At 46.3% G+C, this 57,671-nt stretch carries 45 protein-coding genes and 10 tRNA genes (1 of these 55 running past the window's edge); 43 read left to right on the forward strand and 12 right to left on the reverse strand.

The genetic code is table 11. From position 1 onward, the window contains the following. From WH46_RS05410 to glmS, 17 genes are all read left to right on the forward strand, one after another. Positions 1-72, forward strand: a tRNA-Thr gene (locus tag WH46_RS05410). A gap of 11 nt (positions 73-83) precedes the next feature. Then, positions 84-155, forward strand: a tRNA-Glu gene (locus tag WH46_RS05415). Positions 156-164: 9 nt separating this feature from the next. Further along, a tRNA-Val gene (locus tag WH46_RS05420) sits at positions 165-240 on the forward strand. 18 nt (positions 241-258) lie between these two features. Then, positions 259-333, forward strand: a tRNA-Gln gene (locus WH46_RS05425). A 5-nt stretch (positions 334-338) separates the two neighbouring features. After that, positions 339-414, forward strand: a tRNA-Lys gene (locus WH46_RS05430). A gap of 15 nt (positions 415-429) precedes the next feature. Continuing rightward, positions 430-511, forward strand: a tRNA-Leu gene (locus WH46_RS05435). A gap of 11 nt (positions 512-522) precedes the next feature. Beyond that, positions 523-597, forward strand: a tRNA-Gly gene (locus tag WH46_RS05440). Between the two features lie 4 nt (positions 598-601). Beyond that, a tRNA-Arg gene (locus WH46_RS05445) sits at positions 602-678 on the forward strand. Between the two features lie 20 nt (positions 679-698). Then, positions 699-772, forward strand: a tRNA-Pro gene (locus WH46_RS05450). Between the two features lie 5 nt (positions 773-777). Next, positions 778-851, forward strand: a tRNA-Gly gene (locus WH46_RS05455). Between the two features lie 538 nt (positions 852-1,389). Continuing rightward, on the forward strand, positions 1,390-4,185 hold the full coding sequence (gene ppc, locus WH46_RS05460) for a phosphoenolpyruvate carboxylase (protein ID WP_017814205.1): 2,796 nt from the start codon (positions 1,390-1,392) through the stop codon (positions 4,183-4,185). A gap of 531 nt (positions 4,186-4,716) precedes the next feature. Further along, entirely contained in the window at positions 4,717-5,286 is a 570-nt protein-coding gene (gene sigW / locus WH46_RS05465; protein ID WP_046226028.1) for an RNA polymerase sigma factor SigW, read from the forward strand. A 576-nt stretch (positions 5,287-5,862) separates the two neighbouring features. Then, positions 5,863-6,477 carry a zf-HC2 domain-containing protein gene (locus tag WH46_RS05470; RefSeq protein ID WP_046226029.1) on the forward strand — a complete coding sequence of 205 codons (615 nt, stop codon included), beginning with the start codon at positions 5,863-5,865 and terminating at the stop codon, positions 6,475-6,477. Between the two features lie 372 nt (positions 6,478-6,849). Then, a complete protein-coding gene (gene cdaA, locus WH46_RS05475; RefSeq protein WP_017814208.1) occupies positions 6,850-7,692 on the forward strand; it encodes a diadenylate cyclase CdaA in 843 nt (280 codons plus the stop codon). Then, positions 7,673-9,274, forward strand: a complete 1,602-nt coding sequence (locus tag WH46_RS05480; RefSeq protein WP_052714128.1) for a CdaR family protein — start codon at positions 7,673-7,675, stop codon at positions 9,272-9,274. The genes cdaA and WH46_RS05480 overlap by 20 nt, the downstream gene beginning before the upstream one ends. Before the next feature lie 177 nt (positions 9,275-9,451). Continuing rightward, positions 9,452-10,792 (forward strand): phosphoglucosamine mutase, encoded by a 1,341-nt coding sequence (gene glmM / locus WH46_RS05485; protein WP_017814210.1) that lies wholly within the window; start codon positions 9,452-9,454, stop codon positions 10,790-10,792. Positions 10,793-11,662: 870 nt separating this feature from the next. After that, a complete protein-coding gene (gene glmS / locus WH46_RS05490) occupies positions 11,663-13,495 on the forward strand; it encodes a glutamine--fructose-6-phosphate transaminase (isomerizing) (RefSeq protein ID WP_017814211.1) in 1,833 nt (610 codons plus the stop codon). A 277-nt stretch (positions 13,496-13,772) separates the two neighbouring features. Here the strand turns inward: glmS and WH46_RS05495 are convergent, their stop codons facing one another. From WH46_RS05495 to WH46_RS05525, 7 genes are all read right to left on the reverse strand, one after another. Further along, positions 13,773-14,468, reverse strand: a complete 696-nt coding sequence (locus WH46_RS05495; protein ID WP_017814212.1) for a response regulator transcription factor — start codon at positions 14,466-14,468, stop codon at positions 13,773-13,775. A 2-nt stretch (positions 14,469-14,470) separates the two neighbouring features. After that, positions 14,471-15,931, reverse strand: a complete 1,461-nt coding sequence (locus WH46_RS05500; RefSeq protein WP_046226030.1) for a sensor histidine kinase — start codon at positions 15,929-15,931, stop codon at positions 14,471-14,473. A 41-nt stretch (positions 15,932-15,972) separates the two neighbouring features. Next, positions 15,973-17,145: an ABC transporter permease gene (locus tag WH46_RS05505; RefSeq protein WP_046226031.1), complete on the reverse strand. Its 1,173-nt coding sequence runs from the start codon at positions 17,143-17,145 to the stop codon at positions 15,973-15,975. Continuing rightward, entirely contained in the window at positions 17,142-17,837 is a 696-nt protein-coding gene (locus WH46_RS05510) for an ABC transporter ATP-binding protein (RefSeq protein ID WP_046226032.1), read from the reverse strand. The genes WH46_RS05505 and WH46_RS05510 overlap by 4 nt, the downstream gene beginning before the upstream one ends. Further along, positions 17,834-19,216, reverse strand: a complete 1,383-nt coding sequence (locus tag WH46_RS23270; protein ID WP_052714129.1) for an efflux RND transporter periplasmic adaptor subunit — start codon at positions 19,214-19,216, stop codon at positions 17,834-17,836. The genes WH46_RS05510 and WH46_RS23270 overlap by 4 nt, the downstream gene beginning before the upstream one ends. Next, positions 19,213-21,960, reverse strand: coding sequence for a hypothetical protein (locus WH46_RS05520; protein WP_046226033.1), 2,748 nt, complete (start codon positions 21,958-21,960; stop codon positions 19,213-19,215). The genes WH46_RS23270 and WH46_RS05520 overlap by 4 nt, the downstream gene beginning before the upstream one ends. Positions 21,961-22,274: 314 nt before the next feature. Then, positions 22,275-22,778, reverse strand: coding sequence for a DUF4334 domain-containing protein (locus tag WH46_RS05525; RefSeq protein WP_017814218.1), 504 nt, complete (start codon positions 22,776-22,778; stop codon positions 22,275-22,277). A 518-nt stretch (positions 22,779-23,296) separates the two neighbouring features. On the opposite strand from WH46_RS05525, the gene WH46_RS05530 reads away from it, so the two are divergent. Beyond that, the gene (locus WH46_RS05530; protein ID WP_046226034.1) at positions 23,297-24,664 is read left to right on the forward strand and encodes an MFS transporter; all 1,368 of its coding nucleotides are present in this window, start codon (positions 23,297-23,299) and stop codon (positions 24,662-24,664) included. A gap of 222 nt (positions 24,665-24,886) precedes the next feature. Here the strand turns inward: WH46_RS05530 and WH46_RS05535 are convergent, their stop codons facing one another. Continuing rightward, positions 24,887-25,345, reverse strand: a complete 459-nt coding sequence (locus WH46_RS05535) for a rhodanese-like domain-containing protein (RefSeq protein WP_017814222.1) — start codon at positions 25,343-25,345, stop codon at positions 24,887-24,889. A gap of 276 nt (positions 25,346-25,621) precedes the next feature. Between WH46_RS05535 and WH46_RS05540 the strand changes: the two genes are divergently transcribed. Both WH46_RS05540 and WH46_RS05545 read left to right on the forward strand, forming a co-directional pair. Then, on the forward strand, positions 25,622-26,560 hold the full coding sequence (locus tag WH46_RS05540; RefSeq protein ID WP_052714130.1) for a LysR family transcriptional regulator: 939 nt from the start codon (positions 25,622-25,624) through the stop codon (positions 26,558-26,560). A 134-nt stretch (positions 26,561-26,694) separates the two neighbouring features. Continuing rightward, a complete protein-coding gene (locus WH46_RS05545) occupies positions 26,695-27,621 on the forward strand; it encodes a manganese-dependent inorganic pyrophosphatase (RefSeq protein ID WP_046226035.1) in 927 nt (308 codons plus the stop codon). Positions 27,622-27,844: 223 nt separating this feature from the next. Here the strand turns inward: WH46_RS05545 and WH46_RS05550 are convergent, their stop codons facing one another. From WH46_RS05550 to WH46_RS05560, 3 genes are all read right to left on the reverse strand, one after another. After that, positions 27,845-29,167, reverse strand: a complete 1,323-nt coding sequence (locus tag WH46_RS05550) for an ABC transporter permease (RefSeq protein ID WP_046226036.1) — start codon at positions 29,165-29,167, stop codon at positions 27,845-27,847. Beyond that, positions 29,151-30,554 (reverse strand): HlyD family secretion protein, encoded by a 1,404-nt coding sequence (locus WH46_RS05555; protein ID WP_046226037.1) that lies wholly within the window; start codon positions 30,552-30,554, stop codon positions 29,151-29,153. The genes WH46_RS05550 and WH46_RS05555 overlap by 17 nt, the downstream gene beginning before the upstream one ends. 212 nt (positions 30,555-30,766) lie before the next feature. Continuing rightward, positions 30,767-31,423 carry a MarR family winged helix-turn-helix transcriptional regulator gene (locus WH46_RS05560; protein WP_231584299.1) on the reverse strand — a complete coding sequence of 219 codons (657 nt, stop codon included), beginning with the start codon at positions 31,421-31,423 and terminating at the stop codon, positions 30,767-30,769. 252 nt (positions 31,424-31,675) lie between these two features. Between WH46_RS05560 and WH46_RS05565 the strand changes: the two genes are divergently transcribed. Continuing rightward, positions 31,676-32,140: an RrF2 family transcriptional regulator gene (locus tag WH46_RS05565; protein WP_046226038.1), complete on the forward strand. Its 465-nt coding sequence runs from the start codon at positions 31,676-31,678 to the stop codon at positions 32,138-32,140. Positions 32,141-32,261: 121 nt separating this feature from the next. On the opposite strand, the gene WH46_RS05570 is transcribed toward WH46_RS05565, so the two are convergent. Beyond that, on the reverse strand, positions 32,262-33,233 hold the full coding sequence (locus WH46_RS05570; RefSeq protein WP_046226039.1) for a bile acid:sodium symporter family protein: 972 nt from the start codon (positions 33,231-33,233) through the stop codon (positions 32,262-32,264). Between the two features lie 224 nt (positions 33,234-33,457). Between WH46_RS05570 and WH46_RS05575 the strand changes: the two genes are divergently transcribed. The 22 genes from WH46_RS05575 to WH46_RS23275 form a co-directional block, all read left to right on the forward strand. Continuing rightward, complete coding sequence (locus tag WH46_RS05575; protein WP_046226040.1) at positions 33,458-34,063, forward strand: DJ-1/PfpI family protein; 606 nt, start codon at positions 33,458-33,460, stop codon at positions 34,061-34,063. Between the two features lie 103 nt (positions 34,064-34,166). Further along, positions 34,167-34,736, forward strand: coding sequence for a glycerol-3-phosphate responsive antiterminator (locus WH46_RS05580; protein ID WP_026136297.1), 570 nt, complete (start codon positions 34,167-34,169; stop codon positions 34,734-34,736). Between the two features lie 245 nt (positions 34,737-34,981). Then, positions 34,982-35,803, forward strand: a complete 822-nt coding sequence (locus WH46_RS05585) for an MIP/aquaporin family protein (RefSeq protein WP_046226041.1) — start codon at positions 34,982-34,984, stop codon at positions 35,801-35,803. 91 nt (positions 35,804-35,894) lie between these two features. Then, the gene (glpK, locus tag WH46_RS05590) at positions 35,895-37,388 is read left to right on the forward strand and encodes a glycerol kinase GlpK (protein ID WP_017814233.1); all 1,494 of its coding nucleotides are present in this window, start codon (positions 35,895-35,897) and stop codon (positions 37,386-37,388) included. Positions 37,389-37,721: 333 nt separating this feature from the next. Continuing rightward, a complete protein-coding gene (locus WH46_RS05595; protein WP_046226042.1) occupies positions 37,722-38,699 on the forward strand; it encodes an iron-hydroxamate ABC transporter substrate-binding protein in 978 nt (325 codons plus the stop codon). Between the two features lie 379 nt (positions 38,700-39,078). Further along, positions 39,079-40,758 (forward strand): glycerol-3-phosphate dehydrogenase/oxidase, encoded by a 1,680-nt coding sequence (locus WH46_RS05600; RefSeq protein ID WP_407944400.1) that lies wholly within the window; start codon positions 39,079-39,081, stop codon positions 40,756-40,758. A gap of 201 nt (positions 40,759-40,959) precedes the next feature. Beyond that, complete coding sequence (locus tag WH46_RS23760; RefSeq protein WP_082208318.1) at positions 40,960-41,628, forward strand: hypothetical protein; 669 nt, start codon at positions 40,960-40,962, stop codon at positions 41,626-41,628. Between the two features lie 93 nt (positions 41,629-41,721). Beyond that, a complete protein-coding gene (locus WH46_RS23765; protein ID WP_156172225.1) occupies positions 41,722-42,645 on the forward strand; it encodes a fibronectin type III domain-containing protein in 924 nt (307 codons plus the stop codon). Between the two features lie 207 nt (positions 42,646-42,852). Next, positions 42,853-43,356, forward strand: a complete 504-nt coding sequence (locus WH46_RS05610; protein ID WP_046226044.1) for a hypothetical protein — start codon at positions 42,853-42,855, stop codon at positions 43,354-43,356. A gap of 312 nt (positions 43,357-43,668) precedes the next feature. Then, a complete protein-coding gene (locus tag WH46_RS05615; protein WP_046226045.1) occupies positions 43,669-45,000 on the forward strand; it encodes a hemolysin family protein in 1,332 nt (443 codons plus the stop codon). 297 nt (positions 45,001-45,297) lie between these two features. Next, positions 45,298-45,555 carry a YqkE family protein gene (locus tag WH46_RS05620; RefSeq protein WP_046226046.1) on the forward strand — a complete coding sequence of 86 codons (258 nt, stop codon included), beginning with the start codon at positions 45,298-45,300 and terminating at the stop codon, positions 45,553-45,555. Positions 45,556-45,841: 286 nt separating this feature from the next. Further along, positions 45,842-46,801 (forward strand): ABC transporter permease, encoded by a 960-nt coding sequence (locus WH46_RS05625; protein WP_046226047.1) that lies wholly within the window; start codon positions 45,842-45,844, stop codon positions 46,799-46,801. Further along, entirely contained in the window at positions 46,785-47,738 is a 954-nt protein-coding gene (locus tag WH46_RS05630) for an iron chelate uptake ABC transporter family permease subunit (RefSeq protein WP_046226048.1), read from the forward strand. The genes WH46_RS05625 and WH46_RS05630 overlap by 17 nt, the downstream gene beginning before the upstream one ends. 84 nt (positions 47,739-47,822) lie before the next feature. Then, positions 47,823-48,581 carry an iron ABC transporter ATP-binding protein gene (locus WH46_RS05635; RefSeq protein WP_046226049.1) on the forward strand — a complete coding sequence of 253 codons (759 nt, stop codon included), beginning with the start codon at positions 47,823-47,825 and terminating at the stop codon, positions 48,579-48,581. Positions 48,582-48,781: 200 nt separating this feature from the next. Next, on the forward strand, positions 48,782-49,738 hold the full coding sequence (locus WH46_RS05640) for a siderophore ABC transporter substrate-binding protein (protein ID WP_046226050.1): 957 nt from the start codon (positions 48,782-48,784) through the stop codon (positions 49,736-49,738). 376 nt (positions 49,739-50,114) lie between these two features. Then, a complete protein-coding gene (locus WH46_RS05645) occupies positions 50,115-51,056 on the forward strand; it encodes a carbohydrate ABC transporter permease (protein ID WP_017814244.1) in 942 nt (313 codons plus the stop codon). Between the two features lie 12 nt (positions 51,057-51,068). Next, positions 51,069-51,953, forward strand: coding sequence for a carbohydrate ABC transporter permease (locus WH46_RS05650; RefSeq protein ID WP_017814245.1), 885 nt, complete (start codon positions 51,069-51,071; stop codon positions 51,951-51,953). A 26-nt stretch (positions 51,954-51,979) separates the two neighbouring features. Further along, positions 51,980-53,371, forward strand: a complete 1,392-nt coding sequence (locus tag WH46_RS05655; RefSeq protein WP_017814246.1) for an ABC transporter substrate-binding protein — start codon at positions 51,980-51,982, stop codon at positions 53,369-53,371. A gap of 927 nt (positions 53,372-54,298) precedes the next feature. After that, positions 54,299-54,499 (forward strand): YwbE family protein, encoded by a 201-nt coding sequence (locus WH46_RS05660; RefSeq protein WP_017814248.1) that lies wholly within the window; start codon positions 54,299-54,301, stop codon positions 54,497-54,499. Between the two features lie 133 nt (positions 54,500-54,632). After that, complete coding sequence (locus tag WH46_RS05665; RefSeq protein ID WP_046226051.1) at positions 54,633-55,541, forward strand: aldo/keto reductase; 909 nt, start codon at positions 54,633-54,635, stop codon at positions 55,539-55,541. A 174-nt stretch (positions 55,542-55,715) separates the two neighbouring features. Beyond that, a complete protein-coding gene (locus WH46_RS05670) occupies positions 55,716-56,507 on the forward strand; it encodes a ZIP family metal transporter (RefSeq protein ID WP_017814250.1) in 792 nt (263 codons plus the stop codon). A gap of 325 nt (positions 56,508-56,832) precedes the next feature. Beyond that, positions 56,833-57,671: the 5' portion of an SMI1/KNR4 family protein gene (locus tag WH46_RS23275; protein ID WP_052714131.1), read on the forward strand. The gene runs 25 nt beyond the window's last position; the window shows 839 of its 864 coding nt (coding positions 1-839); it begins with the start codon at positions 56,833-56,835; its stop codon lies off the right edge, out of view.

The raw sequence follows: 57,671 nt of genomic DNA on the forward strand, positions 1-57,671 counted from the left end.
CTCTCATAGCTCAGTAGGTAGAGTGCATCCATGGTAAGGATGAGGTCACCGGTTCGAATCCGGTTGAGAGCTTACTTTAGTAAGGCCCGTTGGTCAAGGGGTTAAGACACCTCCCTTTCACGGAGGTAACAGGGGTTCGAATCCCCTACGGGTCATATAGGTATGGAGACTTAGCTCAGCTGGGAGAGCATCTGCCTTACAAGCAGAGGGTCGGGGGTTCGATCCCCTCAGTCTCCACCATAGAATATTCTTGATTGTTGGGGATTAGCCAAGCGGTAAGGCAACGGACTTTGACTCCGTCATGCATAGGTTCAAATCCTATATCCCCAGCCATTTGAGAGCCATTAGCTCAGTTGGTAGAGCACCTGACTTTTAATCAGGGTGTCGAAGGTTCGAGTCCTTCATGGCTCACCATTTTATTTTCATTATGCGCGTGTGGCGGAATTGGCAGACGCACTAGACTTAGGATCTAGCGTCTTACGACGTGGGGGTTCAAGTCCCTCCACGCGCATCCTTATTTTTGCGGACGTGGCTCAGCGGTAGAGCATCGCCTTGCCAAGGCGAGGGTCGCGGGTTCGATTCCCGTCGTCCGCTCCAATACGCGCCCTTAGCTCAGCTGGATAGAGCGTTTGACTACGAATCAAAAGGTCAGGAGTTCGAATCTCTTAGGGCGCGCCATTTTTTATTATAATGTATATCGGGATGTAGCTCAGCTTGGTAGAGCACCTGGTTTGGGACCAGGGGGTCGCATGTTCAAATCGTGTCATCCCGATTGATGCGGGTGTAGTTCAATGGTAGAACTTCAGCCTTCCAAGCTGATAGCGTGGGTTCGATTCCCATCACCCGCTCCAATATGTGAATGAAGACCGGTAACGGTCTTTTTTTGCTATATACAGATTTATAAAAAGAGGTAATAAAACAGAGGCTCTGCTTTAACATGTACTAATCTTATTATTTTCTCTATGAAAATAGTAAGGCTTTTAAAAGGATAAGAAGTAATGATACTTTGTCGAGAATGTAGAATGTAGAATGTAGAATGTAGAATGTAGAATGTAGAAGGTAGAAGGTAGAAGGTAGAAGGTAGAAGGTAGAAGGTAGAAGGTAGAAGGTAGAAGGTAGAAGGTAGAAGGGGTAGAAGGTAGAAGGTAGAAGGTAGAAGTGAAACGGAATATTTTATGTGAGACTTCATACAATAGGTATGGAAAAAGTGTAGTATAATATTTTTGCGCAATAACGCTGTGAAGCATTATGAATGAATGATAGAATGTTTGCATAATTAATCATATTACTCAAATTAATTAAAGTAATCATTCCGGCTTTGTTGTATGATGTTAAGAAGATGTGAACCTTTAAATAGAATGAACCACCGGGAACGATAGGAGGAAGAGCATGTCTGAGTTGACAGTCAATGTGAGTAAAAATCATTCTAATAATTTGCTTCGGCGTGATGTACGTTTTTTGGGCAATATCCTGGGAGAGGTACTCGTACACCAGGGGGGCCAGGAGCTGCTGGATATCGTCGAAAAAATTCGTGAGCTGAGCAAATCGTTACGGGCAGTTTCTTTGCCTGAGGTATTTGAAGAATTCAAAACGTTAATCAAGCATCTGGATTCGGACAACAGGCATCAGGTCATACGTGCTTTTGCGGTTTATTTTCAACTTGTCAATATTGCAGAGCAAAATCATCGTATTCGTCGTAAACGCGATTATGAACGTTCTGCTGGTGAAAATGTACAATCCGGAACGATGGAGAATGCAGTCCAGGAACTAAAAAACAATAACTTTACTGCTGAAGAAGTTGAAGCGATCTTTGCAGATCTTTCACTGGAACTGGTTATGACGGCTCATCCAACTGAAGCAATGCGCCGGGCTATTTTGGATATCCATAAGCGTATTTCTGAAGATGTTAAACTGCTGGATAATCCGACCCTCACTTTCCGTGAACGGGAACAACTGCGTGAGAAGCTGCTGAACGAGGTTATTACTCTCTGGCAAACAGACGAGCTGCGTGATCGCAAACCAACCGTACTAGATGAAGTACGTAACGGGATGTATTACTTCCACGAGACGCTGTTTGATGTACTACCTGAGTTGTATCAGGAGCTGGAGCGTTCGCTGTCCAAGCATTATCCTGAGCACGACTGGCATGTACCAGGCTTCCTTCGCTTTGGTTCTTGGATTGGTGGAGACCGCGATGGTAATCCATCCGTTACAGCAGAAGTGACTTGGAAGACTCTGCAGATGCAGCGGAAGCTGGCTATTCGTGAATACCAGCGTATCCTGCGTGAAATGATGCAATCATTGAGCTTTAGCACAACGATTATTGATGTATCAGAAGAACTGTTATCTTCTATTCAAAAAGATCGTCTGCATGTCACTATCGATAAAATCTACAGTTGGAATAATGAAAATGAGCCTTATCGGATCAAGATCGCTTATATGCTGCGCAAGCTGAGCAATATTGGTGATGATTCCAAGCAGGGTACTACAGAGCGTTACAATGATGTATCTGAACTGCTGGAAGATCTGAAAGTGATTGATAAGAGCCTTCGTCATCATTATGCTGATTATGTAGCGGATACATATGTGAAAAAAATGATCCGCCAGGTCGAGCTGTTCGGGTTCCATACGGCTACACTGGATGTTCGCCAGCATAGCCAGGAACACGAGAACTCGCTCAAAGAAATTCTTGCTAACATGGAGATTGTGGAGGATTACTCCAAACTTCAGGAAGAGGAGAAGATTGAGCTGCTCGGCAAACTGCTAAGCGATCCAAGACCAATCACCTCACCTTATTTCAAATATAGCGAGAGTACCGAAGAATGTCTGGCCGTCTATCGTACGATCCATAAGGCGCAGCAGGAGTTTGGTACTAACTGTATCTCCAGCTACCTGATCAGTATGACACAGGGAGCCAGTGATATTCTGGAAGTCATGGTATTCGCCAAAGAGATGGGATTGTTCCGTCAATTAGCTGATGGCAGTGTACAATGTACATTACAAGCAGTTCCGTTGTTCGAGACGATTGACGATCTACACGAAGCACCACGGATCATGCGTCAGGTACTTGATTTGCCTGCTTATCGTAAAGCGGTCGCTGCGATGAATGATCTGCATGAGATTATGCTTGGTTACTCGGACAGCAACAAAGACGGCGGCGTGGTTACGGCGAACTGGGAATTGCGTCTTGCCCTTAACAACATTACGGCGATGGGCCAGGAATACGGCATCAAGCTGAAATTTTTCCATGGTCGTGGTGGAGCACTCGGTCGCGGAGGTATGTCGCTGGATCGCAGTATTCTCGCACAACCGCCTCATACAATTGGCGGCGGGATCAAGATTACCGAGCAGGGTGAAGTATTATCTTCCCGTTATTCTCTGCAAGGAATTGCCTATCGAAGTCTGGAGCAGGCTATCTCCGCGCTGATTCGTTCGGCTACTATTGCCAAGACCGGAGCACCTGCAGGCGAAGGAAATGAAGAGTGGGAAGAAATTATCCGTGGTATTTCGGAAGTATCGCTGGATAAATATCAGCAGCTGATTTTCCGTGATCCGGACTTTATGAGTTTCTTCAAGCAATCGACACCTTTGCCGGAAGTAGGCGAGCTGAATATCGGTTCTCGTCCTTCCAAACGTAAAAACAGTGATCGATTTGAGGATTTGCGGGCGATTCCGTGGGTATTTGCATGGACACAGAGTCGTTATCTGCTGCCAGCATGGTATGCTGCCGGTACGGGACTACAACATTTTTATCAGAATCAGCCAGAAAACATGGCTGTTCTGCAAAGAATGTACAAAGAATTCCCGTTCTTTACCACACTGATTGATACGCTACAGATGGCTATTGCCAAAGCGGATCTGACTATTGCCAGGGAATATGCAGGAATGTGTCAGGACGACGACTCTCGTACACGCATCTTTGGATTAATCGAATCCGAGTTTAACCTCACTCGTGATCTGGTACTGCAAATTACCGGACAGCAGGATATTTTGGATAATGTTCCTGTTATTCAGGAGTCGGTACGTCTTCGTAACCCGTATGTAGATCCTCTGAGCTATTTGCAGGTTCAACTGCTCAGTGAACTGCGCCAGATTCGTGAAGAAGGCGCAGATGATCCTGAATTGCTGCGTGAAGTATTGTTGACGATCAACGGTATTGCAGCAGGGTTGAGAAATACGGGCTGATATCACTAGTATTTGTTTAGAAGCCGAGTAGACTATCCGGATAGCAGATAGCAGATAGCAGATAGCAGATAGCAGATAGCAGATAGCGGATAGCAGATAGCAGATAGCCAAACAGAATTGATTTGGTTTAAGTTAATGGCTATCATCATGAATCTCTCAAATTATAAAAATAGTATGATAAATATCTCCATATAGACTGTATACATCTCTGGCTGTATCGCGACCGGAGAAGGGATACAATTCAAAAGGCTGACATTATTGTTTGGAAATAATGTCAGCCTTTTATTATGGAAAAAAATTAGTACGCACAGAAGATCATTAGCATAGAGAAGATCATTATGGAAAAAGATTAAACGGATTTGTAGAAGATTTGCGGATGTTTATTTTACTATTTCCCAAGAAATAAAAGAAGTTTGAAAGAAACAGACGATTAAGATTGCAATTTAAGGTATCATCCAGTACGATTTTAATTGGATTGTAAACTGGTTTTACAGAATACTATACATACCGGGAACTGAGTCTGGGGGAGTGATGGTGGATAATCTGGATACGAGATTAGTCAAATTGGCGCTAAAAGGTGATCAGCGTGCATTTGCCGAAATCGTTGATTTATACAAAGACAAGATATTTCATTTGGGTTACCGTATGCTGAGTAATCGTCATGAAGCGGAAGATGTGGTACAAGAGACATTTTTGCGAGTCTACAAGAGTCTTGATCGTTATGATCCAAAGCAAAAATTCTCGACCTGGATTTACCGGATTGCTACCAATCTGTGTATTGACCGGCTGCGTAAGCGCAAACCGAGCTTTTCACTGGATGCGGAATTGAATGACCAGGATAGTACAGACGGCTATGCCCTGATCCCGGGCGATGAGCGTACACCGGAGAGTGAATACCTGCTTACAGAGACACAGCAGCTGATTCATCAGGCAATCGATTCTTTGCCGGATAAATATAAAACGGTCATGATTCTGCGTTATCTGCAGGAATTGTCTCTGCAGGAAATCAGTGACGTTATGGATATGCCGGTAACGACAATCAAAACGCGTGTCCATCGTGGCCGGGAATTTCTTCGCAAAAAATTGGAATCCAAGCTGTAAAATTAAAAGTGCAATAAAAATGCTAAGCTGGATTTCAAGTCGAGATGAGTATAAAAGCAGGAAAATGGGCAGTATTGCATACATCGTGTAAAACAGGATGATGGACTATTTAAATCAATAGCAGGACCTCTCCAAATGTTCTTACATTTTTTATGATGTTTGTATGCAATAAGGCGTGTATAATGATTTATCAGTGTAACTGTTGGATCATCTTCGATAGGAATATCTTGTGATTCTTTCATCAACTGCTATAGAATGGATCTGGAGTCCGGGTACCGGCAGCAGCCGGTATTTTGGACTGTTTGCATGCCTGAATAGCATAAAATGATAAGGTGAGATTGTTTATAAGGCGATCGACTGAGTTTATGATTTGCACAGATTAGTGAGGATGTTCTATTTGCCTGGTATCAAGAAGTCCCATTATTTTTAAAAATTGTTATGAAAATCAAAAAAAGCTTCAGGTTTATGAAACGGTTTGAAACCTGCAGCGTATTTAACAGAGTAATCGCAGTTCCAGACATGGTCCGGCTGTGATATGATGCTGGAATAATTATATACAAGAAAGGAATGGCTCATATGGATTGCAAACTGGCCGTCTCATTTATACATGAGTACCTGGACGGCGACTTACCTGATGAACAGGCAAATGAGCTCAAGCAGCATATGGCTGAGTGCTCAGAGTGCCGTGCAGTTTTTAAAGAATTGGAGCAGACTGAATTGCTTCTGTTTGCCGTCAATCACCGCAAGCCGCCAGTATCTGATGAGCTCACCGAACGGATTATGCAGGCTCTTCCCAAAAAGAAACAGCCTCCTGCCTGGACGACCTGGTTAAAGAGACATCCGGCGCTAACGGCAGCAGCAGCATTTTTCGTGATTCTGCTCGGTACACTTCCATTCTGGAATGAAGGTCCTGAAATGATCGTCAAAGGGCAGAATCTGGATCAGGTTGTGATTGAAGGAAATACGGTGATTGTACCGGAAGGCAAGACGATTGCCGGTAATTTAACGATAGAAAAAGGACAAGCCAAGATTTATGGCGATGTGGAAGGCGATGTAACAGTTATCGACGGCAGCATATTCCAAGCAAGTACAGCCCATATCTCCGGACAGGTTCAAACGGTAGATCAAGCAGTAGGCTGGCTTTGGTACAAAATTTCAACTGCATTCTCGGAAGTCGCCTCTACTAATTAAATGACTTTTTGTAAGGCGCCTCTTATTCAGAAGGCGTCTTTTTTGCATGTTCACGGATAAAACGTGTAAAATAAGGCAGTGGACTTCGATCAACATAAATAGCAGTCTGCAGCAGTCAGATGAAAAGTTATAGGTATTTTGTGAAAAAAGGTAGTAAATTTAAGGGCAGGTTAGGGTAATATTATATATTATACTGCTAATAAGTACGGGAATGGTGTGAGTGTTCATAGTACGCGTAGTCCTGGCCAATGGTGCAATATAGCATATACAGTACACTAACAGCCTGAAGCGAGTCTGTACGCATTAAAAGATACAGGCAGCGGATATGCCAGGTTAAGGGTCCACCAGATAGAACATAACGGGGGTTGCAGTATGGAGTATTTTGCGGACTTGACTTGGAAAGATTCCATTAAAGATATAATCGACATATTGATTGTAACGTACATCATTTATCAGCTTATTCTTCTGGTACGTGGTACCCGGGCAGTACAGCTGCTAAAGGGTATTCTCGTGCTTGTCGTCATCTGGGCGCTCAGCACCTGGTTTGACTTGTATACATTAAAATGGCTGATGAACCAGGCATTTACCTTTGGAGTACTGGCCGTGTTTATCATTTTCCAGCCGGAACTTCGCCGGGGGCTCGAGCAGCTGGGACGCGGTAAAATATTTGGACGCACGATAGCGGAAGACGAAGAAATTACCCGGATGATTAACGAGGTGATCAAGTCTGTCAATTATCTGTCCAGACGAAAAATTGGCGCATTGATCGTATTTGAACGGACTACAGGGTTGAATGAGTACACCGAGTCTGGCATCAAAATGCAATCTGTCGTCAGTTCGGAGCTTCTGATTAATATTTTCATACCGAATACACCGCTGCATGATGGCGCAGTGATTATACAGGGACAGCAGATTTCTGCAGCAGCCTGCTATCTTCCGCTGTCCGAGAATCCTTTTATCAGTAAAGAACTTGGAACACGTCATAGAGCAGCAATCGGCATCAGTGAGGTGGGCGATGCGCTGTCGCTGATTGTATCCGAGGAGACCGGACAGGTATCCCTTGCAATGAATGGACAGGTTATTCGTGATATTAATGAAGAATCTCTAATCTCCAAACTGCATGAAGCTCTCAAACCCAATGTAACCACCAAGGAGAAAAAGGGCCTGTTCTGGAAGCGAAAGGGGGATAACAAGGATGATGGACAAATGGATTAGTAATAACACGGTAGCTAAAGTGCTAGCATTGGTTGTAAGCATACTGCTGTGGATTATGGTCCATATGGATAACAATACTCTTCCTATGCAATCCTCAGCCTCTCAGGTCGGTACCAGTGTCATTAATGATGTGCAGGTGCAGCCATATGGATTTGATGAAGACAAATATGTATTGAAATCGATTGAGCCTTCGACGGTTAGTATTGAAGTCAGAGGTACGCGCCCGGATCTTTTGCCTTCGGACAGTTATAAGGCAAAGGTCGATCTGAGCCAGATCAAAGGAGCAGGAACGGTTAGTCTTCCGCTGATCACCGATACACCGGCTAGCGTACAATATGTCTCTTCTACACCCAGTGTGGTCAAAGTAACGATTGAAGAGAAGACTTCTAATGCTTTTGTTCCCGAGATTATCACGCAAGGGGAGCCTGCTGCAGGTTATCAGAAGGGTACACCGGTTATTACGGATGGAACAGACAAGGTTAGTGTTACACTGCCGCAGAGCCGCCTTGAGGACGTGCAGAAGGTGCAGGGTGTAATCAGTGTTGCAGAGGCAACCGACACCGTATCCAAAACAGTAGCGCTGGCTGTCTACGATAAGGCAGGAAATGTAATGAAGGATGCTGTTATTTCTCCTTCTTCTGTCAAGGCAGAAGTACCGATTGGAGCAGCCACCCGAACGCTGCCGCTCAATCTTAGTTATACCGGTCAGCTGCCGAATAGCTTGGTGCTGGCTGGGACAGAAGTGAGTGCAGATCAGATTACCGTATATGGCTCCGAGTCTGCACTCGCTGCACTCGGTGATTCGATTACCGCTTCTGTGGATCTAAGCTCTATCGAACAGGCAGGAACGGTAACATTGACTGCCAAGCTGGATCTTCCGAAGGGAACTGAACGTATCTCGCCTTCTTCCGTACAAGTGAAGATCACTACAGAAGAATTCTCCGAACGGGTCATCCAGAATGTACCGATTGGTCTGGTAGGAACAGGTTCAAATCTGGAAGCAGTAATTACGAAACCGCAGAGCAAGCAGGTCAGTCTGAATATCAAGGGCTCCCCAGAAGCACTTCAGGCTGTGAAGCCCGAAGATATTAAAGCAACAGCTAATCTAAATGGCCGTGGCCCGGGTACCTACACGATTCCGGTGCAGATTGTACTGCCGGAAACGGTCAGTCTGACCGATCCGGGAATCAAGCTGAATGTAACGGTAACTATTACAGAGAGTGCCAACAGTTCAGGAGCAGGCAATGGTACTGGAGACAATGGACAAAGTAATGGGGCTGGTACTACAGAAGAGGGGGAGGCTGAGTCAGGTGCAGGAACAGGTACTGCTGTACCTGACTCCTCCAACCCGGAAGAACAGCCTGGCACAAACTCTGGTACAGGTAATGAACAGCAACCGGACACACCTCCAGCAGAAGGAGAACAGCCGGAGGCGGGGACTCCACCTGTATCCAGTAATGAACCGACAACACCGGCTACTCCATCTACAGAAGAGAATACCGAGCAAAAGCAGGGTGCTGTAAGCAAGAATGGCGAGACGACAACAAGCGCCAAAGCGGTTTTTTCCACAACTTATCATTAATTGGGTATAAATGATCCGAATAGCTATTGACAGTAAGGTAGGGAAGACGTATAAAGAAATGGTTGTCTGATGCAGTCCGGTCGGCGATAAAGATAGCAGAGTCGCCGCTGCCGGGCTGCTTTTAGACTGTCCAAACAACAATTTAATTTATTATTAATATCATAAGGGAGCACAACTATGGGTAAATATTTCGGAACAGACGGTGTACGTGGTGTAGCAAACAAGGAATTAACAGCAGAAATGGCGTATCAGATTGGCCGCTGTGGAGGTTATGTACTAACACATGGCGCAGAGAAGCCAACAGTAGTGATCGGAATGGATACTCGTATCTCCGGTCTGATGCTGGAATCGGCGTTGATCGCCGGTATGCTGTCCATTGGCGCTCATATTATTCGTCTGGGTGTAGTAAGTACACCAGCGGTAGCGTACATTACCCGTTTGCTTAAAGCAGATGCAGGTGTGATGATCTCTGCTTCACATAATCCGGTAGAAGATAACGGCATCAAATTCTTTGGTGGCGACGGATTCAAGTTGTCCGATGAAACCGAATTGCAGATCGAAGCACTTATGGATGCAGAAGTTGACCAGCTGCCACGTCCGGTAGGAGCAGATCTGGGGACGATTGTTAACGATGATACATCCAAATACAAATATCTGGAGCATCTCAAGTCTACTCTTACACACTCTTTTGAAGGTGTGAAAATTGTAATGGATTGTGCCAACGGTGCAGCCTATGAACTGGCGCCTGCTTTCTTCAAGGAACTGGGTGCGGAAGTTATCGCTATTGGAGCAGAACCGAATGGTCTGAATATCAATGACCACTGTGGATCTACACATCCGGAAAAGTTGAAGGAAGAGGTTCTGCGTCATGGTGCACAGATCGGTCTGGCTTTTGACGGCGATGCGGATCGTCTGATTGCTATTGATGAAAAAGGTGAAGAAGTCGATGGCGATTATATCCTCTGTATCTGCGGCGATGCGATGAATCGCGCCGGCAAGCTGAAAGACAGCACTATCGTATCCACAGTTATGAGCAACATCGGCTTCTACAAAGCGACAGAAGCTCTGTCTCTGCGTACTGCACAGACAGCTGTAGGCGATCGTTATGTCATGGAAGAGATGAGACGTGGTGGTTATACCCTGGGTGGCGAACAGTCCGGTCATGTTATTTTCCTCGATTACATCACAACCGGAGATGGCATCCTGACTGCCGTTCAGCTGGTAGATACACTGGTAGGCTCCGGCAAGTCGCTCAGCGAACTGAAGTCCATGATGAACAAATATCCACAGGTGCTGGTGAACGTACGCGTCGAAAGCAAAGCTCGTTATGAAGGCAATACAGCCATCGCTGCTGCTGTCAAAGCGGTTGAAGATCAGCTGGGCAGCAATGGCCGTGTGTTAGTACGTCCATCCGGTACCGAGTCGCTGATTCGTGTAATGGCAGAAGGACCGGATAAAAATGAACTGGAGCAGTACGTTGCCCAGATCGTGGATGTCGTGAAAAAAGAACTGGTATAAATCTCATTTATCTGGTTATTCGTTTATTCAAAAGTGTGCAGAGTGTTGTGAAGACGATCGATTCGGCAGCTTGGTAATAACCGAAATGCAGCTTTTCAATAATATTTTTAATGATACAAGTAAAGTAAGAGACAGTAAGCCTGTTCACGCAGACTCGCTGTCTTTTTTACTTTGGGTATGTATAGTTTATTTAAATATGGTTGGTTGAGTGTTGAATATTAAACATGAAGTACAGCAGAAAGAACACGACGATAGAAAATGAAGAATTTAAATGGATATAATTGTAAAATGTTTTGAGTATAACGGTTAATTCTGCAAGTTGTCGTGTAAATGTAGGATATATGCAGCCAACCAGCCTATAATTATGGCTTTAATTCCATATGAAAAGCATTTGTTCTACTCATGACAATCATGTCACATTTTTATCATTGCCTTATCCGGGAAACATGCATATAATGAAAAAGTTGCTATTTGTAATATAACTGTAACATTGCAGAGCTTACAATAGCGCTACTTTAAAAAGGAAAGTGAGGATTGTGATGTTACCAAGCAAGACCAAGCGCCAGAGCTCGAAGAGACGGAGAAAGTAAATATCGAGCTGACGAGGTGAAGGTGTTCGAAACATTCGGCGGGGACCTTCCGGTGATGCATCAGGCCGCAAATTGGAATCCAAATGCAGAGAGTGATCTCTGCCACAAAGATCCATTCGATGCTAGCTTTATACTTATAAGAATGTGCATGTGACATGAATAGGAATACAGCATTATCAAGTGTGCATTCATTACGAATCTATAATTGCATAGTACTGATTTCTATTCCTCATGTACAACCAACGTCAATGGACGTACTATCGAACGGAGGAATATAAACATGTGTGGTATTGTTGGATATATTGGAGATAAAAATACGCAGGAAATTTTGGTAGACGGGCTTCGCAAACTGGAGTATCGCGGGTATGATTCCGCAGGTATCTCTGTATTTACAGACACTGGTCTGCAGGTTGTAAAAGCACAAGGTCGCATGGCTAACCTGGAATCCAAACTGGAGCAGCATCCACTGATCGGCAGAGCGGGTATCGGACACACGCGCTGGGCGACTCACGGTAAACCATCTGATGTAAACTCTCATCCACATACAGACGAGAAGCAAAAATTCTCTGTTGTACACAACGGCATTATCGAGAACTATCTGGAACTGAAAGATGAACTGATTCGTTCCGGAATCCACTTTGTATCCGAGACCGATACTGAAGTTATCGCGCATCTGGTTGCTCGTGAATACGAAGGTGATATCGTCAAAGCTGTACAAAAAGCAGTAACTTACATGCGCGGTGCATTTGCACTGGGCGTTCTGACAGAGCATGAGCCGGACAAACTGGTAGCTGTACGTCAAGCCAGCCCGCTCGTTATCGGCGTAGGAGAAGGCGAGAACTTTATCGGTTCCGATATCCCGGCTATTCTGAAATATACACGTAACGTATACATTCTGAATGATGGTGAAATGGCTGTTCTGACCAAGGATGCTGTTGAACTGATGTCGATTGAAGGTAACTTTATTTCTCGGGAAATGATCCATGTAGACTGGGATGCAGTAACCGCAGAAAAAGGCGGATTTGACCATTTCATGCTGAAAGAAATTCACGAGCAGCCAAAAGCGTATCGCGACACCATGCTGGGCCGTGTGAATGATGATGGTAAAGGCGTTCACTTCAGCGACCTGAAACTGACAGCCGAGCAAATTCGCAATATCCGTAATGTACAGATTATTGCATGTGGTACAGCGTATCATGCAGGTCTGGTAGGCCGTAACATTATCGAGAAGCTGGCTCATATTCCGGTTGAAACGGATGTGGCTTCCGAGTACCGTTATCGTTCTCCGATCATTAACAAAGATACACTCGTTATTGTGGTGAGCCAATCCGGTGAGACTGCGGATACACTGGCAGCACTGCGTGAGGCACAGGCCAATGGTGCACACGTTATTGCAATCACCAACGTGGTAGGCAGCTCGATCGCCCGTGATGCGGATGATGTCATTGCTACACTGGCAGGACCGGAAATTGCTGTAGCTTCTACCAAAGCGTACACTTCGCAGCTGATCGCATTCTATCTGTTCGGTCTGTATATGGCTGAGATTCGTGGCACACAGACAACCGAAGAGATTACACGTACACTCGCAGCGATGGATTCCCTGCCGGAACAGGTAGAAAAAGTGCTGGAAATGGCACCGGAAATCAAAGAGTACGCAGAGCATATCGCTCAGCACAAACACCTCTTCTTTATCGGACGCGGTGTGGATTATGCGGTTGTACAGGAAGGTTCTCTGAAACTGAAAGAGATCTCCTACATTCACTCTGAGGCTTATGCAGCAGGTGAACTGAAACACGGTACACTGGCTCTGATCGAAGACGGTATTCCTGTTATTGCCCTGGCAACACAGGAAGATGTAATCGAGAAAACAGTCAGCAACATCAAGGAAGTCAAAGCTCGTGGTGGCGAAGTAATGGTAGTCTCTTATGAAGAGAACCGTGAAGATCTGCTCAAATCGGTAGATACCGTGATGACGATTCCAAGAACGCTGCCAATCCTGAGTCCTGCACTGTCTGTTGTTGTACTGCAGCTGTTGGCTTACTACGCTTCCCTGGCGCTGGAGCATGATGTGGACAAACCACGTAACCTGGCGAAAAGCGTAACGGTTGAGTAGTAGTTTACGAGTTGAGTATATTAATAATATGCAAGGGATAATTAAGTGTAGCCCTGCATAGAATCATAAATAGAAAATGCACCCTTTCCCTCAACAGGCAGACCTTTTACAGGTAAGCGGTTGAGTCGGAATGGGTGCATTTTTATATGCATCATGGTAAAGGTGGATTCTCAAAATAAATATCTGTTTGAGAGCGAAATGTATAGGGATAGTGAATGTGTACTTTGAAGTGAAGAGTACATTTGAAAATGAAATTGGATAGGTAGCAGCAGAATACTTACGGTTGAAAGCGATAGCCAGCTCCCCATACTGTCTGAATGTAACGGGGATTACCCGGATCGTCTTCAATCTTCTCACGCAGTCGATTAATATGAACAGCTACGGTAGCATTGTCACCTACCGAATCAAAGCCCCAGATACGTTCATACAGGGTATCTTTGCTAAATACAATATTGGAATTGAGCACCAGAAAATGCAGCAGATCGAATTCCTTTTTCTTCAGTTCCAACTCGCGACCCTGAAGATAAGCGCGATGAGCATGGGTGTTGATCACAAAACTTCCCATCTCGATGGTGCCGCTTTGCTGGGCTGCGCCCATGCCTTTTTTGAGCCGGGCGTACTGTGCCAGATTGGATTTGACCCGGGCAATCAATTCATTGGGGGAAAAGGGTTTTACAATGTAATCATCAGCCCCCAGTCCCAGTCCACGAATCTTATCGATATCTTCCTGTTTGGCAGTTACCATCAGGATTGGAATATCGAGTTTCTCCCGCAGCTGCCGACAGACGGCAAATCCGTCCTGACCCGGCAGCATCAGATCAAGTAAAATCAGCTGAAATTGGCCGGATAATGCTCTTTCTGCACCGGTAATGCCATTGTCTGCGATCTCGACAGCAAACTGGTTGATCTCCAGATAATCCCGTTCAATCGCTGCGATGGCTTCGTCATCTTCGATAATTAATATTTTGTTCATTATCATTCCTCCTGCTGAAGCACTGGCAGAACAATCTCTATACAGAGACCGCCTGCTGGTGCGAGTCTGGCTTCAATATGACCACCCATGCGCTCTACAGCTTTGGCAGTGATAGCAAGTCCCAGTCCGCTGCCCTTATGGGGAAGATTGCGTGAAGGATCACTGCGATAAAAAGCATCAAATAACTTGCCAAGCGATTCCTCCGGTACACCGGGACCATTATCGGTCAATGTAATGACCAGCTGGTCTTGATGAAGCCAGGTGCTGATCCGAATCAGGCAGCGTTCCTTGTCTTTGTAATTCAGACTGTTCTCCAGAATATTTGTAAAAATACTATCCAGCTGTACCTGATCAGCCACAATTATAGCAGAATCATTAGAGATATCCATTTCGATATCAAGACCTCTTGTCCGGTATTCCTCAGCGGTCGCCCGGATCAAGGACAGTAGCTCCTGATTGACATCCAGCCTTTCGGGATCATAGGGATAGTCACCCATATCCAATTTGGAAAAAAGGAATATTTTGGATACCATGCGATCAATATCTTCCGCTTTGGTCTTAATCATCGAAATATACTTCTCACGGGATTCCGGTGTGCTGGCTACACCGTCCAGCAGTCCTTCAGAATAGGCACGGATCGAGGTCAGTGGAGAACGCAGGTCATGAGATATACTTGCGAGCAGCTCTTTGCGATTCTCTTCCTGCCTCTGGATTAGCTGCAGGGATTGCTTGAGCTGAACAGCCATATCGTTAAAATCTTTGCAGACCGCAGCAAATTCGTCATTATTCGGATAATGGATATGTGCATCGAGATTCCCATCACGAATCTCGTGAACCGCATGAACCAGATTGTCCAGCGGCTGCCGAATATGCCTGAACACAAAATGAGTTAGAAAACGGTTGGTGAAAATCACAGTAATGATCGTCCCCAGCCCCAGCATTATGAGGAAAATATTACTCAGAAAACTGTATAGTTCGTAATTGTTGTCTATCGAATTGTAGTGATCGAATTTGCTGAAAATGGAGACGGTATAATCATCTCCATCCACCTTAACAGACTGGGTATAAATACTTTCTTTTTCCAGGGAAAGACTGGATTCTCCATCCAGCGTCCAGATCATTTTCATTATTTTGTTATCGCGATCAATATCCAGCATACCAAAGTTATAGATCAGCTTCCGGGAAGAAGTAGAATAGATACTTAGTTTCATGGAGTTTTTGTTCAGATATTCGTTTAGTTTTTGAACTTTCTGGGAATCGGGATGGGGCTGTTCATGAATAAGTTCCTTGGTAACGTTCAGTAGTCTGCTAGGATCCGCATACGTACTGTTTTCGCTCTCATCAATACTTTTCCAGTATTGATCGGAGAGTAACTTGCCGGACAGAATAATAATGACAGAAATAAATACAGGTATTACAACCATAAGAATGTTAGAGATCACCAAGCGCTGTTTAATTGTCATACCTTTATCCTTTCTGTGATCATTATGGTAATGCTATACAATCAGTCGGTCCGCAGCGCATAGATCGGACGCAGCCGGGACGCTTTGTAGGCAGGGCTGATGCCGAATACAAGGCCAATAAAAAAGGAAAATAAAAAGGCGATCAGTACCATATCCCATGCGTAGGCAATCGGATTCCCGATCAATTGGCCAGCCAGTGAGGTCAGTCCGAGGCCTGCTCCGATCCCAATCAACCCTCCAAATGTACTGAGTACAATCGATTCAAACATAAACTGCATCAGAATATTGCTTTTTTTGGCGCCAAGCGCTTTGCGGATACCAATCTCCCGGGTACGTTCGTTGACCGACATAATCATAATATTCATAATGCCGATTCCGCCGACAACCAGTGAGATTCCTGCAATGCTGGCGAGAGCGGTAGACAGCATCGCAGAGGTTTTCTCCGAGCTCTCTATCATCTCCTGGGCATCAAATACATTATAGGCTTCAGGATGATTTTTAAATGTTTTACCCAGACTATTTTCCAGTTGGGCTTTGACTTCGGGGACATCCTGACGATTGGCTGCTTTGACAACAAAGGATTGAATCCCTTTGGTCTGCAGAAAACGTTCGGCGGTCGCTATCGGAATCAGTACCTTGTCATCATTGGAACCGGTTAGATCGGAGCCTTTGGGCTGCAGCACGCCGACAACTTTGAAGGAAATACCGTTCAGTCGTACATCCTGTCCAACCGGGTTACCAAGTCCATACAGCTTGCTTGCTACCTCGGAACCGAGTACAGCGACTTCCTGGCGATACTGACTATCGATATCAAGCAGGAAACGTCCTGCCCGCAATCGGTAATTTTTGAGTGGGCGGTAATTGGGCGTAACGCCTTCCAGCGAAGCATCCATATGACGATTGCCATATTTGGCAGTCGCACTGCCGGAAATGGTAGGCGAGACCAGATCGACTCCTTTTAGATAACTATAGGCATCGACTTCTTCATAGGTCAGGGAACTGGTCACACCAATCCCCATGATGGATACCATAAGCTGATTGGTACCCAGATCGTCAAATTGTCCGGTGATGGTATCGGTAAAGCTTCGACCGACAGATACGACCAGGATGACCGAAGATACACCAATAATAATACCAAGCATCGTCAGAAAGGAACGTATTTTATTACCGATAACACTGGTCATTGCCATCCGTATACTCTGAAAGAAGATCATGATTGTGTCCTCCGATCTTCGGTGACCTGTCCATCATGAATCCGGATCACCCGTTTGGCCTGCTCGGCAATCTCCAGATCATGCGTAATCAGAATAATCGTATGTCCCTGGGCATTAAGGGATTGAAGCATATTCATCACTTCTTTGCCTGTTTTGGGATCGAGGGCGCCAGTAGGTTCATCAGCCAGCAAGATGGGAGGCTGTCCAGCAAGCGCGCGGGCAATCGCTACCCGCTGCTGCTGTCCACCGGAGAGCTGATTGGGACGATGATGCATTCGTTCCTCCAATCCTACCTTGGTCAATGCTTCTGCGGCTTTTCTTTTTCTTTCGCGATAGGACATTCCCCGGTAGATCAGCGGAAGTTCTACATTCTCGATTGCCGAAAGTTTGGGCAGGAGATTAAAGTTCTGAAAGATAAATCCGATTTTCTCGTTGCGGATTCTGGCGAGCCGATTATCCGACAGCTTCCGTATATTTTGCCCATCCAGCAGATAATTCCCTTCATTGGGAAGATCAAGACAACCAATCATATTCATCAATGTGGATTTGCCCGATCCCGAGGGTCCGATGATTGCGACAAATTCTCCATGGTCTATCGTAAAGGATATTCCCTGCAGAACCAGCATCCGTTGTCCTGCCATCATATAGCCATGCTCCAGATTTTCTATCCGGATCAGCGGTTCTGTACTCATTGGCTGCTTCCTCCGGTGGAAGAAGTACTATCATTCGACGTACTGCTTGTGGTCGAGGTACTATCGGTTGATGTACTATTGTCCGCGGAAGAAGTGCTATCCGTCGATGTATTACTGTTTGTGGAATCTGTACTGTCCGTCGATGTACTGCTATCGGTAGAAGAAGTGCTATCTGCTGTACTGCTATCGGTAGGTGAACTGGAATCCGTACTTGTGAAACTGTCAGTATCTGAAGCAGTCCCTGTATCTGCTGAAGAGGTATCCATCGCCGCATCGCTGCTATCCATAGACAATCCAGTATCTCCAAACATATCGGCTTCTGGACCGATTACCTGATCGCCTTCCTTGAGGCCGCTTTTGATTTCGATCAGGCTTTCGTTATGGATGCCGACTTTGACTTCCTTCTCGACCGGGGCAGGGGATGTGCCTGCTGGTGCCTGTGGATCAGGCTTACCCTGCAGCTGAACAAAGTATTTGCCATCCCGCTGATTCACGGTCTCTAAAGGAAGTACAGGAATATTCTTTTTTTCCTCTACAAAAATTGTAGCCTGAGCAGACATGCCTGCCTTGGCATTGGGTGCCCGATCCAGATGAATAGTTACAGCAAACGTAGATACTCCGTTTTTGATCGAACCTTCATTGGCTATAGCCGATACACGCCCGGTATAGGTCTGATCGGGTAGTGCATCCAGTTGTACAGAAGCTTTCATGCCGGTATGAATCTTGGGGATATTCATTTCGTCCACCTGAATCGTAGCGCTCAGGTCATGATAGTCCACAATAGTAAATACTTCAGCTCCATTGCTGACTGCACCGCCAGGAACAATGCTGACTTTGGTAATCGTACCGCTGACCGGTGCAACCAGTGGATTATGAGGAATCTGGTCTTTTTGCAGCTGTGCAATTTCAGATTCTGTGCTGGCGATATCGGTTTTGGCTTTTTCAATGCCGAGTCGGGCACTATCTATATCGGTTTGGGACGTACCGTCCATAACGAGCTGTTTGTACTGCTCCTGCTTGTCATGCAGATCACTCTGCTGCTGCTGAAGCGTGGTTGTACGCTGGCGCATATCCTTGGAGACATCGGTGCCTTTGTATGTCATCAGCACCTGTCCTTTTTTGACGTCCATATTCAGCTTGCCCAATACTTGATTCACATTTCCCTGATCAGCAGCATAGACGATGGTCTGTTCGGTAGCTTTGGTGGCACCGGAGCCTTTGATTTGAACAGAGATAGTATCTTTTTGGACAGTAATCAGATTGGGAACAATAATCGGCGCCGGTTCGGGCTTGGGCCAGAAATGGTATATGGCGGCTGCCGCCGCCGCTGCGACTACAACAGTCACAGCGGTGATCCAGATTGCTTTTTTACTTCTCATGCTTTGCCTCCAGTTGTATTCGATGCGTTATTTTGGCTTTTATCCGGACTGGTAGTTTTACCGGCATTGCCAGCAGTAGCAGAACCGTCTGTTGTACCAGGTTTGCCGGTATCAGGGGTCTCGGGTGTGTCGGGTATGGATGGGACAGGTGATGAGCTGCCTGTATTGGATGAAGAGTCGATGGTCGTCAGAACCATTTCCAGGTTATAGCTCTGGCTTCCCAGCTGGATCCGTTCACCCTGGAATTCATCATAGACATTCATAGTGAATTTTCTCGATTTAGTCGTTTTGTATGCATTGCTCGTCAGGGAAGTAGAGTAGGCGAGCGATTGGCCTGTAGTCAGATCGGTACCCGGAACCATTACTTTTTCCTGAATTTGTCCAGATGGATCAACCCACTGCAGAATTAGGCGATGACCGGTATCTCCTGTCTCATAGTTGTTATTTTTGGTCAGATTATAGGTCATGTTAAAGGAAACGGTATCCTGACCTTCTATCAGTGTGCCTGTAGCACGTGTTATGGCAAACGTATACGGGAACAATTCCATATTGCTGCTGAGCGTAGTAACCGGAGTCGCTGTTTGCTTTTTCAAGGACAGTTCAACAGCATTGATATAAGCAGTTGGTGTATCGCTTGCCTGGGCCAGTTGGCCTTCTTTGACGCCTTCACCAATATATAGGGTCAACTGGGACATGTTCACATCGGCAGGAAGCTGACTCCACACCGTTACCAGATTTTTACCTTTTGGACGAATTGCTTTGCTCGATTGGATTACTTCTGCTTCGTAGTATTCGTTATCCTGTGTTTTGTAGTAGGCGACCAATCGGGATGGATTGGATGTACGTGTCTCTTCGCTGCTCATCTCCAGCTCGGTATAGGCGATATTCTGTCCTGCGCCTGTATAGGTTACGGTACGACGTTCCTTGACTTCGGCACGTTTCCCGGCTGTCTGGATATGGAAGGATGCACCGCCGGAAATTCGGGAAACGGCAGAGCTGATTGGTCCGGTACGCAGTGTCAGGAACGGCTCGCTGGCATCTGCAGTAGCATCTGATTTGTCGGCTGCCGTATTCAGTTCAAGCTGAAGCTGATTCAGATTATGGTCGTACGGGAATCTTCCGATGACGTAATAGACTGCACTGTCTCCGACTGCCAATGAAGAGGTCTCGCTATTCTCCGCTACCAATTGAATTGGGCTACTCGTACGATTGTTCTCGGCTCTCATCGATCCGGTTAGCCCCGGTAAAGTCACAGAAGAAGAACCGGCATTGCGCAGACGGATCTTGGCCACTACCATATCTTCTGTAGACCATGGCATACGCTGGATCGACTCCAGGGTCACACCAAAGCTGCCATAACTGTTATCCACCGTATATTCGGCCTGTTCGGATTGGGTCTGCTCTGGTGTATACGGAATTTTGTAAAAGGCGGTAGGCAGATCAATTGACTTTGCAGCAGGTGCAGCAGCTGTCTTGGTATCGGTATCGCTGGAACTGTTGCTATCAGCTGGTACGGAAGGTTCCATCAATTGCAGCTGCAGCGCGCTTTGTTTAAGTTTGAGCGGCACTTCGGCAGACAGCTGAATGACTTTGTCTTCCAGAGGCTTGAGTGTAAGGCTGCCCAGTGCTTTGGTACGGATCGGGAAGGCATAACCTTCGGACGATTTGAGTGCCAGTTCATAAGCAGGCAGCGTAAGTGCCTGGGTTCCGGTGTTTTTGACGCGGAACTGGATCATCCATGCAGCTTTGTCGCCACTGGTGGACATACTGGCCTGCTTCAGCTGTGTTTCGATTGTGCTGCTGCCAATAGTCAGTGTTTTGACCTTGCCCGCAGGTACGACCAGATTGGATGCCGTCACATCAGGCAGCTGAAAAGAAGCGACCGGAAGTTCGGTTTGTAATGTCTGCTCGGTTCGCGTGATCAGCAGTGACATTTTTTTCATTTTTAGCGAAGCTGGGATCTCAGTGAGATAAGTGACAGTCTTACTGCTTCCAGGGGCAATATTATATTCACGACCAGTATGATCCAGACGAAGTTCGAATGTGGAGCCACCCGGGGACTCAAGGTAGGTTTTATAATTGGGGGAGTCCAGTGTCTCGGCACCCTTATTGGTAATATTCAGCATAACGACAGCATAGGATGTATTGTTGAACTGGATGGTTTGTAATTTTGCCGGTTTCAGAACGATGGGGAGATTATCGATAACTACTTTTTGGCCGTGTCCCTTGGCAGCAGCAGGAGAATAGGAAGCAGGGATATTGAAGCTGCCCAGCTTTTTCTCATAGTTCGAACTGTTAAAGTCCCAGCCGAACATAGTGATTCGGGTACCGTTCAGACTGGCCGCGGTCTCGGGCTTGATATAGTAGGTAATAGACAGCTGGTTATGAGCAGGGACGATCGTTTTGGTCTTGTCCTCCGGCAGAACCGTACCGCGGGTCGTGATTCCCTGTGAGGTTGTCACTTTGGAAAAGGCATTGAGCAGCTTGTACGGGCTGGATGTATTATTGGTATAAGTCAGCGTATATACGAGAATACTGCCGGTATTTTTGCGGGCGATCTGCAGATTACTTAGTTTGGCGCTGACACCGGACTGCAAAGCAACCGAAGAGACGGAACCCAGTGAGCTTACATGCTGTACCTGAATATGAGGTGTAGTAATATTGGCAGATACCGGGGTAGCTATACTCTGACCGGCGGTTACGATTCCGGCCAGAAGTAAAAAATACGTTGGATAATTCTTCATTTATATTCCTCCTGATATGTAGAACTCTGTCTAGGACGATCTTCATGTGCCGAGCTACTGACTTATCATAGAAGAAGGTTCTAACACATCGATAAATAAAAGAATGCCAATGATAGACAGAATCTAAAATAAAGTTAAACTTTTCTTAAACCGGATGATTATAGTTCATATAAAATATATTAGATTGAAGATATAGCACAACAAACCTATGTCGAATGTGGTATGTGCTCAAATAAAAATCCCCATACGGTCAACAATGACCATACAGGGATATATGCAGTAGCTGCCGGAGCTGGGGGAACATCATTTATTCGTTAGCGAATAGTCGGCCCACCCAGTTTTTTGAGGTAAAAGAAATACGGCAGCGGATGATTCTTCATATCCATCATGCCCATAACAACATCTACACTGACCTTGCGGAAATGGTCCATAATCGGTAAATGGTCATAGATCATCGTCGCAGTAATTCGTCCACGGTGTTCCACCATACGCAGACGAGCTTCTCCGCCATCGCTGGGTACCAATTTCATTTTGTCCACCAGGCGACCGGGATCGGCAGGGAAAATGCTGCCGTTCTTTTTATAAAAAAGTAAAGGATCGACATTGTCCACCGAGTGAAATGCCTTGCCATACCAATGCATTTTCTCCAGTATTCCGTCCATCGGATGACCGGTGCGCAGTTCAAATCCGCGCCAGGTTCCTATCATTTCTTCCAGTTCTACGGCATCCAGTTCATCATAGAAGTTCAGTGCTTCTTCTCGGGTAATCTGATCCTGATAGGTCATACTCCAGAATTGTGGTTCCATTGTCTCGATCATACGATTTCCTCCCTTAATGATATTCTTGCTGGCTGTATCGATAGTTCCATAGCAGAGGAATGCGTCTAGCTATTAGATAGAATAATAGGTCTTATTTAATACTTATACTGGTTCGGAGGTCTTTAATCGCCAGTTCCATAAAAAGATATACATAGTCTGCAAAAATGCTGGATGGATCATGAAGAAGGCTGGAATAAGACTGTGATTTCCTGGTTTTTATTTGTAAACCCAGCTTGATTGTTATAAAATGTAAAAAATCAAAAACAGAAAGGAGAAAGCTCAATGAACCGCATCCACAAGCAATCCGAAGCACGACAGAGAAAATATACGCAGTACCCAGGTGAGTTATTTAAATCAAGCTTCATCAGGCGGCAGAAAAGAGGAGCTCCGGATCATTTCTTGAGAATAGACCTTAGAAGAATATGATCCATTTCATGGACTTCCGGCATATACAGCCGAAGAAATTATTCCGGATATCTCCATGAATCTGCCCCTGATCACGAGAGGGGTTACTAGGAATGAAATACATAAGTCGATCGAACTGGAAAGAACAGTTCTCTTTTTGGAAATATCCGTCGATTCTGCTGACGGGTATCGGCATTGCCTATACCGGTGATTGGATCTTCCTGATTGCTCTGAATCTGACGGTACTGGATATGTCGGGTTCGGCGCTGGCTGTTGCCGGATTGTATATGCTTCAGCCTTTTGCCACGTTATGCATGAATAGCTGGGCAGGTAGTCTGATTGACCGTATGAACAAGCGTAATCTGATGATTCTGCTGGATCTGACCCGGTCGGCGCTACTGTTTGTACTTCCTTTTGTAGACAGGATCTGGATGATCTATGGAGTGGTCTGGTTTATTTATATGGCCAGTGCTGTTTTTCGTCCTTCATCAATGGGATATATTGTACGTTTGATACCGGTAGAGCATCGCAAACGATTCAATGCAGTTCAGGGGCTGATCAGTTCGGGAGCTTTTTTAATTGGGCCGGCGATAGCGGGGCTGCTGTTCCTGATTATGAGTCCGCAATCCGCCATTATTTTGACAGCATGCGGATTTTTGTTTTCAGGGTTGATTACGATGATTCTGCCTGATCTGGAAAGCAATAAGGCCGATCAAACGTCTGCAAGTCAAGCTGGAGCCAATGGGCGTGGGTTACGAGGCTGGTTGCGGCTGAGCACAAACAAACATGAAGATGGACAACCTGTATCTTCCGGATTATCATGGACGGTATTGAAGCAAGACTGGAAAGAAGTGGCAGGTTTCAGCAGTCAGCACCGGATACCGACGCTGATTTATCTGCTGTTTTATCTGATTCTGGTACTGGCCGCCGGACTGGATTCTCAGGAAGTAGCGCTGACCAAACAGGTACTGCATGTCTCTGACAGTGAATACAGCTATCTTGTCAGTATCGCCGGTGCCGGTCTGGGTGCAGGTGCATTGGTCAATATGCTGATCGTCAAGCGTCTGTCCATAGCCTGGCTGCTTGGAGGCGGAGCGATAGGAACAGGAATCGGTTATGTACTTTATGCTTTTGCAGGTTCATTTATGATGGTGGGAGCGGGATTCTTTTTGCTGGCTTTCTGTCTGGCCTTTGCAAACACCGGATTCACTACGTTCTACCAGAATCATGTACCCACACATATGATGGGACGGATCAGCAGTATATATGGGCTGGCGATGGCTATACAGCAGATCATCTGTGTGTTCCTCATTGGAATGGCAGCTGAGCTCTGGTCCATATCGGGAGCGGTACAGATCGGTGCTGTTATGATGATCGTAATTGCGGTCATTCTCCATATGGTGAGCATTCGTCATTTCAAAGATCAACCCGAACGAGCATCGACAGCAGTTGTTGCCGGTTCGAATCACACAGGGAACTAGGATGAAAAGTATAGAAGATCATCATTATTTTGCAGAAATATCATTCCAAGAAACAGCTTATACAGACAAAAGCAGAAAATATTAACAGTTTATCCACGTTATCCACGGCATATTCACTTTTTTAAGAGTTATCCACTGTGGATAAAATAATAAAGAATCCCCGGTGCATGGATAGTTGGCAGCCGGGGATTTATTTATGATCTGATTGTAATCCAAAAAGAATTATTCTGCTTTTGCAGGTATTTGCCAGTATAATGGCGCTTCTTCGCCAAGCGTACCTTCTACTGTGCCGCCTTCTTTGCGCCAGTACTCCATGCCACCGGGCATTTCCTTAACCGCAAATCCTAGCCGGGCAAGCGTAGCAGCTGCGCGCGTGGCTCCATTACAGGCAGGACCCCAGCAGTACGTAATAATTGTCTTTTCCCGATCCCAGGAGGCGGTCGTCTCTGCATTAATCCGGCGTCCGGGCAGTGAAATAGCGCCAGGGATATGACATTCTGCATACGACTGTTCATCCCGTACATCCAGCATCATAAAAGAAGTAACACCTTTACCCAGATCCGCAGCAACATCGGCTATATCGGTCTCATAGGCGAGACGCATAGTAAAATGGCGATACGCCTCTTCGGGTGCAGCCGCCGGTATTTCTGTAACGGATGAAAAGCGTGAACGTGTATTCATAATAATCATCTCCTTTATATTATCTAGATTATTGATCTGAAGTCATAAAAGGATCAGGTATATTCCTGCTCTGTCTGTCTTCTCTACGGATTGTACAGGATTGCGAAGTGCCAGGTACGGTGAAGTTATGAATAGCAGCTATCGATATGATCGATAACGTAGTTGAAAAAGGATTAATTTAAGGCTCTATTCTCTATGAAAGTAATTATTTGCTGCAATACAGTGCCTATTTATCGTAAGCTAAAGCATATCTAATATCGGGGAGAAGGTACGGAAATGGAGCTGCTTTATTTAAAAACTTTTTGTGCGCTTGTTCAGTGGGGGAATTATACGCGAACTGCCCTGGAACTGGATTATGCCCAGTCCAGCATTACGAATCATATTCAGCGGCTCGAACAGCTCTATGGCGGTCAGCGTTTGCTGCAGCGGAGCGGCAATCAGGTGGTGCCAACAGAAGCGGGTCAGCGGTTGCTGCCCTATGCCCGGCAGATGCTGGAACTGCAGCAGCAGGCTAGAGAAGCAGTGACTGATCAGCATCCGGAGGTACCGGTGCTGACAATTGGTACGATCGAATCACTGTCGCTTTATTACCTGCCGGAGCTGCTTGAAGCTTTTCGTCATCGTTATCCTGCCTACAAAGTCAAAATTGTTCTCGGGCAGGAAGCTGAGCTTATGGAGCAGGTCAGGCAGGGCAAGCTGGATCTGGCACTGATCCTTGATCAGCCCTTCACCCATACAGGCATCGAATGCATGCTGCTGTTCGAAGCACCGATGATGATCGTTATGCATCAGCAACATCCACTTGCTGGTTCAGCATCTCTCTCGGCGACGGCACTGGCAGAGCAGCCGCTGATTCTTACAGAAGAAGGATGCACGTACCGTGCCGGACTACTGGAGACGATGCAGCAGGCATCATTATCTGCAGATGTACGTTGGGAACTGAGCAGCATTGAAGCGATCAAACAAGCTGTGCACAAACAGTGGGGAATCGGATTTTTGCCTTCATTTACACTAAGGGAAGCAGATCGGCTGCAGGGAATAGCAGCTATCCCCTGGATCGAGCAGGGACGCCGATTGTATGGGCAACTTGTGTATTCCGGACAAGTGTCGGCAGGTGCCCGGGCATTTATGCAACTGGAACAGCTGTATTCACATGCCGCTTCACCAGCTATTATGCATAGTGTGAGTACAAAGACGGATACAGCACGCCAATAAATATTCATTTATTCCTATAAACTTAGTCTGGATTAACTTCATTTTAATTTGGAAACAAGGTATACTATTGAAGAAAACGGGCAAGATAAGATATACTTTTCCCGCAAACCCTATATCGCTAAAGGAGTGTCATTATGCCACAAGTATTGGTTTTTGGTCATAAAAATCCGGATACGGATACAATCACATCCGCTATCGCCTATGCAGCACTGAAAAAAGAACTGGGTGTGGATGCGGAAGCTGTACGTCTGGGTGAAGTAAATGGAGAGACCCAGTATGCACTGGACTACTTCAAAGTAGCTGCTCCTCGTCTGGTAGAGAAAGTAAGCGAAGTGAAAGAAGTTATCCTCGTCGATCACAACGAGCGCCAGCAAAGTGCTGACGATATTGATCAGGTTACGGTTACCGAAGTTATCGATCATCACCGTATCGCCAACTTTGAGACAAGTGCTCCACTGTACTATCGCGCTGAGCCTGTAGGTTGCACCGCTACGATCCTTAACAAACTGTACAAGGAAAATGGTGTAACCATCACCAAGGAAATCGCTGGCCTGATGCTGTCTGCGATCATCTCCGATTCCCTGTTGTTCAAATCGCCTACCTGCACCGAACAGGATGTCGCTGCTGCGCGCGAACTGGCTGAAATCGCTGGTGTGGATGCCGAGAAATACGGTCTGGATATGCTCAAAGCCGGTGCGGATCTGAGCCAGAAAACTGTAGAACAGCTGATCTCCCTGGATGCCAAAGAATTCCAAATGGGCGATGCCAAAGTGGAAATCGCACAGGTAAATACAGTAGACGTAAATGACGTACTGTCCCAGCAGGCTGCTCTGGAAACAGCAATCAATGCCGTTATCGAGAAAAAAGGTCTGGATCTGTTCCTGTTTGTCGTAACCGACATTCTGAACAACGATTCTGTAGGTCTGGCACTGGGTAAACGCACGGATGTAGTAGAAAAAGCATACAACGTATCCCTGGACAACCATACCGCACTGCTCAAAGGTGTTGTATCCCGTAAATCCCAGGTTGTTCCGGTTCTGACCGATACATTTGCCCTGTAATCTACTTGGTAACTGGATCGGCAGTTGCTTCACCTGTTATTGAATACATAAGGTGACGCTATCGATCATATATGAAAAAGCTGCTCCGCCAGCGCAAGCCAAAGAATTCCCTCTGAGACATTCGGGATGGTTCTTTGACTTTCGCGGTGGAACAGCTTTTTTGTTGTGTGTTTATAGAATGGTTAACTGGATATTAGAAGATGATGACTTATCCTGGCTCCTATCAGCTGCGTGAAGGTTCGTGAGCCGGAGCAGGAGGTCCGCCTGGCAGTACATGCGGACCGGATGAGCTGGAAGTTCCCGGCATGCTGCCTGCTACAGAAGATCCGGATGGCGACGGAGGTGCACCAGATCCGGGTGGCCCACCTGCTCCCGGCGGCGGACCACCGGGGAAACCGCCAGCCGGTGCTGCTGTAGCCTGTTTGGCCAGCTTTTGCTTTTCCCAAAGGCCACGGGCAATGACGAGCATAGCCAGCACACCAGTATATAGCATCATGGAGCCAAGCTCTGGCAGCATCTCGCTGAATGGAGCGCCGCGAAGACCGAGACTGCGCAGGAATTTGAACATCCATACAAATGGGAAAAAGTCACTGATCTGCAGCGCGAGTGGAGGGAACAGCGCTCTGGCCATCGTACCACCGGACAACACAAAAGCAGGCATGAAAATAAAGATCATGCGCGAGACCGCAATCCCCGGGTGTGCTGCTCCCCAGGCGATCAGAATATTGATACATACCGATCCAAATACATACAGCATGACCGGAATCATAAACAGAAACGGACTGCCGACAAAGCGGGTATCATCAAACAGCTTCAATACACCCATCGCAAAAATCAGACCGGCCGTAGAAAACAGCAGATACGGTATAATCCGGAACAGCAGATTAAATGGATTCTGCAGCTCGCCTGCCAGACGATGCGATACACGCAGCCGGGCGACGATCGGCAGACTGTTAATATTCAACATCATAAACGAGAACATGCAGACAAATGTCAGAATCGTCGTGTTCTGATAATTGCTGGTCGGATTGAACAATGATCGGACTTCAACCGCCAGATTACTTAGCGTCCCTTGCGCCTGAGTACTGCTCATTCCGGTTCGTGCCAGAGCCGGTACAGATAGCTGCATATTTTCCGTAGCGGTAATCTCTTGCATCGCTGTTCGGATAAAAGTAACCGACTGGCTATTCGTATTATCCAGAATCAGCCCCAGCCGATTCGATATTGCCCGGTTGTGATTATCCTCCAGTCCCTTGGGCAAGGAGATCACTGCCAGATACTGCTCGTGATAAAAGTATTCCTCCGGGTGCTCGGCATAAGATGCGACCTGAGCCACATGAATGTACTGGGACGAATCGATTTTCTGAATCAGTTGCCTGCTGTAAGCCGTATTGTCCTGATCGACCACTATGACGCGGGATTCGTTAATCTGACTGCTGGGCAGCAGCAGGGTATAAGCGAGTACCGCGACCAATGGAAACATAATGGCAATAATCGGATACTTGGATTTGATCAGGTAGTTCCATTCATCAAGAAGTGATTTCATCAGTATTCACCTCAGCGGTCATGCCCGGCAGCAGTGCACCGGTTTTTGGTACATAGATGCGAACCTGGAAGGTGGCGATATCCGCTTCCCCTTTTTCACGGGACATACGCAGGTTGGCAAATTGCGGTGCAGAAGTAATATAGCGTACCTTGCCCTGTATGTCCTGATTGGTAGCAGGAAGATGAACCGGTACCTGCTGATTGGCTTTGAACTTGCTTGCCTGATCTTCGCTCACATAGAGATCAAAGTACATTTCATTAGTTTCGAGCGTAATCACAGGAGTGCCCTGAGCGATATTTTCACCGACTTTGGTACTGACTGCGGTGATTTTACCATTTTGCGGAGCTTTGAGTATCAGGCGGGATTTTTTGAGCAAAAGGGTCTTGAGTTCAACTTGCTGTGCGGCTTTTTGCTGCTTCAGCAGTTTGACGGATAACTCCTGGTCAGCCAGCTGTTGTCGGGTCTGAGCAACCGTATCGAGCTGGGTCGAAGAATTCTCGGCTGCGATCCGGGAAGCTTCGATCTCATCTTGTGCCTGGATGATGCTTACTGCAGCCTGACCGACCTGCTCGGTCGCCTGATTCGCCTGCTCGGAAGCCTGACGGGTACGTTCATTTGCCTGTTGGCGTTCTTCGGCGGTAGCGCCGTTTTTCATTTTGGTGAGTGCTTCCTTCTGCTGGCTAAGCTGGTTTTTGGCTAGTGTCAGCGCGTTGTCGGCGCTGTCCATTTCAGCCTTGCTGCTCAGACCGGCGTCGTATAGCTTTTTGGTGCGCTCATAGCTGGTCTGGACAGTCTGCAAGCTTTTGGTAGCAGATTGGACAGCGATCTGCTGCTGCAGCAGATCTTCTTTGCGGGAACCGTCATTGACTTGTTTCTCGGCGGCTGCAGCTTGGCGCTGGGCAGACTCAGCCTGACGGCGTGCCGCTGCAGCTTGACGCTGGGAAGCCTTGGATGTCTCCAGAGCGGCCTGACTTTTACTCTGATTCACCTGTGCCTGTGCAATTGCCAGTTGTGCCTGCTTTTCCTGAGTAGTGGCTTTGGCATAACCCAATTGGATCGATTGCTCCTGCTGCTGGATCTGGGTGTCAAACTGCTGAAGTTGCTTTTGCAACTGCTCGATCTGCAGATCTACATCGGTGCCATCCAGTTTCATTAATACATCGCCTTTTTTGACGACTTTTTCTTCCTGGTAGGGAATGGTGGTCACTTTGCCGCCTACCTGTTCAAAAGATACATGAACCGTATCCGAGCTCAAGGTAGCACTGCGGGAAGACTGGGATAGGGTAACCTGATCCTGACCCTTGGCCTGCAGCAGAAATCCGCCCCCCAGCAGACAGGCGATAGAGATAACGGGAATAACAAGACTTGCGATTTGATTGCGATTCATGAATAGAACTCTCCTTGATCATTTGAATAAATACATAGCCAATCTTTGTTGTTTAACACGGGAAAAATGCAGTCCCAAAATTTCTCTTCCTGCCAATCAATAGAACAGAATCGAAATGGATACAGTTTAAATCCCGAATAGCTTTAAATTGTAAAGTAAGCCGGCTAACCATTAGGCGGATAAGGGCATAGTTATGCCCGGATGAATGGAGGTTATAGCTGTTCCGTTTCCGAAATGCCCTTCTGTATTTTCTGCATCAGACTCAGTAGAACTTCACGCTCCTCCTCCGATAGATGACTCATCATATGAGAGGTACTTGTGAAGTGAAGTGGGAGCAATTCATTCATTAATGCTGTGCCTTCATCGGTCAGATGAATAATACTCATTCGGCGATCGGTTGGGTGATCCTGGCGGGTAACCAGTCCATCACGTTCCATCCGCTCAATAAGTCCGGTTACTGTAGCTTTGGTAATACCTGCCCGTTCCGCAAGTTCCGTCGCCAGTAGCCCGGTATCCTGATAACGATACAACAGAATCAACAGCGCGAACTTTCCGCTGGAAATGCCAAATTGCTCATATCGTTGCGTACTGACTTTGAAAATATTGGAGGAGGTTCTCATGAACAGCAGCATTGCTTCTGTTGCAGTAACATCAATTTCGGGAATACGCTCGGAGAACTTTTGAAGCATCTCGCGGGTAGGCAGATCACGCATATCAAAATCCATAGCTAATTCTTCCTCTTCAAAAAGATTCGCAGTCATCCCCATGTACAGATAAGTAATCTCCATGGCGGCATCGTCGCGTGTCCTATGATTATACAGGGAAATCGCTTCTGATGTCTCGGAGGATCGCCAATTGTCCTTGACCAATTTTGTTCCTCCTTTCTGATAAAGTGGGTTTGTTAAACTTGTTAGCGAGCTAACTACAATTGTAAAAACATCCATTGATCCGTGTTTATCGGTCTTCACGTACTAGCCTGATTATGATAAGCCAGATTTTATATTTTTGCAATTTAAATTTTTGGCATCCAGTTAAGTACAAAAAGAAAGGAATGTACGAATTCGCGTTGCTTTGCCTTAATGACTGAGCTAAAATTTTAAGTTAAGACAGGGGGGAAGGTTATGACTACATCCAGAACCAGATCGATTGGACCGGCCCGCTTCAATACGGCAGTTCAGGCCTTGGCAGGGCTGGCCTGTAATGGGGGAACGGTATCGAGTTCAGTTATTGCTGCACAGGTTCAGTCACATGCGACTTTTCTGCGCAGAATTCTGGCTACACTGGCAAGCCACGGAATCGTAGATACACGTGAAGGCAGAGACGGTGGCTATTCTTTGAAAATATCGGCAGATACATTGACACTGGCAGACATTTATCAGGCGATCCGCAATGAGGAAGTGCAGCAGGCATCGCCTGCAGAATGTATGGAAACAAGCAGTACCGAGATTGGAAGTATCCTCAAAAATGTCATGATGGACGCAGAGCGACAAGCGATCGAATATCTCAAAAAGTATACGCTGTCCGATCTGCTCCACGAAGCCAATCAGAAAAAAATATCCAATATTGCCGAACTGCTGAATCATTAAAACGTAATCAGGGGAAAAGCAGCAGACCTTATTGGAGCAGCAGCAAGCCCGGTGGGCGATGATCGATACATCGCTTACCGGGCTTGTTGTCTGCTATAGATTATAAACGGTAAAGAATAGCTTATCCGTGTTTTGCAGAATCAACAGGAGTCGCATCCTGCTCTTCCTTGGCTGCCCTTCTGGCAAACCAGGTCGCGAGCAGGGAGCCGGAAATATTATGCCATACACTGAAAATCGCACTCGGTACAGCTGCCAGCGGATTAAAATGAGCAGCAGCCAGACTGGCACCGAGTCCGGAGTTCTGCATACCGGTCTCAAATACAATCGCTTTGCGCTGAGCCGGGTTCATACGGATCAAGCGGGCAAACAGATAGCCAAGCAGATAACCAAGTCCATTATGCAGAATAACAACTGCAAAAATCAACAATCCGGATTCTACAATGTGGGGCTTGTTTAATCCCACTACAATCGCTACGATAAGAACAATCGCCAGTGTCGATACGGCAGGAAGCGCTACAGTAGCCGCTTCGGCCTGTCTGCGGAACAGCGCCTTGACGATAACGCCAAGCACGATGGGTACGATTACGACCTTGAGGATATCGAGGATCAGACTGCCTGCACTGACATTCATCCATTGTCCCGCCAGCAGCGAGATCATCGCTGGTGTAGCAAGCGGTGCAATCAGCGTGGAGACCGATGCGATCGATACCCCCAGTGCTACATCGCCACGAGCCAGAAAAGTCATCACATTCGAAGCTGTACCACTTGGGCAGCATCCTACCAGAATAACTCCCACGGCAATATCCGGCGGCAGATGCAGTGCTACTGCCAGTCCGTAGGCAAGCAGCGGCATAATCACATAATGGCCGACAACGCCAAGTGCCACATCCAGCGGCCGGCGGAATACTTCACGAAAATCTGCCGAAGATAATGTCAGTCCCATTCCGAACATGACAACACCGAGCAGCAGAGAAATTTGTCCTTTAAGCCCAATAAATAAGGTGGGCAGGAAAAAGCCGAGCAGGGCAAATAAAATGACCCACACGGAAAATGTATTACCGATAAACTTGCTGATTCTTGCAACTCCATTCATGGCTCATTCTCCTCTGTCATGTCTCTATGTAGTATGCTGTTTAAATAACAGTGTCCAAAATTTTACTATAAAAAACCTTACATAGCTATTGTCCCGCATCTCAGAAAAATAAAGGTTTTTTATTATTTTGTTTGTTCATGATGCACAAATAGAAGCAGAAAGAATACATGATATAGACAAGATAGAATCTGTCTCTGTATTCCGAAGCAGAAATGGGGATAATAATGACGGATATCAACGTACCTGTATACAATGTAGGCATATTTATGTTCAATGAAGTGGAAGTGCTGGACTTTGCCGGCCCGTTCGAAGTATTTTCAATTTCGGTACGCAATGACCAGAGCAAGGCTTTTCGCGTATATACCGTATCAGAGGACGGACAAATGATTTCCGCCCGTAATGGCATGCTGGTGCAGCCTGAATGCAGCTTTGCTACCCTTCCGCCAATCGATCTGCTGATTGTGCCCGGCGGATATGGGGCAGAAGAAATCGAGATTCACAAGCCGCAGGTAATGGAGTGGATTCGCAGTCATGCCGAGCAGCAGCGAGTCGTTGCTTCGATCTGCACAGGTGCTCTGCTGCTGGCTGAAGCCGGTCTGTTAAATGGACTCTCTGCGACGACTCACTGGATGGATCTGGAGCGTCTGGAACGTGATTATCCACAGGTTCAGACCCGTTCCGGTATCAAATATGTAGATGAAGGCCAGATTCTGACTTCTGGTGGAATCTCGGCTGGCATTCACTTATCCCTGCACCTTGTCAGACGGTACATGGGGATGGAGACTGCCCAGCGAACCGCCAAGCGGATGGAATATGACTGGAATGAATAAATAGACAATCCTCCTCCATAATAGTAATAGTCAGCGGGTTGGTGCTGCTGTGGATGTCTTATGCAGATTATTGACCCGCTGTCAGCAGGATGAAATTCAGGAAATGAGTGATTATACGATGTACGAAGGACAGGCTATTTTACCGGCTGCCAAAAATATGAAGCAGTTCGAACAGCTACTGGACAGCTCTTATCAATATGGGGTGTTTCTCGATACCCATATTGCCCAGTTGAAAAGTATCTATAGAATGGCAGGCAGCCACAACAAAAAGATGTTTTTGCATGCAGATCTGGTGCATGGACTCAAAAATGACGAGTACGCAGCAGAATATCTTTGCCAGGAAATCAAGCCGTTTGGCATTATTTCGACCCGTGGCAATGTGATTATGAAAGCCAAACAAAAAGGCGTGCTGGCGATCCAGCGTATCTTTATGCTGGACACGATTGCGCTGGAGAAAAGTTATGCCCTGCTGGAGAAAACGCAGCCCGACTATATAGAAGTGCTGCCTGGTGTCGTCCCTCATATGATTCGCGAGGTCGTCGAACGTGCAGGCATCCCTGTATTCGCGGGTGGTCTTATCCGTACGGTAGAAGATGTGGAGAATGCGCTGGCTGCCGGAGCAACAGCAGTGACTACCTCTAATTCGTATCTATTTAGCCAGTATCAGCGATGATGAAGATCACAGATTTGTATGAAGAACAAATGAAAAAATGATGTTGACACCGCTTACATGTTACGATATGATGAACACAAGTTAATACATGTGACGGAGAACCGGAGAGCCACGCAAAAGCCCTTGATACATCATGAGGGAGATTTGCGATGGCTCTTTTGCGTCTGCTCACGTTTATTACTATAAAACACATACGTAATGTAACCGGACAAAAACATTTTCCCAAATCGAATGGAGGTTATATGATGTCACCGTTTATAGCTGAACTGGTAGGAACGATGATTCTGATTGCTCTGGGTGGCGGTGTCTGTGCAGGCGTATCACTTCGTAAAACGTTTGCCGAAAATTCAGGCTGGATGGTCATCGGAGCAGGATGGGGACTCGCCGTTGCCATGGCCGTATACGCTGTAGGCAGCGTGAGCGGCGCTCACCTGAACCCGGCAGTTACACTGGCACTGGCATTTAATGGCGATTTCCCTTGGAGTCAGGTTCCTTCTTATATTCTGGCCCAGATTATCGGCGCCATGGCAGGTGCACTGCTGGTGTACTTCCAATATCTGCCGCACTGGAAAGCAACACCAGACCCGGCCACCAAGCTGGGCGTATTCTCGACTTCACCGGCGATCAAGCATCCGGTGGGCAATATGCTGAGTGAAATTATCGGTACATTTATCTTTGTCATGGTATTGTTATCTATGGGTGCCAACGAATTCACACAGGGTCTTCATCCGCTGATCGTTGGTCTGCTGGTTGTGAGTATCGGTCTGTCTCTTGGTGGTACAACCGGATATGCAATCAACCCTGCACGTGACTTTGGTCCGCGTCTGATGCACTTCCTGCTGCCGATCCCCGGTAAAGGTCCTTCGGACTGGAAATATGCCTGGGTACCAGTTGCCGGTCCACTGCTGGGCGGATCATTGGGCGGATTATTTTACAAAACTGTATTCCTGGGACAGAGCACACCGCTGCTGTGGGTACTACTGGCAGTAACCGCTGTATGTCTGTTCTTCGCTCATCTGGCTGGACGCCGGATTCAGCGTTCCACTTCCGGACAGGCAGCTGCCTAAGCTGCCCTTCGGATTCCACTTTTTCATACCCAATACAACAAATTATGATATTGCAAATTCGATAGTGATCATTCTGAGGAGGAACTAATAGATGGAACAGTATATTATGGCATTGGATCAAGGAACCACAAGCTCCCGCGCAATTCTTTTTAACAAAAAAGGCGAAATTCACTATATGGCACAACGCGAATTCCCGCAGTATTTCCCAAAACCAGGTCATGTCGAGCAAAATGCAGATGAGATCTGGAGTTCCATTCTGGCGGTTATCGCTTCCTGTCTGTCCGAATCCCATGTCAAACCGGCTCAAATCGCAGGTATCGGTATTACTAACCAGCGTGAGACGACTGTCATCTGGGATCGCAAAACAGGAGACCCGGTCTACAATGTACTCGTATGGCAGTCCCGTCAGAGTGCCTATATCTGTGAAGAGCTTAAAGCCAAAGGGCTGGAGCAGACATTCCGCGACAAAACGGGGCTGCTGATCGATCCTTATTTCTCCGGTACCAAAGTAAAATGGATTCTGGATAATGTGGATGGCGTACGTGAACGTGCCGAGCGTGGGGAGCTGATGTTCGGAACGATCGATACCTGGCTGATCTGGAAACTGTCCGGCGGCAAAGCCCATGTAACGGACTATTCCAATGCTTCCCGTACACTGATGTACAATATTTATGATCTGAAATGGGATGAGGAGCTGCTGGAAATTCTGGATATCCCGGCATCCTTGCTGCCGGAAGTTCGTCCTTCCTCCGAGGTATATGCTCATACCATCGATTATCATTTCTTCGGTCAAAGCGTTCCCATTGCCGGAGCAGCCGGTGACCAGCAGGCAGCTCTGTTCGGACAAGCTTGTTATGAAAAAGGATCGGTTAAAAATACGTATGGTACAGGCTGCTTCATGCTGATGAATACCGGCGAAGAGCCTATCCGCTCCGAGCATGGACTGATCACGACGATTGCCTGCGGTGTAGGCGACAAGATCAGCTACGCGCTAGAAGGCAGTATTTTCGTAGCCGGTTCTGCGATTCAGTGGTTGCGTGACGGACTGCGCATGTTCCGCGATGCCGCTGAAAGTGAAACCTATGCTTCCCGCGTCGAATCGACAGAAGGCGTCTATATCGTGCCTGCTTTTGTCGGACTGGGCAGTCCTTACTGGGATAGCGATGTACGCGGTGCAGCCTTTGGCCTGACACGCGGTACAAGCAAAGAGCACTTTATCCGTGCAACACTGGAGTCCCTGGCGTATCAGACCAAGGATGTACTGACAGCGATGGAGAGCGACAGCGGTGTAACTGTAGGTTCCCTCAAAGTCGATGGCGGAGCAGTAAAAAATGAATTCCTGATGCAGTTCCAAAGCGATATCCTCGGCGTACCGGTAGAGCGTCCGGCTGTTAACGAGACGACAGCACTGGGAGCCGCTTATCTGGCAGGTCTGGCTGTTGGTTATTGGGAAAGCCTGGACGAGATCGCTTCCACACACAGCGATCTGATCGATAACTTTGAACCGAAAATGGAAGATAAGTATCGTGAAGAACTGTACGGAGGATGGCAAAAAGCAGTACACGCAGCAATGGCATTCAAATAATACAGTATGCAGTAATATAATAAGTAATATCGTATTTCAATCATGCACCAGGCAGCGTACCCTACGCTGTGCAATATGCAAATAATACAAACCAAAAGCACTCGTTGCCCATCAGCAGCTTTTACAGTCTTGCTGAAGGACAAGGGGTGCTTTTGATTTGCAAACATAGCTGCTTATTATGGCAACCTGTACACAGCCACATAGTATAACGCTTACATATCAGACGAAAAACAGTAGCTAGACCCTGACATTTATGCTAAGATGTCAATTGCGAATGATAATCTTTATCATTACAAAAAGATCTACCAATCCCATCAAAGGCGGTCTTAACGTATGCATAAACAAAAAAGATTCACCATGATCATAATGGCTGTTCTGCTGATCAGTATTCTGGCAGCTTGTGGCCAATCCGCAACAAACGGCAGCAGTACAACTCCTGCAGCAGGTACAGATACTGCTCCGGCAGCACAAGAGAGTGCAACAATTACTTACAAAGCAGCCAATGGCGATGTAGAAGTTCCTCGTCATCCACAGCGTGTGGTTGTACTCGCAGACAGCTACTACGGCTATCTGTATTCACTCGGCATCAAACCGATTGCTACAACAAACAAGCCATTTGACAGTATCTATCTCAAAGACACAACAGAAGGCGTCACCAATCTGGGCGAAACGCCTGAAGTAGAAAAAGTGCTGGCACTGAATCCCGATCTGATCATCGTCTGGGATGGAGACGCCAATCTGGACAAATTCGCCAAAGTGGCACCAACAGTAGCGATCAAGTATGGTCAGTACACGTACAAGGAACAGCTACAAGAATTTGGCAAAATGACGGGTACCGAAGACAAAGCCAAAGAAGTGGCAACTGCCTGGGAATCCAAAATCAATGAAGTCAAACCACAGGTACAAGCAGCAGTAGGCGACAAAACGGTCTCTATTATCCAGCCTTATGCCAAAGGTGTATACGTCATGGGCGACAGCTTTGGCCGCGGCGGAGAGATTATCTATCAGGAGTTAGGACTCAAAGGTACCGAAATGACGCAAAAAGAAGCGATCGATAATGGTCCGGGTTATGTGAGCATCTCTTTGGAGAATGTTCCCGACTTTGCCGGTGATTATATCTTCACCGCTCCATGGGGCGGGGATGCCGACAAGGAAGGTACCTCGCTGTATAACAGTAGTCTATGGAAGCAGCTGCCTGCAGTGAAAGCCAAACATGTGTTCAATATCGATCCGATTGCCTATTATTTTAATGATCCAATCTCCATGAATGCACAGCTCGACTTTATCGTGAAAAGCCTGACAGGCAAGTAAATCAACGAGAAAGGTCAATCAGGTTAATGTGGAGGTATGGAGATAACAGTGACTCGCAGTCGTTATACGAACATTACTCTGTCAGCCGTACAGTAAGACCCGATTTTTTTCTGCTGTAAATTGTAATAATCAAAAATAATTATAAAATTTAAACGTTTTCTTTGCCTGAGTACAGTGCGGTATGTTATAATCGGATTACAAGTTAATAAATTCGTCATTAGACTTTGGAGAGACCACGAATACACGCGGCAGCAGCCGTTTATGTGTAATGTTCGTGGTCTCTTTTTTGTGGTTTTAACTGGAATAATATAGAAATTTAATCGGCTGAACAGCCACATACAAATGAACTTATCACAGGGAGGAAATAATAATGAACACGATGTTTGCAGCACAGGAACGAGCAACCGTATTACAGAAAATGAGTCAGGAGCCACTGGATGTACTGGTAATCGGAGGCGGAATTACCGGATCGGGGATTGCACTGGATGCTGTGACCCGCGGTATGAAGATTGGATTGGTCGAGATGCAGGACTTTGCAGCCGGAACATCGAGCCGTTCTACCAAGCTGGTGCATGGTGGACTGCGTTATCTGAAGCAATTCGAAGTGAAAATGGTTGCCGAAGTCGGCAAAGAGCGCGCGATCGTCTATGAGAATGGACCCCATGTGACGACACCGGAGTGGATGCTGCTTCCTTTCCACCAGGGCGGCACATTCGGCAGTTTCAGTACATCGATTGGTTTGCGGGTATATGATTTCCTCGCTGGCGTCAAAAGCAGTGAGCGACGCAAAATGCTGAGTGCCCAGGAGACGCTGAACAAGGAACCTCTGGTGAAGCAGGATGGACTCAAAGGCGGCGGTTATTATGTCGAGTACCGCACCGACGATGCACGCCTGACGATTGAAGTGATCAAGGAAGCGGTCAAGCGCGGAGCAATGGCTGCCAACTATACCAAAGCTGTTGATTTCATTTATGAAGATGGCAAGCTCAAAGGCGTTAAAGTCAAAGACACCATCAGCGGCAAAGAATACAAAATCTTCGCACGCAAAGTGATTAATGCAGCAGGACCATGGGTCGATACCCTGCGTAAAATCGATAACTCCAAAAAAGGCAAAACCCTGCAAATGACCAAAGGGATTCATCTGGTCATCGACCATGAACGCTTCCCGCTGGAGCAGGCGGTTTACTTTGATACACCGGATGGACGGATGGTATTCGCGATTCCAAGAGATGGCAAAACCTATGTGGGTACGACCGATACGGTCTACAAAGCCGATCCGATCCACCCGCGTATGACCACAGCCGATCGTGATTATGTAATCAAAGCGATCAACTACATGTTCCCGACTGTCAAAGTGACTGCCGAAGATGTGGAGTCCAGCTGGGCAGGAGTACGTCCGCTAATTCATGAAGACGGCAAATCCCCGTCCGAGATTTCCCGTAAAGATGAGATCTGGCAGTCCGACAGTGGCCTGATCACGATCGCTGGCGGCAAGCTGACCGGTTACCGCAAAATGGCTGAGATGGTCGTTGACCTGGCAGCCGAACTGCTGCAAAAAGAAACCGGTCAAACCTTCAAGGCTTCCCAAACCAAGCACATGGCAATCTCCGGTGGCGATGTAGGCGGCTCGGCAGGTCTGCCAGCCTTTATCCGTCAGCATGCCGATGCCGGGGCCAATGTAGGATTGACTCGCGAGCAGGCAGAGAAGCTGGCTGGTTTCTATGGCTCCAATGTGACCCAGTTGTTCGCTCGTGTGAATCAGCAGGATGCCATTGCCGAAGAACTCGGTCTGCCAGCGGATGTGCGTGTACGTCTCGTATACGCGATGGAAGAAGAAATGACAGCCAAGCCGGTCGATTTCTTTATCCGCCGTACGGGTGCTTTGTTCTTCAATATCGCCTGGGTACAAGAGTGGAAACAGCCGGTTATCGAGTATATGGCAAGACGCTTGAACTGGAATGCCGATCAGAAACGCCGCTATACCGATGAGCTGGAAGCCCAGCTGCATGATGCGGTAGTGCCTTCCGATGCGGAAGCAAGCAGTGAGTTTGCGGTATAAAATGTTAAATATAATCAAAAGCAAGATATTGGGTTTAAATACCTAGTATCTTGCTTTTTTATTGAATAAATATATTTATTAAATGCTAAAAATAGACTTTTTTAAGGTAATTCTATGAATTTAAATAAAGACTAGCAAAAATGTATCAATTTATGTATATTTAGATAGGAAATTAAATAGGTAATTAGGAGTGGTTATTGAGTGGGTAAAAAGTCGTTAATGTTAATGTTAATGTTAAGCATAGTGTCTATTTTGATAATACAAATGTTATCAATGGATAGTATCCATGCAGCAAGTAAATACACTGGTGGGTTACTTGATAATAAACCTTTAAGTTCAGGTACTAATTTTACGAGTCCGACAAGTACATCAGTCGTAGGAGCAACTGATGGTAATGTAAATAGCAAAGCGGATATGGCAGCTAGTAGTATGCTATGGTACACTTTTGACCAACCTCAAGAAATAAATTCACTCATTGTTAATGCTACTATCATTAATAATGTAAAAGTAGAGTTTTATGATGACAAGGACAATCTTGTATTGTCATATACTCCAATAGCAAATGATGGAGTAGAGTCATTACCGGTATCAGCTAAAAATATAAAGAACGTTATACTTAAAACAAGTCCTTCTGGAAATACAATTTATGAGTGGAACGTATTTACTACTCCAGCGGCTGCACCATCAGTGCCGACAATCACTCGTACTTATGGTGGAGATAAAGTTGTTAATTTGTATTGGAATAATAAAGGAGCAAGAAGCTATAATGTTAAGCGCTCTACGTCTGAAGGTGGGCCTTACTCTGTAATAGCTGAAGGAATTAAGGGACTAACCTTTACTGATAAAAACGTTGTTAACGGAACTACGTAATACTATGTTGTATCGGCAGTTAATGAAGCAGGAGAAAGTGGGAATTCTGCTCAGGTCGTTCTCAGACCAAATGCAACTAAATATACTAATGGATTGCTCGATGATAAACTCCTAAATGCAGGTACTGTTTTTACAAGCCCGACAAACACATCTGTTGCAGGAGCTACTGATAATAATGTAAATAGTAAAGCTGAGATGTCTGTTGATAGTATGCTTTGGTATATTTTTGATCAGCCAAAAGAAATAAATTCGGTTATTGTTAACGCTACACTTACTCGTAATACTAAGATAGAATTTTACGATGCTAAAGATAATTTAATACTTTCATATACTCCAGTAGCAAACGATACAATAGAATCATTGCCTACAGTTGCCCAAAATGTAAAGAAAGCTGTTCTTAAAACTAGTCCTACAGGGAACTCGATTTTTGAATGGAATGTATTTGGTAAAGACTACGGTGAGACACCTGTACAAGACTTAAAACTTACAGCTACAGCAGATAAACAAAATATAACTCTATCATGGAATGCAGTAAATGGTGCTTCCAAATATATCATTAAACGTGGTACGCAAGAGGGTGGGCCTTATGAAGTACTAAATACGGTTGATTCTCCAGCGCTTGAATATGTGGATAAAGATATTAAATCTGGAACAACTTATTACTACATTGTAGTGGCACAAAATGGCAGCAATCAGAATGTTGCAACTTCCAATGAAGTATCAGCAAGCCTTGGTACAGAAACTCCAACGCCAGGAGATAATGACGGTGGAGAAGTAACAGGTTCAAGAGCATTATTGACCATCGTATTAAATACAGGTGTAGAAAAAGAATATGATCTTTCAATGAGCGAGGTCAAAGCTTTCATTGCCTGGTATGAACAACGCGCTACCGGTTCAGGTGCTATTACTTTTGCAATCGACAAGCACAGCAATAATAAAGGACCTTTCAGCAGTCGTAAAGATTACATCATTTACGATAAAATCGTAACTTTTGAAGTGAATAGTTACGACAAATAAGATAACAAAGGTTCTAAATAATATACTCGTTATTGAATATTGAAATAAAAAGCTACCATGAATCCATGCATTAGGATCTTGGTAGCTTTTTTATTCCCCGACCAAAGTCCAGGTGCAAAATCATCCAGAGGCTGAGGTCAATTCGTATAATCTCATGGTATGCTGGATATACTCAGGTATACCATAAGGATAAAGGGGAGAAATAATATGATCAAAAGGGCGATTCTTGCGCCGGTGTTGCTGCTGCTGGGCGTGTATCTGTTTTTGAATCCGGGAGGTTCTGGCGGAGCGGGCGAGATTTTTGCGACATTCTGGCCGACGCTGTTCGTTATACCGCTTGGCCTGCTGTTTCAGTGGATGTATTTTTCACTGGTTGGGCCCAAAGGAGTCGGACTGTTGGTGCCGGGAGGTATACTGCTGACAGCCGGAGCGGTGAGCCAGCTGGCACAGATGTTTGGTATCTGGAGTTATATGTGGCCGGGCTTTATTCTAGCGGTAGCTATAGGGCTGTTCCAACTATACTGGTTCGGTTCGCGTAACAAATGGCTGCTGATTCCAATCAATATTCTGACTGTACTGTCGCTGCTCTTTTTCGCCGTATTCTCGATTGATTCATTGTTGTCACGACTTATATTTGTTCAGCCGCTGGTTGCTATTGCACTCGTACTGGGCGGCGCCTGGATGCTGCTTGAACGCAAAAAAGAATGGTAATACATCCGACGACAGCAGCTCCGCCATGTTACACTCGCAGATCGTAGAATGGCGGAGCTGCTGTCAGCACAATGTACATATCAGCATCTCGATCAGACATTTCCTATAGTGTACAAGCCATACTGAAAAGCTGCCCAATCGGCAGCTTTTTTTGACGTTTACCCATTCGGCAGCACATTCACGAAAACAGAGTCGGTAATTTTGGGTAATGGTATTCAGTGAATGCAAAAGCATACATATAATCAATATACATATACGTGGAAGGTACATGTACCCGCTATCGTCAATGGAAAAGGAGGCACCACCCCGCCTATGGAAACACTCAATGTCATGATCGTGATTTTACTTATTCTGCTCACATCCTTTTTTGTCGCATCGGAATATTCAATTATTCGGGTGCGGATCTCGCGGATTAATCAGCTGGCAGAAGAAGGCAACAAAAATGCCAAAGCCGTACAGTATATTATTTCCAAGCTGGACGAATTCCTGTCTGCCTGTCAGCTGGGCACTACGCTCACATCGCTGGCACTCGGCTGGCTCGGGGAGTCGACGATCGAGGAACTGCTGCATCCGCTGTTCGTCTGGCTGCAGATCCCGGCATCTCTCACGTCGGTACTGTCTTTCCTGATCGCGTTCCTGCTGATGACGTATTTTGAAGTCGTTATTGGGGAGCTAGTGCCCAAATCATTTGCGATTCAGGTGGCTGAACCGATGGCACTGTTTTTTGCCCGTCCGATGATTATTTTCTACAAAATCACCTTTCCGTTTAACTGGGTGCTCAGCCGTTCGGCTCGCCTAATCACTGGACTGTTCGGAGTAAAGCCGCTGTCCGAACAGGAGGTAGCACAAAGCGAAGCAGAGCTGCGATTTGCCCTCTCGGAAGGATACAAAAGCGGTAGCATCACGCCAACCGAATATCGTTATCTGAACAATGTATTTGATTTTGATGAACTGGTCGGCAGTGAAATTATGGTACCGCGTACGGAGATTATCTATATTGCACAGGATGCCTCTCTGGCTCAATTTTACGATATTATCCGCGAAGAGCCGTACAGCCTGATTCCGGTAGCGCTTGGCGGAGACAAAGACCGGATTATCGGTCTGCTCAATGTGAAGGAAGTACTGCGTGATGCAGTGAACCGGCCACATGCGCCAACCGATCCGATAGCTCCTTTTATTCGTCCTGTGCTGCAGCTGATCGAGACGGTCCCGGCACGTGAACTGCTCGGACAGATGCAAAAGGAAAATATTCATATGGCTGTTCTGCTGGATGAGTATGGCGGTACAGCAGGTATGGTTACACTGGAAGATATCCTGGAAGAAATCGTCGGCGATATTCCTTCCAAATCGGATATTGAGCCGCTGTCCACGCCAGCGATCAGCAAGCTGGGCGACAAGCATTACAAACTGCAGCCGCAAGCTTTGATTCATGAAGTCAACCGCCGCCTCGGTACGGATATTGAAGCAGGCGAAGCCTATACCATCGGTGGCTGGATTCTGTCACGCAAATTCAATATTCGCGAAGGTCAATCGGTTGTGGAAGAACATTATGAATTTACAGTCACACGGATGGATCAGCACCATATCCGAGAGATTGAAGTACAGCCCTATGAACCCGAGGAAACAGAGGAAGAGAATGACTAAACACTAGAGACGTCCTCGATAAATACAAGCAGCTTCTATCATACAAATCACTATCTTGGAAGCAGACGTAGTATAAACAGCTGTGTGACAGGAAGCAAGCCCAATAAACAGCCGTGAAATTACCACAAAAAGAAACTGGTAACGTAGGCATAAGGGACAAGTATAAAATTGGCCTGCCCCTTCACTGGCATCACCGGGAAATGATATAATATAATGAATGCCAGCCTTTACGGATCAATAATCATACATGACCGGATGCGGCTGATATTCCAACTCTGGATAACGGGGGAATACAAGATGGCCAAGAAAAATAAAGCTCCGGCAAGACCGGCAGCAGCACAGGATAAACCGGCTACACTCAAAGATCTGTTGAGTTCAGATGTACTCGATAAGCTCAAAGCCCAGGCCAACGAGATGCGCGAAGAAGAACAGCAGCGCCAGGAGCAGGAGCGTCAAAAGGCGGAAGAAGCCCGCAAAGCCGAGCAGAAGCGCAAAGATAATGATTTTGAGTATCTGCTGGAGAACAGCAAGCAGGATTGGAAAAAATACAAATAAGCTGTTTATAGCGCTGCATAACAAGCCATTCGAGGCATCGAGAAACCGTATTCGATGTCACCGAATGGCTTTTTTAATGATCTTAATGATAATGATTATCAAAAAAAGGTTGATCAATGATAGATAAGTAGCTACAATGATACTTTGTAATCTATTGATAATGAATATCATTATCGAATGTAAAAAAATCCATATTACATAACAGGTCAGGTATCAGGAGGGAGGATTACCTTAAAAAGGAGCATACAGACACGTATATCGCCTTTTTACAGGACTATATCTGCATATGAAATTAAGAACACTTCTTATACTATTTGCTCTTCTGGCGATCAGCTCTTTGTTCGTAGGGGTTAAGGATCTTCGTCCATGGGAAATGTTCAGCTGGACAGCCGAGCAACAGCAGGTATTCTGGATCAGCCGGATCCCGAGACTGATCAGTATTATTATCGCCGGTGCCTGCATGAGTATAGCCGGACTGATCATGCAGCAGCTCAGCCGCAACAAATTTGTCTCTCCGACGACAGCAGGAACGATTGAATGGACACGACTCGGGATCCTGGTCTCGATGATGCTATTCGCAGCGGCAGCACCACTGATCAAGATGAGTATTGCTTTTGTATTTGCTCTGGGTGGTACTTTCTTGTTTATGCAAGTACTGAATCGGATCAAGTTCAAAGATACGGTGTTTATCCCGCTTGTAGGGCTAATGCTCGGTAATGTGGTCAGCTCGATAGCGACTTATTTTGCCTATCGGTACGATCTGGTACAGAATATTTCTTCCTGGCTGCAGGGCAACTTCTCGCTGGTACTGCAGGGACGATACGAGCTGCTGTATATCAGCGTGCCGCTCGTCATTATCGCGTATATCTATGCCAATCGGTTTACGCTGGCAGGTATGGGAGAGGATTTTGCCACCAATCTGGGACTGAATTATAAAAGGGTAGTCACACTCGGGCTGATCATCGTCTCACTGATCTCGGCATCGGTTGTATTGACGGTCGGCTCGATACCTTATCTTGGATTGATCATCCCGAATATCGTCAGTATTTATCGCGGCGATCATCTCAAGAAAAGTCTGATGCATACCGCGTTGCTTGGAGCGAGCTTTGTACTGCTGTGCGATGTGCTGGGACGAATTATTATTTACCCTTATGAGATTCCGATCGGGGTGATGGTGGGTGTCATTGGCAGCGGCATTTTCCTCTATCTGTTGTTAAGGAGAGATGCATATGCGGCTTCAAGCTAAAATCTGGTGGATGACCGGAGCCTCGCTTGTATTAATCGCCCTGTTTTTGCTGGTCAAGCTGAATCCGGTCAATCTGGATTATGTACTTCCCCGGCGGGGAGCCAAGATTACGGCGATTGTACTGACCGGTATAACGATTGCATTTGCCTCGGTTATTTTTCAGACGATTACGAATAACCGGATTCTGACGCCGAGTGTGATGGGACTGGATTCGCTGTATGTGTTTATCCAGTCGGTGATTGCTTTTGTGTTTGGAACATCGAGTCTGTTTATGCAGAATGCGAATGTGAACTTCCTGCTCTGTGTGATCGGGATGATCGCCTTTTCCGGAGTGCTGTACCGGCTGATGTTCCGGCGGGAGAATCAGAATATCTATTTTCTGCTGCTGATCGGTATGATCCTGGGCAGTTTCTTCTCCAGTCTTTCGACCTTTATGCAGGTGCTGATTGATCCGAATGAATTCCTGATTTTGCAGAACAAGCTGTTTGCCAGCTTCAACAAGGTCAATACGGATCTGCTCTGGCTCGCCCTGATTGGTACGGTAGCGGTCTTCGTATATGTGTATCCGTATATCAAGTACTTTAATGTACTGGCACTGGGCAAGGATCATGCGGTCAATCTGGGCATTGATTATGACCGTGTCGTCAAACGATTACTGCTGGCAGTAGCGGTACTGGTGTCGATCTCGACAGCATTGGTTGGACCGATTCTGTTCCTTGGACTGCTCGTGGTCAATCTGGCGCGAGAGTTCCTGCCGACCTATCGGCACAGTTATCTGATTGCAGGCACTGTACTCATTGCCATTATCACGCTGGTAGGTGGGCAGTTCATTGTGGAGCGGATATTTGCTTTCTCGACACCGCTCAGTGTGATCGTGAATTTCTTTGGCGGCAGTTACTTCCTGTATTTGCTGCTTCGGGGCAATATCGCGAGATAGACGGCTGCAGGACCGAAGATCACATCACGAATCTGCGCAGAACAGGAAAACCTGATCGACGTGGTCATGAAAGGAAGAGAAATCATGCTGGAAGTCAAAAACCTGTCCAAAACCTATAATGGCAAAAAAGTGGTCGACGATGTCTCCCTGACCATTAACAAAGGGCAGATCACTTCATTTATCGGCCCGAACGGTGCAGGCAAAAGTACCCTGCTCTCCATGATCAGCCGCCTGATTACGAGAGATCAGGGTGAGGTATGGCTGGAAGGCCGTGAAATTAGCAGCTGTGACAGCAGAGAGCTGGCGCGTACGCTGGCAATTCTCAAACAGGCCAACCATATCGAACTGCGACTGACGATTCGCGAACTGGTTGCTTTTGGCCGGTTTCCCTATTCACAGGGCCGGCTGAAAAAGGAAGATGAGCATCATGTGGATGAAGCGATTGCCTATATGGGACTCACCGAGATGCAGCACAAGTATCTCGACGAACTGAGCGGCGGGCAGAAGCAGCGTGCCTATATTGCGATGGTGCTCGCCCAGGATACGGAGTATATTCTGCTCGATGAGCCGCTTAATAATCTGGATATGAAGCACTCGGTCCAGATTATGCAGACGCTGCGCCGGATGGTACAGGAACTGGGTAAGACGATTGTGCTGGTCATTCACGATATTAACTTTGCCTCCTGTTACTCGGATCGGATCGTTGCACTCAAGAATGGCCAGATTGTACAGCAAGGCAGTGTGGAGGAGATTATCGATACCGATGTACTGCGCGGCATCTATGATCTGGAGATTGGTATCCAGGAGATTGAAGGGCAGCGCATTTGTACATTTTACGCTTAATATCTGTATGGAAACACTAGGAAAACTGCTGCGATACAAGCAGGTAACGATGCACAATTCGCAACTGTCTACACAAGTAATAGAAGAACCCGCTATCTGCATGCCGCTATACGGCTCAGAAGAAACTGCAAATGGCAGTGCTTCAATTTGAATAAAGTATCTATGCAAGAACCAATATACGTACTAAAGGGGAGTTTATAATGAAAAAATGGACACTGAGTCTGACACTTATTCTGGCAATTCTGGTACTGGCCGCTTGTGGCAAAGAAGCCGGATCGACGACCGGGGCAGCCGCAGGAAGCGATACTGCACAGGCAGCTACTGTCAAAGTCGCTCAAAAGACAGGAGATGTCGAAGTACCGAAAAACCCGCAGCGTGTTGTTGTATTTGATATGGGTATCCTGGATACTATGGACCAGTTAGGGATCAAGCCTGTTGCTTTACCGCAAGATGGTCTTCCTCCATATTTGAAAAAATATGCAGATAGCGAGTATATTAATGCAGGCGGATTGAAAGAGCCAGACTTTGAGAAAGTCAGTGAAGCGGCACCGGATCTGATCATTATTTCCGGTCGTCAGGCCGATTCCTATGAAGAGTTCAGCAAGATTGCACCGACAATCAACTTGAGCGTTGATACCAACAATTACATGAAGTCCTTTACCCAAAACATGAATACAATAGGTGAAATCTTCGGCAAGCAGGATGAGATCAACAAAGCGCTGACTGCTATTAATGATGAAGTCACAGCTACACAGGAAAAAGTGAAAAAAGCAAATCATAATGCGCTGATTGTACTCGCCAACGAAGGAAGCCTGAGTGCATATGGAGCCGGTTCACGCTTTGGACTTATTCACGATGTACTGGGCTTCAAAGCGGTTGATCCCAATATCGAAGTATCTACACACGGACAAAGTGTATCTCCGGAGTATGTAGCAGAGAAGAATCCGGACTACCTGTTTGTGGTAGACCGTGGCAGAGCGATTGGTGAAGAGTCTTCTGCCAAAGCAACAGTAGAGAATGCACTGGTCAAAAACACGAATGCTTACAAAAACGGACACATTGTCTATTTGAACCCATACTACTGGTACTTGTCTGGTGGCGGTCTGCAATCCGTATCCGAAATGATCAAAGAAGTAGGCGATTCAGTACAAGGTTAAGAATGTACGTTTTGTAAAGTTCATATAAATGGAACTCCGTGAAAACAGGAAAATAAGCAAAAATATGCCAACAGTCCTGTAAAGCTGGTTATACGGATCTATTTCCAATTCATATTCTAGTCTAAAGGAAGCTACGAGTCATATCGTAGCTTTCTTTTTGTTATATAAAGTGACATGAAAAGGTGATTAGAATGTTGGATATCTGCTAAAATTCGATTTTTACAGCTGAAAATTAATTTTATTGATCAGACCAATTAACTATTTTAATAACTACATTACATAAAAAGAGAACTATACTCTAGAAATTAATCATTATTTCATTATAATGATTATAACAACAGGTGCTGCTCACAAAACTTTCAAGGAAAGAAGGTGGATGATGGTGTCTGAAAATACACAGGTCATTACAGGTCAACAAACCACAGCCGTCCGCAAAAAATGGCTGCGTTCCACCGATATCGCCGGCTGGTGCTTTGTCCTGCCGCTGCTCGTCGGAGTACTGGGTTTCTCCCTGTATCCCATGGTCTCTGCACTGCTGACAAGCTTCCGCGGTAATGGCGCTGCCTCTGCGCAGTGGGTAGGATTGACCAACTATTCCAGGGTGCTGCAGGACGATCTGTTCTGGGGTGCTCTCTACAACACAATCTATATTGGCGGGCTGTCGGCCATCCTTGGTATTGTGTTCTCCTTTATTCTGGCGAGCCTGGTGCATCATCTGCCCTGGCAGCGTACACGCAATTTGTTCAAGGCGATTTTCTTCCTTCCCAATGTAGTTTCTGCCGTAGCGACAAGTCTTCTGTTCAGTCTGTTGTTTCATCCGGGCAAAGAAGGTCTGATCAACTATGCGCTGAACTGGTTCGGTATCGATCCGGTTGGCTGGTTTACCGATCCTTCGATTGCACGTCTGAGTGTAGTCTTCATGATTCTGTGGAGTGCACTGGGCTACAACACGATCATATTCCTGGCTGCGCTGCAAAGTGTACCACGTGAACAGTACGAAGCTGCGGATATCGATGGAGCAAGTGCGCTGGGCAAGTGGCGGTATATTACGATTCCGTCGCTGCGTCCGATCTTCCTGTTCATGATCGTAATGGGTGTGATTAACGGAATGAAGCAGTTCACCAACGTATGGCTGATCGGCGGCAGTGCCGGTAATCCATCCGGTGCGTTGATGACTTCGGTGCTGTACATTTACCGCAATGCCTTTTTGTCTTCCCAGCTGGGAATTGCAACGGCAGCGTCGTATCTGCTGTTTGTATTCATTCTGCTGCTGACACTGGTTATCCTCAAGGTAAACGCCAGAAACCAATTGAACTAGGAGGCTGACGACATGGATAAAACTGCACCATCCCTCCCCAAAGCTCCGATAAAGCTGGGACATCAAACCAGTCGCAAGTTCACCAGCTTTGCGATCATGTTCATTCTTTGCGCCGCCTCTGTGACGATGGTATTACCGTTTATCTGGATGGTTATGACCAGTTTTGACTGGGGAGCACGGCTCAATATTCCGTTTCCGCCAAGTTTTTGGCCGGAAGATCCGTCACTACGGACATACCGTGCAGCGCTGACCAATGTCGATCTGATCCGCTATATTCTCAATTCATTTGTTGTCGCGATCGGTGTGATTGTAATCAGTCTGTTCTCTGCACTGCTGTCGGGTTATGCACTGTCCAAGATCCGTTTCAAAGGAGCGGGCATGGTGCTGGTATTGGCGCTTAGTACGATGATGATTCCTTTTGAAATGACGATGATTCCGCAGTACATGCTGTTTAACCAGATCCATCTCCTGGATACATATTGGGTTTTCTTTTTGCCGGCACTGAATTATGCGTTTGGGACTTTCTTGTGCAAGCAGTTTATTGACGGACTGCCGGGTGAGCTGCGCGAAGCGGCACTGATCGACGGAGCGAGTGAATATGGCATCTTCCCTCGGATTTATCTGCCGCTCTGTATGCCGATTTTTGCCACGATGGTCATTCTGCAGTTCCTGGGTGTCTGGAATGAATTGATCTGGCCGCTGCTGGCGCTAAATAATCCGGACAAATACACGATTCAGCTCGGTCTGGCCATGTTCAATTACAATAACGGTTCCCGTCAGATGCCATCGATTATTATGGCTGCAACCTGTATCAGTCTGATTCCGGTACTGGTGCTGTATATGTTCCTGCAAAAATATATTGTAGAGAGTATCGCAACAACAGGTCTGAAGCAGTAACCAAATCCGACAAAGGGGGTAATCCGATGAGACGAAATTGGCAAACGGTATGTATTGTGCTGCTGGTGATGATTCTGACAGCGTGTAGTTCCTCGGCAGAAGGCGAAGCGGGTTCGCAGACGTATAGTACGGAAAATGTAAAAAAAGTGTCCGATGTATCCGGCACGGTACGTCTTTCCCTGGCGGGCTGGCAGCTGGAGAATGGTATCGATCCGGTGACCGGACAGGAGACGACCGGATTTAACCAGTATATCGACGATACATTCAAGAAGATGTATCCGAATATCAAACTGGAGATCACCCAGGTGCCGTGGGAGAATGCCCAGGCCAAGCAGCGTGCTCAGCTGATGTCCGGTGATGTGGATGTTATTTATACCGGCGGAGCTTTTGCTGCCCAGTATTATAATGAAGGATTGCTGCGCGATCTGGATGATCTGATCGAGAAGGACAAGACTTTTGATCCAGGTATCTATCTGGAAGGAATCTGGAATAGCTCTTACAGCACACGTTCGCCGGATGGAGAGCACCAGTACGGAATCCCGGCTATTCTCGGCAAACGCGTCACCATCTATGACAAGCAGATCTTCGCCGATTGGGGTGTAGAGCCACTGTCCGAAGTCCCAACCCCGGAAGAAATTCTGGAGAAAGCCAAAAAAATGACTGGTACCGATCCTAAAACCGGCGAGCAGACGTACGGTCTGTGGTTCTCCGGTAACTCGATTAACCAGTCCACCTTTGTCGCACTGAGCTACTATTTTGGTGAAAAAGGCGGCGAAGGCACACTCGACAAACCCGGCGATATCAAATGGTCGCTGAATACACCGGGTATGGTCAAAGCGCTGGAATGGATGGGCGAAGCAGCCAAACTGGCACCACCGGCATTTGTAAATGGTAGTGGCGAAGAAAACTTTGGTCTTGAAAAGAACAATGTCGCCATGGTACTGGATAACAGCGGGACTACGATCATGAGTGAATTCCGTGCCAATGGAGACAAGGAACTGCTGGATCGTTATGTACCGGTCATGAATATCGGTAAAGACGGTACCGGATGGGTAGCGGTAGACCCATTTATTATGGCCAAAAAAGCCCAGAACCCGGAAGCTTCGTGGGAAGTGATGAAGTTCCTGGCGAGCTATGACACCCAGAAGTGGGCGTATCTGAATTTTGACTATACGCCGACACTGAAAAAAGCAGACTTTATCGAAGAAAATAACGGCTATGTCAAAAATGCCATGAAGATGGCGGACATTACCAAGCCAACACTCATGGACGAAGCCAATCCATTCTACAACAGCGAAATTGTACCCGCGGTCAACGGTTATCTGAGCGAGTCGGCCAACGGCAAGTCACCGGATGCCAAGGCATTGCTGGAACGACTGCAGTCGCGTGCAGAAGACTGGTCGGCTAATCAGAAGTGATGCAAGCAGAGGATAACGGTCTGTTGAGATAGGGCATGTATCTGTGGATTTCTGTTGTGAGATCATGCATTCCAGAAAGGAATAAGGGCACGTCCTTGGGTGGAGCCCAGGAATCTATGGATAAGGAGAAGCTGTAGATTCCCGGGCTCCAAAGTCGTCCTTTGCCCTTATTTCCTTTCTTCCATTACGAGGGAGGATATACTATAGATCTTTCTGGAAGGAGAACAGTACAGCTTGAGTAATCTGATTTGCTATATGAGGTTTATTAAGGGATAGCTGCTATCGCAGTCTGTCCCTTCTTTTCGGTTGCTTATTTATAGAGAACAACTTATTGATTATACGGCTTTCTGGGTAAGTACATATTTGATTTGGGATGAAGGGATTGGTCTGTATAGTGCTTTAGCGATACCGCATGCTCTATCGCTGCATATATAAAATAAATTTAAAGATTGTATAGTTAATGTTCTACTCCCTCAGTAGACTTGTTCCGTAAGCCCGTAAGCCCGTAAGCCCGTAAGCCCGTAAGCCCGTAAGCCCGTAAGCCCGTAAGCCCGTAAGCCTTTGCCCTACAACTCCGTCCAGCCAACAGTTACTCACTGCACAGAGCGCAGGCAAGGGAATAGAGCTAAGGACGACCTTTAAGCCTGGAGATCCTCATTTCTTCCCCCATATAAAAGGATCTCCAGGCTTAATCGGAGGACGTGCTCTATCCCTTGCCGGAGCGGAACAGATATGGAGCTGGACTACACACAGTCATACCCCCGCAATCACTTACAAGAGCAATATACATGCAAATGCCATTCAACAGACTTTTGTAGATTTCAGCCAAGTATTATAAAATACGCTGTAGACACAGCGAATAGAGATCAAGAGCCTGAATCCGGCACCGTTCGATAAGCAACGATCAGGCAGAAAGGAAACACACTTATGAATGGACAGACACGCGCCAATATCAAAGCAGGCCTGGAAGTGGATATTGTGCTCAAGCAGGATCAACGTACAGGCAAGCTGACCCGCGGGGTAGTCAAGGATATCCTGACCAACTCTCCGAACCATCCGCACGGAATCAAGGTCAGACTGACGTCCGGCCAGGTAGGACGGGTAAAGAATATTATTGCTCCTTCCTGAACATCGCAGATCGATTCAGCTGGAAATAGGTTTTGCCTTATTTTCCATAAGAAGTTGAATAGAGCTCACCACAGAATAAACACTAGGAAGCAGTATCATACACTAAATAAAATACAAGAGAGGAGCACACATAATGAAACAGAACAAACTGGGAGGTACCGATCTGGTAGTCGGTGAAATTGGACTGGGCTGTATGTCGCTCGGCACCGAAGAGAGTAAAGCCATCGCGTTGCTGCACGAAGCGCTCGATCTGGGCGTCACGCTGCTTGATACAGCAGACCTATATGATGAGGGACGCAACGAAGAAATTGTCGGCAAAGCAATCAAAGGCCGCCGGAGCGATGTTGTACTCGCTACCAAAGTCGGCAATCGCCGTATTCCGGGCCAGGACGGCTGGTTATGGGACGCGTCCAAGGAGTATATCCTGGAGGCGGTCAAGGACAGTCTGCGCCGCTTACAAACCGATTATATCGATCTGTATCAGCTGCATGGCGGTACGATGGACGATAATATCGATGAGGCTATTGAAGCTTTTGAACAGTTGAAAAACGAAGGACTGATTCGCCAGTATGGCATTTCTTCGATTCGTCCCAATGTTATTCGTGAATACGTGAAGCGTTCGCATCTGGTCAGCGTGATGAGCCAGTACAGCATCCTGGATCGTCGTCCGGAAGAGGAGGTTCTGCCGTTGCTGGCAGAGAATGGTATCAGCGCTATTGTTCGTGGCCCGGTAGCCAGCGGAGCTCTTGCAGACGGACGCGAAGACAAGGCGCAAAAGGGCTATCTCGGTATCGATGGAGCCGAGATTATGGATCTGCGTCGTCAGCTCGAACCGTTATGCGGAACGGAGCGCAGCATGAGTCAGTTGGCAATTCGTTATGCGCTGTCTCATCCGGCCGTTGGTGCTGTGATTCCGGGAGCGAGTTCCTCGGAGCAGCTGCGTCATAATGTAGAAGCCGCTTCATCTCCAGCATTGACCGAGGACGAAGTACGACTGATCCGTTCGATCCGTCCTGCCAATCAGTATACCCAGCATCGTTAAGCAGGGCAGTTGTAGTCATTTGGAGCATCTCCTATGTATGGGAGATGCTTTTTTTGTAATGTTCGTGCTGCGTCGGCAAAGAATATGTCCATAATAGAATAAAGGAATGTTCCTTTGACTATCATTTCTGGTTAATAAGGGACAGGTTAGTTGTTACATAAGGAGGCGAAAAATATGTGGAGTGCGTTAATGTGGGGAGCCATTGCCGGCTCGGCGGTGCTGCTCGGAGCATTGGTAGCAATGTATTTCAAAATTCCCAAAAAGATTATTGGCTGGATTATGGCATTCGGTACCGGTACGCTGATCGGGGCGGCTTCATTTGAACTGCTCGAAGATGCGATCGAGGATGGCGGACTGGTCGCTACAGCGATTGGATTTCTGGTCGGGGCTGTTGTCTACACCGTATTCGACTTGCTGATCTCTTCACGGGGCGGTGCGAATCGCAAACGTTCTTATTACAGCCGGGCTGAAGAAGGAGATGATCAGGATAGCAGCGGACAAGATGATTCTTCGAATGGCAAAAAAGGCAAATCCAAAGGCGGCAGCGGTCTCGGTATTTTTGCCGGTACAGTGATGGATGCTATTCCCGAATCCATTATGATTGGAGCCAGTCTGCTGACAGGGCAGGGAGTCAGTGCCGTGCTGGTCGTGTCTATTTTTGTAAGTAATATTCCAGAAGGACTGTCCAGTACCGTAGGGATGCAGCAGAGCAATTATTCCCGCGGCAAAATCTGGGGCATGTGGATCGCTGTATTGATCGTATCCTCGCTCGCTTCCATGCTGGGTTATCTGTTCCTGGAAATGCTGCCCAATGAGATCAAAGCAGGGATCGGCGCCTTTGCCGGCGGCGGCATTATCGCTATGCTGTGCTCTACGATGGCACCGGAAGCCTATGAAGAAGGTGGCCCGATGGTTGGCTTGATTGCTTCACTGGGGCTACTGACTGCGCTGGTACTGAGTATTTAATATTTGATTGTAGGGTAGAAAGTAAAATGATCACAGTAAATACATCAGCTGATTTCCCGATTGAGGAGTCGGCTGATGTATTTTTTTGGTAAGATTAGGGAAATAAAAAATGTTATTAGGAAGCATGCCATCCCGGAAGGGTATGTTTAATAAGAATGAGGTTCTATATATGGAACCAGTAAATAAAATATTCAAAAAATATTTGATATATTCATGCATAATAAGCACATCAATATTAAAATATTATAAATTGGTATTTTTGAAATAAGATTAAAGTTGTTTGCCTTTTTATAAATATTGAAGAGTTGAGGTGAATCATTTTTATATGGAGACTAATCTTATTATTGATGATGAAAATGAGTTAAGGATATTACATAATATGTTGATGGAAGCAAAATTCAGTATTAGTCCTGATGATGTAAGGGTCAGTGCCAGTCCCTTTAGTGCTAGTCTTGCTTGGCAAACATTGGAGAAATTAATATCAAAGCAAACTGAAAAAAATCCTGCCAAATCTCAAAGTTGGGCAATCTGGCTAGAAAAAAAGAAGTCATGGATATGGGAACGATCCTTATCTTATTTATTGAAGAATCCACCTTATCGCTGGGATGAAATAGATCAGGTGACAAAGATTAATTATATAAAATGGGCATTAAGTCCGTATCAGCCTACCGAAGAAGATATACATGAATTTATAAGAGAATATGAATTTTACTATAAGGAAATAAAACTGGGAAAAGAAATCTGGCTTAGGAAACTGGGCGCTACCAATCAAAATATGCTTGAACAATTAGAGCATAATCTACATGTTCGATTTTCAAATGATTATAGGGAGTTTTTGCTGAAATATAACGGAGGCACCCCTATTGTTCATTACTGCACTTTTAATGTGGATGAATTAAAAGAAGTTATACCTCTGAAAGCAATGTATGGGATTGGTTTGGTTGAACGTTATAACTTGGAATATAGAAATTCTTTTAGGAATGATATACCTAGAGGGTATTTTATTATTGGAGAAACAGCAGAAGGAGGAAAATTGCTTTTAGGAAAAGATCAAGAAAAACAGGGTGTTTATTACTGGAGTCATTTATATCAAGATGATCCAGATAGTGAAAAAGGGTTATACAAACTTGCAGATCGTTTTGATTCCTTTATGAATATGTGGAA

Origin of the sequence: Paenibacillus dauci (assembly GCF_000971985.1) — a bacterium.
GTDB classification, from domain to species: Bacteria; Bacillota; Bacilli; order Paenibacillales; family Paenibacillaceae; genus Saccharibacillus; species Saccharibacillus dauci.

Excerpts from the sequence above, each read along its gene's own strand:
- WH46_RS05645 (WP_017814244.1), top strand. The coding sequence starts at position 50,115 with ATGATGGTGTCTGAAAATACACAGGTCATTACAGGTCAACAAACCACA.
- WH46_RS05670 (WP_017814250.1), top strand. The coding sequence starts at position 55,716 with ATGTGGAGTGCGTTAATGTGGGGAGCCATTGCCGGCTCGGCGGTGCTG.
- WH46_RS05585 (WP_046226041.1), top strand. The coding sequence starts at position 34,982 with ATGTCACCGTTTATAGCTGAACTGGTAGGAACGATGATTCTGATTGCT.
- WH46_RS05565 (WP_046226038.1), top strand. The coding sequence starts at position 31,676 with ATGACTACATCCAGAACCAGATCGATTGGACCGGCCCGCTTCAATACG.
- glmM (WP_017814210.1), top strand. The coding sequence starts at position 9,452 with ATGGGTAAATATTTCGGAACAGACGGTGTACGTGGTGTAGCAAACAAG.
- WH46_RS05550 (WP_046226036.1), bottom strand. The coding sequence starts at position 29,167 with ATGAAATCACTTCTTGATGAATGGAACTACCTGATCAAATCCAAGTAT.
- WH46_RS05495 (WP_017814212.1), bottom strand. The coding sequence starts at position 14,468 with ATGAACAAAATATTAATTATCGAAGATGACGAAGCCATCGCAGCGATT.
- WH46_RS05575 (WP_046226040.1), top strand. The coding sequence starts at position 33,458 with ATGACGGATATCAACGTACCTGTATACAATGTAGGCATATTTATGTTC.
- WH46_RS05540 (WP_052714130.1), top strand. The coding sequence starts at position 25,622 with ATGGAGCTGCTTTATTTAAAAACTTTTTGTGCGCTTGTTCAGTGGGGG.
- WH46_RS05665 (WP_046226051.1), top strand. The coding sequence starts at position 54,633 with ATGAAACAGAACAAACTGGGAGGTACCGATCTGGTAGTCGGTGAAATT.
- WH46_RS05500 (WP_046226030.1), bottom strand. The coding sequence starts at position 15,931 with ATGACAATTAAACAGCGCTTGGTGATCTCTAACATTCTTATGGTTGTA.
- glmS (WP_017814211.1), top strand. The coding sequence starts at position 11,663 with ATGTGTGGTATTGTTGGATATATTGGAGATAAAAATACGCAGGAAATT.
- WH46_RS05610 (WP_046226044.1), top strand. The coding sequence starts at position 42,853 with ATGATCAAAAGGGCGATTCTTGCGCCGGTGTTGCTGCTGCTGGGCGTG.
- WH46_RS05530 (WP_046226034.1), top strand. The coding sequence starts at position 23,297 with ATGAAATACATAAGTCGATCGAACTGGAAAGAACAGTTCTCTTTTTGG.
- WH46_RS05615 (WP_046226045.1), top strand. The coding sequence starts at position 43,669 with ATGGAAACACTCAATGTCATGATCGTGATTTTACTTATTCTGCTCACA.
- WH46_RS05635 (WP_046226049.1), top strand. The coding sequence starts at position 47,823 with ATGCTGGAAGTCAAAAACCTGTCCAAAACCTATAATGGCAAAAAAGTG.
- glpK (WP_017814233.1), top strand. The coding sequence starts at position 35,895 with ATGGAACAGTATATTATGGCATTGGATCAAGGAACCACAAGCTCCCGC.
- WH46_RS05470 (WP_046226029.1), top strand. The coding sequence starts at position 5,863 with ATGGATTGCAAACTGGCCGTCTCATTTATACATGAGTACCTGGACGGC.
- WH46_RS05535 (WP_017814222.1), bottom strand. The coding sequence starts at position 25,345 with ATGAATACACGTTCACGCTTTTCATCCGTTACAGAAATACCGGCGGCT.
- WH46_RS05480 (WP_052714128.1), top strand. The coding sequence starts at position 7,673 with ATGATGGACAAATGGATTAGTAATAACACGGTAGCTAAAGTGCTAGCA.
- WH46_RS05650 (WP_017814245.1), top strand. The coding sequence starts at position 51,069 with ATGGATAAAACTGCACCATCCCTCCCCAAAGCTCCGATAAAGCTGGGA.
- WH46_RS05640 (WP_046226050.1), top strand. The coding sequence starts at position 48,782 with ATGAAAAAATGGACACTGAGTCTGACACTTATTCTGGCAATTCTGGTA.
- WH46_RS05600 (WP_407944400.1), top strand. The coding sequence starts at position 39,079 with ATGTTTGCAGCACAGGAACGAGCAACCGTATTACAGAAAATGAGTCAG.
- WH46_RS05595 (WP_046226042.1), top strand. The coding sequence starts at position 37,722 with ATGCATAAACAAAAAAGATTCACCATGATCATAATGGCTGTTCTGCTG.
- WH46_RS05505 (WP_046226031.1), bottom strand. The coding sequence starts at position 17,145 with ATGATCTTCTTTCAGAGTATACGGATGGCAATGACCAGTGTTATCGGT.
- WH46_RS23270 (WP_052714129.1), bottom strand. The coding sequence starts at position 19,216 with ATGAGAAGTAAAAAAGCAATCTGGATCACCGCTGTGACTGTTGTAGTC.
- ppc (WP_017814205.1), top strand. The coding sequence starts at position 1,390 with ATGTCTGAGTTGACAGTCAATGTGAGTAAAAATCATTCTAATAATTTG.
- WH46_RS05620 (WP_046226046.1), top strand. The coding sequence starts at position 45,298 with ATGGCCAAGAAAAATAAAGCTCCGGCAAGACCGGCAGCAGCACAGGAT.
- WH46_RS05660 (WP_017814248.1), top strand. The coding sequence starts at position 54,299 with ATGAATGGACAGACACGCGCCAATATCAAAGCAGGCCTGGAAGTGGAT.
- WH46_RS05655 (WP_017814246.1), top strand. The coding sequence starts at position 51,980 with ATGAGACGAAATTGGCAAACGGTATGTATTGTGCTGCTGGTGATGATT.
- sigW (WP_046226028.1), top strand. The coding sequence starts at position 4,717 with ATGGTGGATAATCTGGATACGAGATTAGTCAAATTGGCGCTAAAAGGT.
- WH46_RS05525 (WP_017814218.1), bottom strand. The coding sequence starts at position 22,778 with ATGATCGAGACAATGGAACCACAATTCTGGAGTATGACCTATCAGGAT.
- WH46_RS05520 (WP_046226033.1), bottom strand. The coding sequence starts at position 21,960 with ATGAAGAATTATCCAACGTATTTTTTACTTCTGGCCGGAATCGTAACC.
- WH46_RS05570 (WP_046226039.1), bottom strand. The coding sequence starts at position 33,233 with ATGAATGGAGTTGCAAGAATCAGCAAGTTTATCGGTAATACATTTTCC.
- WH46_RS05630 (WP_046226048.1), top strand. The coding sequence starts at position 46,785 with ATGCGGCTTCAAGCTAAAATCTGGTGGATGACCGGAGCCTCGCTTGTA.
- WH46_RS05545 (WP_046226035.1), top strand. The coding sequence starts at position 26,695 with ATGCCACAAGTATTGGTTTTTGGTCATAAAAATCCGGATACGGATACA.
- WH46_RS05555 (WP_046226037.1), bottom strand. The coding sequence starts at position 30,554 with ATGAATCGCAATCAAATCGCAAGTCTTGTTATTCCCGTTATCTCTATC.
- cdaA (WP_017814208.1), top strand. The coding sequence starts at position 6,850 with ATGGAGTATTTTGCGGACTTGACTTGGAAAGATTCCATTAAAGATATA.
- WH46_RS05510 (WP_046226032.1), bottom strand. The coding sequence starts at position 17,837 with ATGAGTACAGAACCGCTGATCCGGATAGAAAATCTGGAGCATGGCTAT.
- WH46_RS05580 (WP_026136297.1), top strand. The coding sequence starts at position 34,167 with ATGAGTGATTATACGATGTACGAAGGACAGGCTATTTTACCGGCTGCC.
- WH46_RS05625 (WP_046226047.1), top strand. The coding sequence starts at position 45,842 with ATGAAATTAAGAACACTTCTTATACTATTTGCTCTTCTGGCGATCAGC.